General features: G+C 41.2%; 37 protein-coding genes and 3 pseudogenes. 21 read left to right on the top strand and 19 right to left on the bottom strand.

Annotated features, from left to right (window positions below):
• Together V7K25_RS22945 and V7K25_RS22940 are read left to right on the top strand one after the other, a co-directional pair.
• Positions 1-1,177 (top strand): helix-hairpin-helix domain-containing protein (locus V7K25_RS22945; RefSeq protein ID WP_335160887.1); only part of this gene is annotated, 1,177 nt, incomplete at its 5' end.
• A 202-nt stretch (positions 1,178-1,379) separates the two neighbouring features.
• Positions 1,380-1,976, top strand: a complete 597-nt coding sequence (locus V7K25_RS22940; protein ID WP_335160885.1) for a hypothetical protein — start codon at positions 1,380-1,382, stop codon at positions 1,974-1,976.
• 340 nt (positions 1,977-2,316) lie between these two features.
• Here V7K25_RS22940 and V7K25_RS22935 read toward each other — a convergent pair whose 3' ends face one another.
• The gene (locus tag V7K25_RS22935) at positions 2,317-3,531 is read right to left on the bottom strand and encodes an RNA-guided endonuclease InsQ/TnpB family protein (protein WP_335160883.1); all 1,215 of its coding nucleotides are present in this window, start codon (positions 3,529-3,531) and stop codon (positions 2,317-2,319) included.
• A gap of 51 nt (positions 3,532-3,582) precedes the next feature.
• On the opposite strand from V7K25_RS22935, the pseudogene tnpA reads away from it, so the two are divergent.
• Positions 3,583-3,990: pseudogene (gene tnpA / locus V7K25_RS22930) on the top strand (IS200/IS605 family transposase).
• A 292-nt stretch (positions 3,991-4,282) separates the two neighbouring features.
• On the opposite strand, the gene V7K25_RS22925 reads toward tnpA, so the two are convergent.
• Positions 4,283-5,002: a response regulator transcription factor gene (locus tag V7K25_RS22925; protein WP_335160893.1), complete on the bottom strand. Its 720-nt coding sequence runs from the start codon at positions 5,000-5,002 to the stop codon at positions 4,283-4,285.
• Between the two features lie 945 nt (positions 5,003-5,947).
• Between V7K25_RS22925 and V7K25_RS22920 the strand changes: the two are divergent.
• Positions 5,948-6,394: pseudogene (locus V7K25_RS22920) on the top strand (rhodanese-like domain-containing protein); the annotation flags it as partial.
• Between the two features lie 471 nt (positions 6,395-6,865).
• Here the strand turns inward: V7K25_RS22920 and V7K25_RS22915 are convergent.
• From V7K25_RS22915 to trpB, 5 genes are all read right to left on the bottom strand, one after another.
• Positions 6,866-7,495 carry a ribonuclease H-like domain-containing protein gene (locus V7K25_RS22915; RefSeq protein WP_335160881.1) on the bottom strand — a complete coding sequence of 210 codons (630 nt, stop codon included), beginning with the start codon at positions 7,493-7,495 and terminating at the stop codon, positions 6,866-6,868.
• Between the two features lie 89 nt (positions 7,496-7,584).
• On the bottom strand, positions 7,585-8,133 hold the full coding sequence (locus tag V7K25_RS22910; RefSeq protein ID WP_335160879.1) for a CAP domain-containing protein: 549 nt from the start codon (positions 8,131-8,133) through the stop codon (positions 7,585-7,587).
• Between the two features lie 333 nt (positions 8,134-8,466).
• Positions 8,467-8,991, bottom strand: coding sequence for a CAP domain-containing protein (locus V7K25_RS22905; RefSeq protein WP_335160877.1), 525 nt, complete (start codon positions 8,989-8,991; stop codon positions 8,467-8,469).
• 551 nt (positions 8,992-9,542) lie between these two features.
• On the bottom strand, positions 9,543-9,740 hold the full coding sequence (locus V7K25_RS22900) for a hypothetical protein (protein ID WP_335160875.1): 198 nt from the start codon (positions 9,738-9,740) through the stop codon (positions 9,543-9,545).
• Positions 9,741-9,930: 190 nt separating this feature from the next.
• On the bottom strand, positions 9,931-11,166 hold the full coding sequence (gene trpB, locus V7K25_RS22895; RefSeq protein WP_335160873.1) for a tryptophan synthase subunit beta: 1,236 nt from the start codon (positions 11,164-11,166) through the stop codon (positions 9,931-9,933).
• A gap of 239 nt (positions 11,167-11,405) precedes the next feature.
• On the opposite strand from trpB, the gene V7K25_RS22890 reads away from it, so the two are divergent.
• Complete coding sequence (locus tag V7K25_RS22890) at positions 11,406-11,753, top strand: translation initiation factor (protein WP_109009060.1); 348 nt, start codon at positions 11,406-11,408, stop codon at positions 11,751-11,753.
• A gap of 140 nt (positions 11,754-11,893) precedes the next feature.
• Positions 11,894-12,052, top strand: a complete 159-nt coding sequence (locus V7K25_RS22885) for a YqaE/Pmp3 family membrane protein (protein WP_335160871.1) — start codon at positions 11,894-11,896, stop codon at positions 12,050-12,052.
• A 179-nt stretch (positions 12,053-12,231) separates the two neighbouring features.
• Here V7K25_RS22885 and V7K25_RS22880 read toward each other — a convergent pair whose 3' ends face one another.
• The 4 genes from V7K25_RS22880 to lpdA form a co-directional block, all read right to left on the bottom strand.
• The gene (locus V7K25_RS22880) at positions 12,232-12,900 is read right to left on the bottom strand and encodes a carbonic anhydrase (protein ID WP_335160869.1); all 669 of its coding nucleotides are present in this window, start codon (positions 12,898-12,900) and stop codon (positions 12,232-12,234) included.
• Between the two features lie 475 nt (positions 12,901-13,375).
• Positions 13,376-13,627, bottom strand: coding sequence for a DUF5340 domain-containing protein (locus V7K25_RS22875; protein WP_335160891.1), 252 nt, complete (start codon positions 13,625-13,627; stop codon positions 13,376-13,378).
• Between the two features lie 246 nt (positions 13,628-13,873).
• Positions 13,874-14,764, bottom strand: coding sequence for an indole-3-glycerol phosphate synthase TrpC (gene trpC, locus V7K25_RS22870; RefSeq protein WP_335160867.1), 891 nt, complete (start codon positions 14,762-14,764; stop codon positions 13,874-13,876).
• 73 nt (positions 14,765-14,837) lie between these two features.
• Positions 14,838-16,268, bottom strand: coding sequence for a dihydrolipoyl dehydrogenase (gene lpdA / locus V7K25_RS22865; protein ID WP_335160865.1), 1,431 nt, complete (start codon positions 16,266-16,268; stop codon positions 14,838-14,840).
• Between the two features lie 386 nt (positions 16,269-16,654).
• Between lpdA and V7K25_RS22860 the strand changes: the two genes are divergently transcribed.
• From V7K25_RS22860 to V7K25_RS22845, 4 genes are all read left to right on the top strand, one after another.
• Positions 16,655-18,430: an SWIM zinc finger family protein gene (locus V7K25_RS22860; protein WP_335160863.1), complete on the top strand. Its 1,776-nt coding sequence runs from the start codon at positions 16,655-16,657 to the stop codon at positions 18,428-18,430.
• A 113-nt stretch (positions 18,431-18,543) separates the two neighbouring features.
• The gene (locus tag V7K25_RS22855; RefSeq protein WP_335160861.1) at positions 18,544-18,870 is read left to right on the top strand and encodes a hypothetical protein; all 327 of its coding nucleotides are present in this window, start codon (positions 18,544-18,546) and stop codon (positions 18,868-18,870) included.
• A gap of 244 nt (positions 18,871-19,114) precedes the next feature.
• The gene (locus V7K25_RS22850; RefSeq protein ID WP_442948109.1) at positions 19,115-20,860 is read left to right on the top strand and encodes a ShlB/FhaC/HecB family hemolysin secretion/activation protein; all 1,746 of its coding nucleotides are present in this window, start codon (positions 19,115-19,117) and stop codon (positions 20,858-20,860) included.
• A gap of 526 nt (positions 20,861-21,386) precedes the next feature.
• Positions 21,387-24,017 (top strand): EAL domain-containing protein, encoded by a 2,631-nt coding sequence (locus V7K25_RS22845; RefSeq protein WP_335160857.1) that lies wholly within the window; start codon positions 21,387-21,389, stop codon positions 24,015-24,017.
• 5 nt (positions 24,018-24,022) lie between these two features.
• Here the strand turns inward: V7K25_RS22845 and V7K25_RS22840 are convergent, their stop codons facing one another.
• Together V7K25_RS22840 and ctpB are read right to left on the bottom strand one after the other, a co-directional pair.
• Positions 24,023-24,991 (bottom strand): glycosyltransferase, encoded by a 969-nt coding sequence (locus V7K25_RS22840; protein ID WP_335160855.1) that lies wholly within the window; start codon positions 24,989-24,991, stop codon positions 24,023-24,025.
• Between the two features lie 142 nt (positions 24,992-25,133).
• Complete coding sequence (gene ctpB / locus V7K25_RS22835; protein WP_335160853.1) at positions 25,134-26,474, bottom strand: carboxyl-terminal processing protease CtpB; 1,341 nt, start codon at positions 26,472-26,474, stop codon at positions 25,134-25,136.
• Between the two features lie 310 nt (positions 26,475-26,784).
• Here ctpB and V7K25_RS22830 point away from each other — a divergent pair, with 310 nt between their 5' ends.
• Complete coding sequence (locus tag V7K25_RS22830) at positions 26,785-27,483, top strand: YdcF family protein (RefSeq protein ID WP_335160851.1); 699 nt, start codon at positions 26,785-26,787, stop codon at positions 27,481-27,483.
• A 121-nt stretch (positions 27,484-27,604) separates the two neighbouring features.
• Here the strand turns inward: V7K25_RS22830 and V7K25_RS22825 are convergent, their stop codons facing one another.
• Both V7K25_RS22825 and V7K25_RS22820 read right to left on the bottom strand, forming a co-directional pair.
• The gene (locus tag V7K25_RS22825) at positions 27,605-27,796 is read right to left on the bottom strand and encodes a hypothetical protein (protein ID WP_335160849.1); all 192 of its coding nucleotides are present in this window, start codon (positions 27,794-27,796) and stop codon (positions 27,605-27,607) included.
• A 7-nt stretch (positions 27,797-27,803) separates the two neighbouring features.
• Positions 27,804-29,006 (bottom strand): 3-dehydroquinate synthase, encoded by a 1,203-nt coding sequence (locus tag V7K25_RS22820; RefSeq protein ID WP_335160847.1) that lies wholly within the window; start codon positions 29,004-29,006, stop codon positions 27,804-27,806.
• Between the two features lie 473 nt (positions 29,007-29,479).
• Here V7K25_RS22820 and V7K25_RS22815 point away from each other — a divergent pair, with 473 nt between their 5' ends.
• The 10 genes and pseudogenes from V7K25_RS22815 to V7K25_RS22775 all read left to right on the top strand — a co-directional run bounded on the left by V7K25_RS22815 (position 29,480) and on the right by V7K25_RS22775 (position 38,062).
• On the top strand, positions 29,480-30,385 hold the full coding sequence (locus V7K25_RS22815; RefSeq protein ID WP_335160845.1) for an EboA family metabolite traffic protein: 906 nt from the start codon (positions 29,480-29,482) through the stop codon (positions 30,383-30,385).
• A gap of 96 nt (positions 30,386-30,481) precedes the next feature.
• Positions 30,482-31,390, top strand: coding sequence for a TatD family hydrolase (locus tag V7K25_RS22810; protein WP_100903103.1), 909 nt, complete (start codon positions 30,482-30,484; stop codon positions 31,388-31,390).
• Positions 31,391-31,482: 92 nt separating this feature from the next.
• Positions 31,483-32,415, top strand: coding sequence for a UbiA-like protein EboC (gene eboC, locus V7K25_RS22805; protein ID WP_335160842.1), 933 nt, complete (start codon positions 31,483-31,485; stop codon positions 32,413-32,415).
• Positions 32,416-32,557: 142 nt separating this feature from the next.
• The gene (gene eboE / locus V7K25_RS22800) at positions 32,558-33,781 is read left to right on the top strand and encodes a metabolite traffic protein EboE (protein WP_335160840.1); all 1,224 of its coding nucleotides are present in this window, start codon (positions 32,558-32,560) and stop codon (positions 33,779-33,781) included.
• Positions 33,782-33,796: 15 nt separating this feature from the next.
• Entirely contained in the window at positions 33,797-35,170 is a 1,374-nt protein-coding gene (locus tag V7K25_RS22795) for an alkaline phosphatase family protein (RefSeq protein WP_335160838.1), read from the top strand.
• A gap of 202 nt (positions 35,171-35,372) precedes the next feature.
• Positions 35,373-36,866: a catalase gene (locus V7K25_RS22790; protein ID WP_335160836.1), complete on the top strand. Its 1,494-nt coding sequence runs from the start codon at positions 35,373-35,375 to the stop codon at positions 36,864-36,866.
• Between the two features lie 88 nt (positions 36,867-36,954).
• Positions 36,955-37,170: a hypothetical protein gene (locus V7K25_RS22785; protein ID WP_335160834.1), complete on the top strand. Its 216-nt coding sequence runs from the start codon at positions 36,955-36,957 to the stop codon at positions 37,168-37,170.
• Positions 37,171-37,407: 237 nt separating this feature from the next.
• Positions 37,408-37,722 carry a type II toxin-antitoxin system VapC family toxin gene (locus V7K25_RS22780; protein ID WP_335160889.1) on the top strand — a complete coding sequence of 105 codons (315 nt, stop codon included), beginning with the start codon at positions 37,408-37,410 and terminating at the stop codon, positions 37,720-37,722.
• 46 nt (positions 37,723-37,768) lie between these two features.
• Positions 37,769-37,861 (top strand): annotated as a pseudogene (locus tag V7K25_RS31700) (hypothetical protein); the annotation flags it as partial.
• Between the two features lie 24 nt (positions 37,862-37,885).
• Positions 37,886-38,062, top strand: coding sequence for a hypothetical protein (locus tag V7K25_RS22775; RefSeq protein WP_335160833.1), 177 nt, complete (start codon positions 37,886-37,888; stop codon positions 38,060-38,062).
• 239 nt (positions 38,063-38,301) lie between these two features.
• Here the strand turns inward: V7K25_RS22775 and V7K25_RS22770 are convergent, their stop codons facing one another.
• The 4 genes from V7K25_RS22770 to V7K25_RS22755 all read right to left on the bottom strand — a co-directional run.
• Positions 38,302-39,846, bottom strand: coding sequence for a tetratricopeptide repeat protein (locus tag V7K25_RS22770; protein WP_335160831.1), 1,545 nt, complete (start codon positions 39,844-39,846; stop codon positions 38,302-38,304).
• Positions 39,840-41,288, bottom strand: a complete 1,449-nt coding sequence (locus V7K25_RS22765; RefSeq protein WP_335160829.1) for an NB-ARC domain-containing protein — start codon at positions 41,286-41,288, stop codon at positions 39,840-39,842. The genes V7K25_RS22770 and V7K25_RS22765 overlap by 7 nt, the downstream gene beginning before the upstream one ends.
• A gap of 293 nt (positions 41,289-41,581) precedes the next feature.
• Positions 41,582-42,757: a hypothetical protein gene (locus tag V7K25_RS22760; RefSeq protein ID WP_335160827.1), complete on the bottom strand. Its 1,176-nt coding sequence runs from the start codon at positions 42,755-42,757 to the stop codon at positions 41,582-41,584.
• A gap of 103 nt (positions 42,758-42,860) precedes the next feature.
• Positions 42,861-43,160: hypothetical protein (locus V7K25_RS22755; protein ID WP_335160825.1), on the bottom strand; the 300-nt coding region annotated here is incomplete at its 5' end.

Raw genomic sequence — 43,160 nt, 5'->3', positions numbered from 1 at the left:
TAATTACCCATTAGAATATATGGCGGCGCTGTTAACGGCTAACAGTGGTGATACCGATAAGGTACAGAGATATATTACTAACTGTACAAATATGGGTATTTCCATAGATCCGCCAGATATTAATCGTTCTGGTGTTGATTTTACGCCAACAGCAGGAAAGATTCTGTTTGGATTTTCGGCGGTGCGTAACGTGGGACAGAGTGCGATCGCTTGTATTTTGGAAGCGAGAAATGAGACAGGATTTAAATCCCTGGCTGATTTTTGCGATCGCGTGGATTTACGTGCTGTTAACCGCCGCACTATGGAATCGTTGATTTACTGTGGAGCCTTTGACAAAATTGAACCCAACCGTCAACAGTTAATTAACGACTTAGAATTAGTGTATGATTGGGCACAATCTCGCGCTAAAGACAGAGCTAGTGGTCAAGGAAATCTTTTAGATTTATTAGGTGACGGATTTTCTTCTACTCCCACCAAAAGAGCAAATAATGCCTTTGAAACTGCTCCCAAATCTAAACCTGTGATGGACTTGCCACCACAGAAAAAGTTGCAGATGGAGAAAGAATTATTAGGATTTTATGTATCAGATCATCCACTGAAATCCTTACGGCAAATAGCACCACTTTTGACTCCAATTAACCTTTCGCAACTGGGAGAGCAAAGGGAAGAAACAAGGCTTTGTGCAGTTGTCATGTTGAATAACGTCAAAAAAGTGGTTACTAAAAAAGGCGATCAAATGGCAATTTTGCAAATAGAAGACCTCACTACACAATCAGAAGCTGTAGTCTTTCCCAAAACCTATGAACGCATTAGTTTACTACTCCAAGTTGACACTAGATTGATTATTTGGGGAAAAGTAGATCGACGTGACGAGCAAACTCAATTTATTCTTGAAGATGCAGAGCCAGTGGAAACAGTACAAATGGTAATGGTGGAATTAAATCCCCAGCAAGCAGGTAATATCGATGAACTACATCGCTTGAAAATAATTTTACAAGAACACTCAGGAGACAAAGAAAAGGCAAAAATGCCAGTGATCGGAATTATACAAACTGAAAATTCTCGGAAACTTGTTCGCTTGGGTTGGCAATTTTGCGTACAAGATTCTAGAATAACCGTTCAAGCTTTGCAAAATGCCAGTTTTCCTGCTCATATTAAATCGCTGACTGGTATCTGAAGCCAAAAGTGAAAAATCTACCAATACTGAAAAGCAGCTTAATAATTAGTTTTACTGAACTGTCAACTGTAAATTGCCCTAAGTATCTAGGCTTATAGTAGGTTTTTTAGTTACTTATGCGGATGATGATTTCCTTGAGGCAATGGTATATTTTTATGCTAAGACCCTTAAGGCTGCGACCGGGGGAAGGAGTTATAACTTGATGATCGTGAACGAGCTACATAAATTTGTTTCATACTGTAAAATCATTCAACCCCAAACTCAGGAGGACATTAAAAAATTTTTTGAAGGAGTTATCTTATTTCCTTATGATAAGGAACTTCTATTGCAAGCTTATTTATTTCTGAATATTAAAGACTTATTTCCCTCGTGCGCTGAATTACTGTTATTTGAAAAATCTCCAATTTCAGATTATACAGATTTAGGAAAGTGTGATTTTGTCTATCAGACTTTTAAAGGAACCCTGTTTTTAATAGAAACCAAGTTTATTGATACAGAAGCAACAGGAGCTACTGAAAGAAAAAGAAGAAATAAACACAGAAATAAGGTATTTGAGCAAGTTATTACTTTGAAAGGCCGGTTTAGTGAATATTGGAATATAAGGCTAGATCAATTAGAATGCGGGGTTTTCACAACAGATGCAGAAGTTGCTTGGCGAGGAAATAGCGTGAACGTCATTTCTAAATCAATATCTATAGAGCATCTGGAAAAATGGCGAAGAAGCTATCACAGTAGTGAAAAATTTTTATCTCATCAAGATGGGTCAAAGCTTGAGGGGAAGGTTAATTTGAAAGGTTGAGCCAAGACCCAAGTGTACTTTTTTCGGTGATTTGCCCCCGGTAACCTTGTACAATTTATGGAGCGATGCCTGACGGTTTTTGCTAGCCTACACAAGTCAGAGTCCAAAACCGCCTATTTGGCGATATCGAATAGTAAGCTAATTGTCATTCATTTTTCCAGCTTGATTCGGTTGTAGTAGGGGCTACAGACCTGCTTTTATGCAACTTAAATGCTCATTAGCTTATCTGCACACCCATCATTGATGGAGAAAGGGCGCAATGGTTTGTCTTACATTGGGTGGGCTATCGGTTAAATCCGTTAGATTCACTCTAGTAATTTTTGGTGGATTTTTGAAATACTCACCGACCAGAAGGTGCGATGATTCTTGACGCTTCATCGGGCTGTGCTACCAAAATAGTCTTACCTTCCCTCGTCGTCCATTTAGAGTCGTGGCGATTCCCCATCCCGACTTTTTCTATATTCTTGCTGGCATTTCCATCTCTATCGTGTTCAATCCCACAACTTAAGCAGAGTATTGAGCGAATAGAGAGGTCAACTTTACCCCATCTAAAACCACAGTCAGAACAAATTTGACTTGTAGGTTCCCATCTATTAACCGTGCAAAACTCTCTGCCGAACTTGTTTGATTTTGTCTCACAAAGATTTCTAAACTCTCGCCACCCTAGCAAACTAATTACCCTAGATAGTCTGCGATTTTTCACCATCCCTGATACATTTAAGTCTTCTAGGACAATTACTTGATTGTCGTTAACTATCCTAGTTGACAGCTTGTGCAAAAAGTCTTTTCTGATATCAGTAATTTGGTTATGTAATTTAGCAATTCTTGTGCGAGTTTTATTTCTTCTTTTTGAGTTACTCTGTTGACGTCCCAGTTTTTTTTGTAATTTCCGAACCTGACGGTCTAGTTTTGAGTAATCAGGGCTTTCCGCTTTTTCACCATTACTCATTACAGCAAAAGTTTTAATGCCTAAATCAATACCTACACTTATGTGTTTAGCTTGAGTAAGATTTGGCTCAACTTCTACAACAAAACTCAAGAAGTAACGGTTGGCACAATCCTTGATTACTATGACTGAACTAGGTTCAGATGATAGAATTCTCGACCAAATTGGTTTGATTTCCCCAATTTTAGCAAGGTAAACTTGTTCATCTTTAATAGAAAATGCTGCCTTGGTAAACTCAGCCGATTGCGAATTAGTTTTCTTTTTAAATCTTGGTGAACCAACTTTGCTGCCTTTTCTCTTTCCGTTACGAGAATTAAAAAAGTTTTTGTAAGCTACGTCTAAATGCCTTAAAGATTGCTGCAATGGGACTGAAGAAACATCAGACAACCAAATTCTCTCCTCAGTCTTTTTAGATTGGGTAAGCATTGCAGACAGCTTACTATACCCCGGCAGTTTTGTCGTTCGCGTAGCGTCGCCCGCTACGCTAACAGATTGGTTGCAGAAAGCTAGAGCGTCATTCCAGACTACACGAACACATCCAAACAACTGAGATAATCTCTCCTCTTGTTGGTCTGTTGGGTAAAATCTGTATTGATACCTTGCTTTCATTCTCCATATTAAAATTGGTCTGCTATGGGATTTTACATTGGTTAGATAGATATGACAAGTGGTTTGAGACAAGAAAGACACAGCGTTTCAGATTTAAAAATACATTTGGTCTGCGTAACTAAATACTAAATATCGGAGGAAGATATTTACTACTGAAAGCCTTGAACTAATTCACAAGTCACTTGTAGAAGTCTCCCAAAAAATGGATTTTAATATCCTAGAATTTAATGGAGAGTCTGACCATATTCATGTTTTGCTGGAGTATCCACCAAAGCTTTCAATATCTCAAATGGTCAACTCACTCAAAGGAGTATCTGGTCTCGGTATGGTCAAGCAGGATATCCTAAACCCTATGGCAACTATGCTCTTTGGAGTCCTAGTTACTTTGTGTCAACAGTTGGGGGTGCGCCACTCGAAGTTCTTAAAAAGTACATCCAATACCAAGAAAAGCCGTCGTAGAACGACGGGGTTTAAAACCCGAATTTCTGATAAATTTCAAACTAAGGAAAATCTTTCACGTACTCAGGTGACAAGGCAAAATCACCTATTTTCAATCGGTCGGTAGTTGCAGTCTTGATTTTAGCACTAGATAAAGCCTTTCTCAAAATCGTCAAAATCAGTTTGGAGCAACGTCCAAAATTAGCGTAAGTTATACGGTTAATTCTCAGTAAAACTGTTTAAATCAGCAATAATACTAATGCTGACTCATCTGAGTAATTCTTTTTATGAATTACTTCTGAAATCAGAAAACTCAGGAATGAGTATTTTCGTAGGGCGCTTCAAACTTGTAACCATAGCCCCGTACAGTTTTAATAAACTCCGGTATGCTGGCATCGACTTCCATCTTCTTGCGAAGCTGACCAATATGCACATCAACCACTCGGCCATCTCCCACGTAGTCGCAACCCCAAATTTTTTGGATTAGTTGTGGGCGACTCCAAGCCTGATTAGGATGACTTGCCAAAAAATGTAAGATATTAAACTCCAGTGCTGTTAAAGCAAGAGGTTTCTCGTTAAGTGTTACCTCCCGGCCCTCTGGGTTAATTGCTAACTGCTTAAAAATGATCCGTTGTGTTGGGGAGGGGTTGATGTAGCGTATCCGTCTTAAAAGAGCTTCCACTCTAACTTCAACTTCTGCAAGACTAAACGGTTTAGTCATGAAATCATCAGCACCTGCGCTTAAGATTTTAATTTTATCAGCCTCGTCAGTCCTACTAGTCAGTATCAGCACTAAAACATTAGTACGGCTCTGCATTTCTTGGCAGAGGCTATAACCATTAAGATCCGGCAAATTCCAATCCAGAATTACTAAGGCCGGGTTGAATTGCTCAAACAACGATAAGGCAGTCTTACCATCTGCTGCGGACTCTATCTGATATTTCCGACTTAAAAAACGATAGACCAGATTTCGCACACCAAAGTCGTCATCGACGATCAGAATTTTGGGAGTAGTAGCGGGAACCATAACCATAATGCTGCCTATTGTAGATTGGGCGATTCGTTGCGCCAGTTTTGCTTTACGTGTTTCTGTTAATAGAGTATTCACCCGCGTCTCTGCTGAGTAAGATTGCTACTGTAGTACCTGTTTACAATTAATCTTCCATGAAGTTTATCAAAACTTTAGCCATTGTAATGCTAATAAATTTTATAAGTATTGATTCTATGAAGTTTGTCTAATTTTGGATTTTTGTTGTATGATTTATAATTTCAATACTTACTTACAGCTCTTTTAAGGTGACTGGTAAAATCTCTTTTTTCTCTCTGGTTTCTCAGTGAATCTGCGGATTAAAAGTATTTTATTTAACCGCAGATTCACAGAAAACACAGAGAAAATAGGTTAAAGAAGAATGGCTTGAGGACTTTTAAAACATCCTCTAAGAGCAAACGAGGAGCTTGCCCAATGTAAGTAAGTCGGTAAGAATAAATCAAACTAGATTAAGTAATGTAAAAAATCTTGAGATTATTTTGTAGTGTTCGCGCAGCGTCTCGAAGAGAGGAATTTAGTCCTCAAATGATGGCTGGGGCCGCTCACTACAAACCTTGAATTATTTACACCGCTCTACTTAACTCATTTAATTAGGAAAAGCTATAAGCCCTTATTGTTAGCGATCGCAGATATTGAAAATGCACGTAATTCCTGTACGAATAGCTGAATATTTTAATTTTATTCACAATCTTTTTTAAGAATGAAATATCACAAATCGAATTTTAAATATGCTTAATACAATTAATATAAAAATAGTTTTCTTTTAATAGTCTAATATGACTGAATTTGCAATGCATTCAATGGCATAAAATATTTTAATTAGGTACTCTACCTCAAGATTGATTTTAAGTAAATTCAGCCCAGAGAAAGAGTAATTCAATATGTTTAGTCCGTTAAATTGCTATCAATATCGTTAAGTCAGGGATACTTATGGTTAACAACTTAGTCGGCGGCATAGTTCCCCCACAGCCACCAGTAGAAGCACAGTCTGATGTTCATACATTGAAGTCTCGTCTAGAATGGGGCGAACCAGCTTTTACGATACTAGATGTGCGCGATCGCAACACCTTCAACGAAGGTCACATTATGGGAGCGATGCCAATGCCAATAGATGAATTGGTACAGCGTGCAGTACCTTCTTTAGATAAAAGCCGTGATATTTACGTTTACGGTGCTAACGAAGAAGAATCTGCCCAAGCCGCGCAACAACTGCGTTCTAATGGATTTCAGCATGTTTCTCAACTCAAAGGTGGTCTTGCTGCATGGAAGGCTATCGGTGGCCCAACAGAAGGCATTGTTGAATCAAAAACTCCTCCAGGTGCAGATGACTACAATGTTGTAGATCGGCTAAAAAATCACCAAGAGAATCAGCCAAAGGGAGGCCCTAGCGCGACGGAAGCCATTAAAAAAGGAGCTAGTAACCTCAAGGAAAATATTCAAGAGGGAGCTAGTAATCTCAAGGAAGGCATTCAAGAGGGAGCTAGTAATCTCAAGGAAGGCATTCAAGAGGGAGCCAGTAATGTCAAAGAAGGCATTAGTAAAGCTAACACTCCTAAAAACACTGATGATTCCAATATTGGATCTTAGGCAAAAAATAACTTAGAAAATTAGCAATAGACCTCTTGCATAAATTAATCAGAAGACCCACGCTCTAACTTTGACTTACATTAAAGTCTCATCTCTTTGCTTGCGGGGACAGGTTAGGGATGTTAAGGATTTTTTCAAGAGGTCTAATCTTGATTTCTCATGGTCAGAGAAGTCACAATTGAGAAATCAAAAGATAGAATATTTCCTCTTGTAATGCTTGTACTCCAGAGCAAAAACTTTTGCAAGAGGTTTATTCTTGGATCAATGTTCAAACAAATCTTTAAATTGTAACAAATCCAACGAAACAATTGTTGGCAGAAATTCAAAACATTCTTGAGCAATTTCCCAACGTTCTTCTCGTTTGAGCATTTCTGTTAGCTTGTGCTGCACACTAAGTAAATAGCGCACATCATTGGCAGCATAACTCAGTTGAGCTTCAGACAAACTAGCGGCGTTACCCCAATCAGAACTTTGAGAGCTTTTATCCAGTTCTACTTGTTCTAACTCTTGCACCACATCTTTAAGTCCGTGGCGATTTGTGTAAGTACGGGCTAATTTACTAGCAATTTTGGTACAAAAAACAGGTCTAACCTGAATCCCCAGATTAGCTCGCAAAGTGGCAAGGTCAAAGCGAGCAAAGTGAAACACTTTTACTACATTCGTCGCTGACAAGAGTTTTTTTAAGTTTGGCGCATCAGCTTGTCCTTTGGCTATGCGGATTGCAGTCACTTTCCCGAATTCGTTGCACAACTGGACAAGACACAACCTATCACGCTGTGGCAGTAATCCCATCGTTTCTGTATCAACTGCGATCGCTGTAGATTCTAAATACTGTACTAGGGCTGCGTCGCCCAGATCGCGATCGCTCACCTGAAAATCTTGTAATGTCATGAATTGTTCAAAAATAATAGGAGTGTCCAGCAAATATAAGTCTTGTCAGACACTACATTATTATTGTGCAAAACAATCAGAAATTAAATCTACCTAGTGCGAAAAAAAAGCTGTGTAAGGTAAACTTCGCCTTGATTATTGGTAGCAACGCCAATTCCAGTCAGGTTGTAATTTCCTTTAAGGTTCTTTAGATGTCCGGGACTCTTTATCCAACCAGTAACAGCTTCATCTACAGGGTTACTATATCCCCGATTGAAAGCAACATTTTCTGCCGCACTGCTGTAGCGAATAGGGATAGCATTGACTCGCCGTTCAAATCCCTGATGGCTAAATGGTGTTTTACCTTTAGCCATATTTTGACTATGAATTCTTGCCTGTCGAGTGATATTTGCATTTAGGGTTAACTTTGGCAATCCTTTAGAAACCCGATATCGATTAATTTCGTTAAAAACGGATTTTTCTAGCTCCGTAGTTTTAAAAGTAGGAGTCGATATTGCAACCTGACTCGAAAAAAGCGACAACAGCTTATTACGGGTGGATGTATTCGTAGAAGGATTATTTGGTATCGGAACAGTCGTTAACCCACTAGCAAGGACAAGCGCACTTAAAGCGATGCCAAAAGCAGTTTGTCGGAACATGGAGAATTACGTAATATGTAGAGATATAAGACTTATACTCTACCCTATTGTTCCGACGATATATAGCACGATACTATTAAGGATTGATGAATTTTGGCAATCTGACTACATCCTTGTATAGGAAGTATAAAAAATCGTTTCCAATTGTCAATACTTCAATAGGTCAGCATCGTAAAATCACAGTTACTTTTGCTGATAATTTAGGGTTTTCATGAATTAGTAAAAAATAATGTAGTATTCAGCAGATAAATGCCATTGAAACTACATTATTCAGCCTGCTAACAGGCTGAACTCTGGGGAATTTAAGAAAAAACCTAAATTTCACCACATCTATCAACGAAGGAAAATTTGTGTGAAGTAGATTTCGCCTCTACTGTTGCTAGCGACACCAATCCCCGTTTTATTAAAATTACCTCTGATATTGGCTAGATGCCCTGGACTTTTGAGCCAGCCTTCAACAGCTGTCTTCGCAGGATCGCTATATCCCTGGTTGTAAGCGACATTTTCACCAGCTGAACTGTAACGAATACCGATTGCTTTAATACGTTCTGAAAATCCCGTATGTCCAAAGGGAACTTTACCATTAGCCATATTCTGACTGTGAATCCTGGCTTGATTATCGATGTCAGAATTACTTGTCAGCTTTACTAGCCCTTGGGAAGCTCTGTAATCATTAATTTTGTTGAAAATTGACTGTTCTAGAGCAACAGTATTGATGCTAGCTGCAATATAACCAGTATCACTTAATACATGTGAAGATTCTGGCATAAAAGCTGGATTTGTTACAGGAGTAGCGATCGCTCCACCACTGAGAATTATAGTGCCTAAAGCAACAGTGTAAAAAAATAGTCTAATCATCTGCTTAAAGTAAACTTTTAGACAATGTAACCAACTAATATCAATGTGACAAATTGCTTATAGGTCTATATAGCTTTATTTATAGCTTTATATGTGCAAAAACTACCAACAAACGTTTAAATTCATGATTTTACGAACAAATAGTACTGTTTAATGCCTAATTGCCTTCTACCACTAGTATGATTGTTTTTAGATAACTACATATAGTACCTAAGTATTTGCAGAGTGTAATTACTAGGTTTTTTGGTTTTATTAGTTCTAATTTATGCTTATCTGTCTTCATGTTTCAGGTATTTTACTGTTTTTAGGTATATTCAATAGCTTTGTTTTTGTTTAAAACACAGTAAAAACCGATTGTAAAATTTGAGACTGCAAAATGTAAGATATAGATTGCACGGATTTATTCAGTAAAATGACTACGTAATTTAAACTAGCCTTGGTTAAAAGTTTCTAACTCTTCCTGTACCAAAGGCAGCACCCGCGCAATATATTCTGCACACCACTCTTCCTATTCCTTAATTACTTTGGCATCCGGCTCGTAAACTTCAATCTCAGAAGGCGATAAAATACCTTTCCTCTCGCAACCATTCAATGGTGTTTACCCGCAGTAGGGACACCTCACCAGTCAAAGCCATGACGATCGCTAACAATTTATGGCGTTGCATAAATGTGGCATGAATAGCCGGTTGAAACCATTGAAAACTCGTTTCAAATTCAGCGAAATCATCCCATGATTCAGCAACGCCCAATTTATCAATTTGCGGATTATCTAAGTAGGTCGTTTACCCTTAGCTATTTTTGCCATCTAAGACCAATTCTCCCAAAATAAGACTAGACATAACAAAGAAAGAAACCCAGAGGAAATCTGACTTTCTCATTACGAATTATGAATTACGTTAGCGTTAGCGAGTCAAATACTCCTACGTCGCTAACGTATATTTACGCATCCATTAATAACTTGGCTACTGTTTGTACATCCTTATCACCACGCCCAGAGCAGTTAATTACAATCCGAGGACTATCGGTTAGTTGGGGACACAGGGTTTCGAGGTAGGCGATCGCATGGGCTGTTTCTAATGCTGGGATAATCCCCTCCAATTTTGACAATCGTTGGAATGCCGCTAAAGCCTCTGCATCTGTCACACTATAGTATTCAGCGCGACCAGTATCTTTCAAATAGCTATGTTCTGGCCCCACACCGGGATAATCTAAACCTGCACTAATTGAGTGTGCCTCAATAATTTGCCCATCCTCATCTTGCAGAAGATAGCTCATGGCTCCGTGCAATACACCAACTCGTCCTTTTGTCAAGGTTGCTGCGTGTTTTTCAGTATTGACACCTTCTCCTGCTGCCTCAATCCCAATGAACCGTATAGAAGGCTCATTCATAAACTCATAAAATAATCCCATAGCATTGGAACCACCACCCACGCAAGCCAAGAGAATATCAGGCAATACACCCCACTTTTGGATTGCTTGAGCGCGAGTTTCTTGGCCGATTACTGCATGGAAATCACGTACCATCATCGGGTAAGGATGGGGCCCTGCGACTGAACCGAGAATGTAGTGAGTTGTTTCCACATTTGTCACCCAATCGCGGATTGCTTCAGAAGTAGCATCTTTTAGGGTTCCAGTTCCCGCTTCCACCGGACGCACTTCTGCCCCCATCAATCGCATTCTGAACACATTTAAAGCTTGGCGTTCCATGTCATGAACGCCCATGTAAATTATGCATTCCAGCCCAAAACGAGCGCAAACTGTAGCTGTGGCAACACCGTGTTGTCCAGCACCCGTTTCGGCAATAATCCGTTGCTTACCCATGCGTTTCGCCAGCAATACCTGACCAAGAGCATTGTTAATTTTATGAGCGCCAGTATGATTTAAATCCTCACGTTTTAAGTAAATTTGTGGCCCGGTGCGATCGGGTCGGGCATAATGAGCAGTCAGGCGTTCAGCGAAATATAATGGTGTGGCACGTCCTACATAGTCCCGTAACAACTGCTGTAGTTCTGCTTGAAAATCAGGGTCATTGCGGTATTGCTGATAAGCTGTTTCTAGTTCAGTAAGAGCAGGCATCAACGTTTCAGGTACATACTTACCGCCGAAGCGTCCAAAGCGACCTAGTGTATCTGGAACCTGAGCAGTTGAATTTGGAGATAGAGGAGTGGTAGTCACGGGCTGTTTTCAATGAGGGGAATGACTTAATTATTATAGAAAGTCTGGGGCATATCCAGGTTATATCTGGAGACTGGAAGCTAAATTATTCCTCAATACCCAATGCCCAATCCCCTATGCCCAATTACTTTGAATCCCTCCCAATGGATTTGTGATGTTAGCCTAGAAATTGATATCTCAGCAGAATGGTTGCGTAGAAGTTTCCACTGCCTTTGAAATTTTTCTTAAATATTCATTTTATGTCTTCTTCAAATCCCAAATCTTCTGACAAAAGCTTTGTCTACCGCGAATTTGGCAACGACAACTCTGCCGCCACAGAAAGACCAATTCCAGAACTCCCCGCACAACAGCAAAATCTTAAAGTACAAGCTTCCCGCAAAGGACGCAAAGGCAAAACCGTTACTGTGATTAGCGGTTTTCAAGCCAAACCAGAAACCTTGGCTGATTTGGTGAAGCAGTTGAAAACCCAGTGCGGCACAGGTGGGACAGTTAAAGATAACGAAATTGAAATTCAGGGCGAACACAAGCAAAAAATTGTCGAGATTTTGAGCAAACTAGGTTACAAAGCTAAAATTAGCGGTGGCTAATCTTGAGTGCGGTTTACCGCATCTTAACCGTGACCTAAATTAAGAGAGAGAATGTTATCTTTGAAAGATACAAATATGCTTGAGCATTGGGAGATAACTTTGCTAACAAGCTGTTTTTCTGAGATTAATAGGAGGTTTAAATGGATTTAGTTCGGATTTTGTGTGCCATTTTCGTGCCACCTCTAGGAGTTTTTTTGCAAGTAGGTTTTGGTATAGATTTTTGGATTAATATAGTTTTGACACTTTTTGGTTACATTCCTGGGATTATTCACGCAATATGGATAATTGCTAAGAAATAATTCTTCGTAGGGGTAGGTTTGAGGCTCTGCATACAGTGATAAATTGAGTCAAAACCTCAATGAATGCATTTATATGCAGAGTATGAAAACGAGGAAAATAAATTACCTGCAAGGTGACTACGTTGGCTAAAGCTTTGGAATCTAAAGATATGAGCTTTTGTGTGTCAATAAATACCGAATTAGCTCTCATTTTTTAACATAGCATAGAGTCTAAACTCTAGAAGCAAGGGGCAAATGTGCAATTGCCATTGCACAGTTGAGACGTTCAAATCTTTGATTAACCCAGTGCTTATATCTAGCACCCAGCCATGAACCATAGGCGCTTTTCGCTCATAGAGTACCTGACGCATGATGGAAGTTTGGTAAAGATTTTTTACTTGCGCTACAACATTTATTTCTGCCAAACGATTCAAACGTTCTTCTCTTGTTGGCAAGGCATCAATTTCTTCTTGTTTCTGTAAATACAGTTCCCGAATCGGATTTACCCAGTTATCAAGAATTCCGATAGTTCTCCCCTCTAAAGCCGCTTTAATTCCTCCGCAATCGTAGTGGCCACAAATGATAATGTGTTCCACTTGAAGATGTAAAATTGCGTATTCTAAAACCGCTAAAAAGTTTATATCTGTTAGAGAAATCTGATTAGCAATATTACGATGTACAAATAACTCTCCTGGTTCTGTACGAGTAAAGCTTGTTAATGCTAGACGACTATCAGAACATCCAATGTATAGAAAAGGTGGTGTTTGTCCGCTTGATAAGTCTTTAAAGTAAGTTGGGTCTATTGCTAGTTTCTCGGCAACCCAAGCCTGATTATTTTTGAATAGTTCATCAATACTGTTATATTTCATCTTTCGCCAAATTCGAGAGAGAATCTCATAAATATTTTAGCTGATCTACAGTTTTCTATAAATCAATATGAACTTTTCCCCATCTAAAATTTTTATAAAGATGACATTTTTCTACAGTATTAATAAAATTATTGTATAAATTGTAAGCAATCGATTTAAAAATTAGAAAAAATAACTATGTAGAAATTTAGAAAATTAGCTATAGTAAAGTAAACTTTTTATCAAATATAATCTAAGCGTTCAGACTGACTACCTATTTAAAATTCTCATCTAGCATTTCTAGATATTTTTACAAAGCAGAGATTCTGCTTACAGAATCATTTTAAATCACACCCCAAACTGTGCATTTGAGTCAAGCAAGTGCGGCGAAATTTTTGAATACTGATTTGTTCAATACACAGAGACACTTTCTGAAGGTGTTAAGCTAACTTAACAAAGATGCCAAATCTGAGGTTGAGATATTAAGTTATCAGTTTCAATCGGGAGCAATAACTTTGTTATCGTGATGATGGTTGATTGACCAACGGTGATCGACAGTCATAGAGGAAAACTCGCAAATTTCTTCTAGGCGTTTTTGCTGTACGGCAGCTTTCCGCAGAGTAATAATTAGTTGATTTACCTGATGCCGTAAATCTGGATTATCATTTACAGCTAACATGGTTTGTCTTTCTAAAAGTTGAAGTATAAGTTCGTAGTGAATAGGAGAAGGTAGAGGAATTTGCTCCATGAAGTTAACTTTTGATTTCATATTTGAGATTTTGTATTAGTCAGAATTTAGCTTTTCTCAATAAATTGTTACATAAGAAATAACTAGTTGCTTATGGCTTTGATTTGATTAGCAATGAAGATTTGGCAAAGATATGATGATACTTGATGGCAATATGCTGCGTGTCCACGGATAGTGTACCCAATTGACCAACTATTGTATGCAGTTAGTTGCCCTATGCTAAGGAGCTTAGGGAAGGTGTTTATTTCAGAAATTTTTCGGCAATATATGGGCGATCGCAGTGCCGGGATCTGGTTGTTTTACCAAAGATTCTCCAATGAGTACAGCAGATGCACCTGCTGTCAGTACCAGACTCAGATCATCTGGGTTGTGTAGTCCTGACTCGCTGACAACAAGGATGTTTTTCTCCTGCAATTGCCTACCCCTTGCAGCCAAAAGTTGGCAAGTAGTTTGCAAGTCAACAGAGAAATCTTCTAAATTACGATTATTGATTCCTACTAAGGAGACTCCATCTAAAGCTAATACACGGTCAAGTTCTGCCAAACTATGGACTTCAACCAAGGTTGCCATTTTTAGGTTGTTAGCAATTTTAAGGAAGTATTTCAAATCTTGATCGCTCAAAATAGCCGCAATCAACAAAATAGCATCTGCACCCTGAACCCGCGCCAAGTATATCTGGTAAGCATAAACGACAAACTCTTTGCACAGTAAGGGCAAATCTACGGCAGCCCGAACCTTGGCTAAGTTTTCAAAACTACCTTGAAAGAACTTGACATCTGTCAACACAGAAAGACAACTAGCGCCACCTTGCTGATAAGACAGGGCGATCGCTACTGGGTCAAAATCTTCTCGTAAAATACCTTTGCTCGGTGAAGCTTTTTTAACTTCGGCAATCAATGCTGGCTTTGTCTTACCTTGACGCAAAGCGGCGACAAAATCACGGGTTGGCGGCGCAGTCAGTACCTGTTTCAGCAATTGTTGCAAAGGAACTTTTTCCCGCATTTGGTCATATTCTACTTCTTTCTGCCAGACAATTTCCTCCAAGATGTGGTTTGGCGCTGCATCAGGTACGACAGCCTGATAACGCAATATCGATACATCAATAGCTGGGTTAGGTGAACGGCGACGGATTTGCATAATTGGGGAGTGGGGAATGGGGAATGGGGAATGGGGAATGGGGAATTTTTTACTCCCTACTCCCTACTCCCTCCTAAATTGCAATTGCTCGTTTATAAGCTTCGTCCAGCACTTCCGAAAGTGTCGGGTGCGCGTGAACTAGATGTGCGAGGCTTTGGACAGATTGACGGTTTGCGATCGCAGCTGAGGCTTCATGAATTAAGTCTGAGGCGTGTAGTCCAAAAATGTGGACACCCAAGACTTCTCCGGTATCTTTGCGATATATCACCTTAGCAATACCATCGGCTTCATTTTCTGCCAACGCTTTGGAATTCCCTTTGTAGTAACTCCGACTGGTGGCGATTTCAAAACCTTCGGTTTGTCCTAACTCCTTAGCTGCGGTTTCTGTTAAGCCTACATAGCTAACTTCTGGGTGGGTAAACGCCGCCGCCGGGATGCTGCGATAGTCTACTATTCTTTTCCTCCCAACTATATTTTCTACGGCGATAATGCCTTGAGCAGAAGCCGCATGTGCCAACATCATCTTCCCATTAGCGTCGCCAATTGCCCACAAATGCGGCACTACTTCACCAGATGATAGCACTGCCATGCGATCGTCAACTGGGATAAAATTCCGCCGATCCAGTTCTACACCCACAGATTCTAAACCAAGATTTTTGGTCGCTGGGATGCGTCCTGTAGCCACCAAGCAAGCATCTACTTCGATGACATCTACATCTTCTTTGGTTTTGAAATCTGCTAACTCAATCACCACTGGTGAACCGGGGATGACTTTTTTAGCGTATATTCCCACTTTCGTTTCAATATCGCGGGGAGTAATTAGTACCCGTTCGGCAAGTTTGGCAATGTCTCGGTCAAATCCTGGCATTAACTGATCTAGGGCTTCAATCAAGGTGATTTCACAACCCAAAGCTGAGTAAATATCAGAAAATTCTAAGCCGATGTAACCACTGCCAATAATCGCCACCCAGTCTGGTAGAGACTCTAACTTAACGCCTTGATCGCTGGTAAAGACAGTTTTGCCGTCTACTTCAATTCCTGGAGGCACAAAAGGAATTGAACCAGGGGAAAGGATGATGTCTTTGGCTGTGATGGTTTTTTCACCGCCGTCTCCGGTAACAGAGACTTTTTGCGCCCCAGCAATTTTTCCCCAACCGTTGATGATATCGACTTTTAGACGTTTGAGGCTGTTGGTTAAGTCGCCTTGAATTTTTGAGACGAGATTATTAGCATGATTAGCGATCGCTTGGCGATCAAATTCCACGCTACCAATTTGAATTCCCAGTGACTTCAGGTGGTGGGCATTACGTAACTCCCGCACACGTCCAGATGCTGCCAGCAACGCCTTAGAAGGAATACAGCCCCGATTAACACAGGTTCCTCCCATATCAGCAGCTTCAATAATCGCTGTTTTCAGACCGCAACTTACGGCGTGTAAGGCTGCGCCATGCCCGCCTACACCAGCGCCGATAATTACTAAATCGTAATCAAATCCTTGACTCACGTTAGTTTCCCCGTGTGCTTCGCCTATTTATTCTCAACTTGACTGACAATCAGCGCAACCCTTTCAACAGTTATCAGTTTTATTGCTTGACTCTTAATCCCTCACCATAGACCATCACAACTGTTCACTGTTGACTGTTTACTAATTTCAGGTTCGGGTGTTGCTTCAAATTATGATTCACTCGCTTCTGACGAAAATATGGATGTTTTCAGTAATTATAGTCAAATCTATATACTTATTTTTTTAATACTACAAAACGACTGAGGATAGCTCTGTCAAGCTAATATGTAGCTTTAATTTCATATTAGAATTTCTTTACAGCGCGTTAGCCTAACACTAAGCTGGATTTAGGATTCATCCAGAAGATTTACGCAGGCGATCGCTCGATGTCTATTCCCCAAATTAGTGAATTTACTATCCGCCGTCATGCCAACGCCAAATCTTTCCAACGGGGCGAGGCATACTATGAGGCTGGTGCTGTTAATACAGTTACCCAACGTGGCAATCTGCTTCAGGCAGATGTTGTAGGCAGTGAAGTCAAACCTTATCATGTCAACCTGAGTTTCGAGAGCAGTGGGTTAACCTCAGTAAACTGCACCTGTGCCTACAACTTTGACGGGTGGTGCAAACACATTGTAGCGACGATGCTTGTTTGTGCGCGTAACCCAGAAAACATTGAACAGCGCCCCACTCTAGAACAACTACTTAATAGCCTGGACTATATCCAAACTCAAAGAGTGCTGCAAGAGTTGGTAATAGAACATCCACAACTAATTGAGGCGATTGACCGCCATGTAAGTTGGATGACGAATCCTACTGACAAGCCAACAGCCACAAAACCCTTGCTCTACATTACTATTGATCCGGCTCCCTTTCGGCGGCAAGTGCGGCAAATTCTCAAGGATACCGTGCGCTATTTTGAGGAAGGGTGCGAAGAAGACCCAATTGGTGAAGAATTGCTAAGTGTAGTGCAAACTGCGGTAGATTTTAGCGAACGGGGAGAGGGTGAGAATGCGATCGCTATTTTAGAAGCGATTACCTCTACCTGTGTGGAAAATTGGGATGATGTTGCAGAATACGGTGCCGAAAATGATGAACTTATCGGGGAATTAAATAATGCCTGGTGTGAAGCAATTCTCAGTGCTGAACTTACCCCAGAAGAAAAAGTTGATATTCAAATAAATTTAGAAGCTTGGCAAGATGAGTGGAATGCTGATTTTGGCATGATTATGGAAGCTTTACGCCAAGGTTGGGATTATCCACCACTGCTGCAAGTTCTCCAAGGTAATATTACTGAAAGGGGAGCTTGGGAAGAAGACGTGCCAGACTACGCGGATGATTTGGCACTAATTCGCCTAAAAATCCTCGAACGTCAGGAACGTTACCAAGAATACTTATATTTAGCAGAAGCGGAAGGGCAAACCCAACAGTATCTGACAATGCTAGGGCGTTTAGGCAGGGTAGAAGAAGCAATGGATGCTGCTCAAACCCAGATGATCTCAATGGAAGAGGCTTTTGCCCTAGCGAAAACACTAACCTCTCAAGGGGCATTACAGCAAGCACTAAATATAGCCCAGAGTGGATTAAATTTACCGGGTAAGTGTCAGTATGAATTGGGGATTTGGACAAGTGATTTGGCTATTGAATTGGGTGATAGTGAAGCTGCTTTATTAGCAATCAAGGCGGCTTTTCAAGTGAAGCCCTCCTTTTTTGACTACCAGAAGATGGCAGAATTGGCTGGGGAAAATTGGGAAAGTGTCAAAACAGACCTGCTGAGAATTATTCGTACTGTTAGTGGTGGGGGAACGGAATCAGCCAAGGTGGATATATTCTTGGATGAGGGGCTAATTGATGATGCAATTGCGATCGCTAGTGAACTCAGTTCTTATAATTCAGACTTGATTTACCGAGTCATGGATGCTGCTATCCCTCACAATCCTAGTTGGGTGATTGCTAATGCTCGTCGCCGTGCCGAAAAGATTATGGATGCAGGTAAAGCCGAATACTATTACTACGCAGTTGAATGGTTGAAAAAGGCACGTAATGCCTACTTGGAATCTGGAAATAAAGCTGACTGGTTAAGCTATCGTCAAAACTTGATGCAAACCCACGCTCGTAAACGTAAATTGATGGGAATGTTTCAGCAAAGGGATATGCAGTAACCCTAAACCATAACAAAACGCAAGTTTGCCTACTTTTAATTCAAATAGTAGGTGGATTTACGCCGTCCTGTAGTAGTAGTAGCCTATCAAGTCAACTTTGACGAGGAGAGAAATTGAAGAATTTCTCTTCTTTCCTTTTCTTTTGTTTCCTTCTTCTTCGTGTACTTCTCTGCTTCTCCTGCTCCCCTCCCGCAGCAACCTACGGTGTACACACAAGTCAAAAAAAACTCAATGCAATAAAAGTGCAGGTCAATGCAACAAAGGTGCAGGTCAATGCAATAAAGGTGCAGGTCAATGCAATAAAGGTGCAGGTCAATGCAATAAAGGTGCAGGTCAATGCAACAAAGGTGCAAGTCAATGCAACAAAGGTGCAGGTCAATGCAACAAAGGTGCAGGTCAAGAGACTTGTATGTACACCGTACTCCCGCAGCAACAGATAATTCCAATATATCTGCTTGCTTATGCAGATCGAACACCATCAATGTTTTTAAGTCTGCAATAACCAGTTGATTTAGCTTTTAAATTTAAATTTGCCCAAGATATCAACTTTAGTGACAAAAGATGAAGTAAGATTCACATCTGAAACAGTCCTTGAATAATTCCATAGTTTCTAACAAAAAATAGCCCGGTACGATGATTGATAAATATCCTCAAAATCTTATAGTGTCCTGCTTACCACTAAGTATGCTTCTATTACTTGGCAGCATAACTTCTAGTCCAGTGAAAGCTCAAGCTGTTGATACTACACAATTACCAACTAGTAATTTCATCCTGTCACAACAACAACTCCCACTGCCACAGGATGTCCAACCACTCTCACCTTCGCCAGTTCCATCACCTGAACCACCACAGCCACTCCCCCCGCCAGCAGAACTATTTCCACCCTCTGCGCCAACTCCCACACCTGAGGAACCACTCCCTGGTAACTTTCCTCAAACTATTGTTGTTGAACGTTTTGAAGTTCTTGGTAGCACAGTCTTCAGTCCCGAAGAGTTAGCTAAAGCTACTGCTGAATTTACTAAACGACCGATCTCGCTAACTGAAGTATATCAAGCACGTTCTAAAATTACTGATTTATACGTTCAAAATGGTTACATTACTTCTGGTGCCTATATCCCACCTCAAACAATCCAATCTGGTGTTGTAAAAATTCAGGTGGTCGAAGGTAAATTAGAAGATATCCAGGTAACTGGAACTCGGCGGTTGAATCCGAATTATGTCCGTAGCCGACTAGCAATAGCTACATCAGCGCCTCTAAATCGGCAGCGTCTACTAGAGGCACTGCAACTTTTGCAACTTAATCCTTTGATTAAAAACGTGACTGCTGAACTTACCGCAGGATCGCGGACTGGTACGAGTCTTTTGGAAGTCAAGATCAGCGAGGCAAAAACCTTTAGTAGCCCAATAATTCTTGATAATGGGCGATCGCCTAGTGTTGGCAGTTTCCGACGCGGATTACGATTGAATGAAGCCAACTTACTGGGATTTGGAGATAATCTGAGTTTAGGATACACCAACACTGATGGTAGCAACTCCTTGGACGGTAGTTACACATTGCCTCTCAATCCCCGTAACGGGACACTTAGCTTTAACTATGGCACTACATCAAGTAATGTCATTGAACCTGCTTTTAAATCTTTAGATATCGAATCGGCATCTCGCTACTACGAATTGACATTCCGTCAGCCCATAGTCCAAACTCCGACACAAGAATTCGCTCTTGGGTTAACAGCATCCCGACGCGAAAGTGATATCTCGTGGATACTACAGAGAGAAGGGATTTCTCCCTCTATACTTTCGCCTGGTGCTGATGAACAGGGACGCACCAGGGTATCTGCCTTGCGATTTTTTCAAGAATGGACGAGTCGTAACAGCCGTGAAGTCATTGCCCTACGCTCTCAATTCAGTTTGGGTCTAGATGTGTTGAATGCCACGGTTAATCAAGATCGTCCTGATAGCCGTTTTTTTGCTTGGCAAGCGCAAGCGCAGTGGGCACGCCTTTTAGCTCCTCAAACCTTACTTTTACTTCGTTTAAATACGCAACTAGCATCCACAACACTCTTACCCATAGAGCAAATTGGCTTAGGTGGGCTGGATAGCGTTCGGGGATATCGTCAAGATTATCTGCTGACAGATAACGGCACTTTTGTTTCTGCGGAAGTTCAAGTACCGATTCTGCGCTTACCCAAGATAAATAGCACGTTACAGGTTGTCCCCTTTGCGGATTTCGGTGTTGGCTGGAACAGTTCTGGTAGAGAGAACCCCGACCCTAATACTCTAGCTGCTGTTGGTCTAGGGTTGCGTTGGTCACAAGGCGATCGCTTCACCGTTCGTCTTGACTGGGGCATTCCTTTAGTATCTGTTAACTCGAATGATAGAACATTACAAGAAAACGGACTATATTTTAGTTTATTCTATAATCCTTTTTAAAATTTAGGGGTTCATTCTCCTTCCTTTGCCTTCTCTAACATAGGCTGCGCCAATTGGAGTTCCCGCTCCATTAAAGCAACTGGCGTGCGATTTCAAATCCTTAGAATATTTTTCCCTACTGGGATGCCCCCAATTTATTTAATTCCTGCTTTGCTCTAATCTATTTTACAAAATTAATTCCGTAAAACAGAACTATTTGACTGATTAAAAAATAAAAATCAGACGCTTATTTATTTTATTCAGAGTTTTACCATTACTCAGAATAAAAAACCGCAAATATACCAAGTGTTCTATTCAGCGTTTGATTTTATTCTGGGTATCCTAAGAAAGACAAGCTTAGATGATATAGACAAAGGGAGAAAATTTATAAATTATGTATAAATAGAGAAAACAGCTAGAGCTTCTACCGCAAAGCTGAATGCCCTGCTTTTTTAAAAAGGTTAGCCTTAACCTAACGGTATTGGAACTTGTGGGAGTAGGATTATTCAGACTAAGACATAAAAATATGAAAGATTGAGGAACAACCATGCTAGGAAACGAGCGGGAAAAAATACGCCATCTGCTGGTCATTCAAGACCTGCAAGGCCGCCGAACTGTCTCCTTGCAAGAGACGACTTATTCTCTGGGGCGGCATCCCGCAAACACTATTATCTTGTCTTCCCGGTCAGTATCAATGCAACATGCAATTTTATTGCGAGTAACTGTTCCAGAGACTGATCAATATGGCTTTCAGATTATTGATGGTAACTATAAGGGGAAGGGGAGTACTAATGGCTTATTTGTCAATGGCACTAAGTGCTTTTCCCATAATCTTAGAAGTGGAGATGTCATTGCCTTTGGTAGTAATCAAGCTCAAGCTAAATATTATGCTATTTCTAACATTTCAGAACAAGCATTTTCTGAATCTTTTAATGTTGAAGACTTATCTGATTTCTTATCAGAGCAAGGCAGTCCCGCGAATCCTTTTCAAACCTTAGCTCTCGATCCCAGCTTTGAAGTAGCTAGTGAGTCTGCTCTAGCTCGCCTAGCATCCTTCCCTGAACTCATCCCCAATCCAATCATTGAGATGGATTTGGAGGGAAGAGTCACTTATCTTAATCCAGCCGCAGCTCTCAAGTTTCCCAAACTTAGGGAAATTGGAACAAAACACCCGATTTTAACAGGACTTTTGAGTACAAATAATGTAGAAAAAAATTCTTTTGTGCGGGAGGTAGAAGTAGGTACAGAAGTTTTTGAACAATCCGTTCTTTACTTACCTGAAAGTGATCTAATTAGAACTTTTATTATTAGGGATATTACAGAGCAAAAACAAGCCACAGCCGAACTACGTCAGCGCGATCGCTTGCTACAGGCAGTTGCAGAAGCTGCCAATTATTTGCTTGGGGAAATGAATTATGAAACTGGTATTGATGTAGCTCTAGCTGTATTGGGTGAAGCTGCCAAAGCAGATCGTGCCTATCTCTTTCAGAACCATCCCCATCCTGCTACAGGAGAAATAGTAGTCAGCCTGGGGTTTGAATGGACACATCCTTCTATTGAATCTACTTTTGAGCATTGGCAGAATCAGCCTTATCAAGGTTCTGGATTAGCTCGTTGGTACACTGTTCTCTCTAGCGGCAAGTCGATTAGCGGACTAACCCAACAATTTCCTGCTGCCGAACAAGAATTCCTGATTCGAGATGGCATTCAATCCCTTCTCCTGGTACCTCTTTGCTTGGAGAATGAGTTGTGGGGTTACCTTGGCTTGGCAGACTGCACCTTTGAGCGTCATTGGTCAAAGCACGAAGAATCTACCCTTTTGACGATGGCCGCCAGTATTATTGGTGCGCGGCAACGTCAGCAAGTAGAAGAAAAGATTCGCTATCAAGCCCTACATGACATGCTGACAGGGTTGCCCAATCGCCTACTATTTAATGAGTTGCTTAATAAAACTCTCCCCAACGCCACTCGGAATGGTGAAAGTTTAGCTGTGATCTTCCTCGACCTGGATCGCTTCAAGGTGATTAATGACACTTTAGGGCACACTCTGGGAGACCAATTGTTACAAAGCGTTGCTCAAAGATTACAAGGCTCACTTAGAGGCGGAGACACTATAGCCCGTTGGGGAGGTGATGAGTTCACTATCTTACTCCCGCGAGTCAATGATATTGAAGAGGTAACACTGGTAGCGTATAGAATATTACAGGCATTAGAGGATGCTTTCTATCTCCAAGACCATGAACTTTATGTGACTGCCAGCCTCGGTATTGCGTTGCTTGATAACAACAGTCCTGACGCTGAAACACTAATCCAGCACGCAGATGCCGCTTTGTACTACGCCAAGGACAAAGGGCGGAATAACTACCAATTCTATAGTGTTTCTCTCAGTGCTAAAAATCCGGAACTCCTGACTTTAGAAAAGAGCTTGCGCTATGCCCTAGAACGGAATGAATTTACGCTACACTATCAGCCTCGCGTAAACATTGCTACAAAAGAAATTACTGGTATGGAGGCTCTATTGCGTTGGCAGCACCCACAGATGGGATTGGTCGCACCCAGTGTTTTCATTCCCCTGGTCGAAGAAAGTGGATTAATTGTCCCCATCGGCGAATGGGTGCTACGGACAGCCTGTATTCAAAATAAAATCTGGCAAGATGCAGGATTGCCACCCATAACGATCGCTGTTAATCTTTCTCTTAAGCAGTTCCGCCAACCCAAATTGGTGGAGACTATAGCTACAGTTTTAGAAGAAACGGGTCTGGAGGCGCACTTTTTAGAATTAGAAATTATGGAAACTACAGCCATTGAAGATTTAGATTTTACCAGAACGGTGTTAAAGGATCTACAGCAGATGGGTGTTTGTCTCTCCATTGATGACTTTGGTACAGGTCATTCCTCGCTCTCGCGTCTACAGCTTTTGCCACTCCACAATCTGAAAATAGATAAATCTTTTATTCAATATTTGACGCAGGATGTCAAAGTAGCTCATATCATTAAGGCGATAGTTACCTTGGGACACAGCTTGGGATTGAAGTTGATAGCCGAAGGGGTAGAAAAAGAAGAGGAACTGGAGTTCTTGAAATCTATTAATTGTGAGGATGTACAGGGCTATTTATTCTACCGACCACTTTCTGTCCAGAAAGCAACAGAAGTTCTCGAAAGTAAACGACCAACCTAATATTGTTACAGTCGCTCAATTATCTTGGCATTTTCTGGTAACTTGGCGTCTCGTTGACCAGCAGCACGCGCCCTAACAGTGAACAAACCAATGGGAGTATTTAATAAATCTGCAAGGGTGGCTTTACCTGCGATCGCCTTTTTCATATCCCTTGGTATTTCCTTAACTAACCAACGTGCTAAACGATAGCCGCATTCTTTGAGTGTAATATCTCGCATCAAATCTACACCGTACAGTTCGTGCAGATAGCGATTTGAGCGTCCATAGCGCCGCCATTGACTTTGCAGTTCTTGAAGTGTGGCGCGGTGGCGGTGCTGAACGATCGCATTTTGGGCAAATTCCAAACGCCCGATGTTTTGGGCCAAAATCCGCCAGCAAATATCGGCATCGCCACCACTGGTAAGATAGGGACGAAATAAACCCGCTTTTTCTAAGGCAATGCGTCGAATCGCTAAATTAGCCGTTTGACCATAGGGACGAAAGGAATGGTTAAGGGTATGCTTTTGCGACAAAGTTTCTTGACGATCTGCGTGCTGTTCTAGCAGAGTTGTGCCTGGTAGTGCCAAAATTTCACCAGCGACAATTACCACTTCTTTGTTGACAAAAGGCTGAATTAATGCATTTAACCATTGCGGTTGTGGGCGACAATCTGCATCGGTAAAAACAATAATTTCACCCGTAGCGGCGCGAATCCCAGTATTACGAGCAGCATAAGAGCTTTGAATTTGGTTTTCGCTCAATGGGCGGATTGTAATCGGGCAATTTTCGGCAGATGTTTTGAGGATGGTGAGAGTGCGATCGCTACTATTATTGTCCACCAACAAGTACTCTACCCGGTCTTTCGGATAGGTTTGAGACAACAGACAATTGATTAACTCTGGCAAATCTGCCTCACCGTTATAAATAGGAACAACCACCGACACCATTGGGAAAAAACTGGTGGCGGTGGTTGCATCAACTGGCTGATGATTCATAAATCTGAGATTTTAGAGATGAGATTACTAACTAGTATTCCCAATCCAAAATCCTAGAAGGGTATATCAAGCAGTTTTCATAACTCCAAAAATCTGGATTTGGGGATACTACTATATAAACACCTAAAAACAAATCACTCACCTAAAATTTTAAGTTATCGGCGCGGCTCATGGGTCGAGTGGGCTGATTTGCTGGCGGTTGGGCAAAGTTGCGATTTGATAAAATTGCGATCGCCCGGGCATATTGTGGATCGCTCTTAGTTCCAATTAAATCTGGATTAGAAGCCAACTGCCGCTCTTGTGCCTCTGTCAAGTCTAGCTTGATATCTGGAGCAATCCCTTTATGGTTAATATCCGTTCCCGCCGGGGTGTAGTAATGGGCTATGGTAACTGCCAAGCCGGAACCATCTGCGAGTTCATGAACTGACTGCACTAAGGCTTTACCAAAGGTTTGACCACCTACGACTACCGCCCGCTTATTATCCTTAAGTGCGCCTGTGAGGATTTCGCTAGCACTTGCTGAATTACCATCCACTAACACTGCCAAAGGACGATTTGTTAGAGCAGTGCGATTGGCTTTAGTTTCTTCAGTCCCGCCCACACGGTCTACTGTCTTGACAATGCCGCCGTCATTATACCACATCCGGGCAATTTCAATACTCGCCTGTAACAACCCGCCAGGATTTCCTCGCAAATCTAAGACATAAGAATCAACTTTCTTAGTGTTCAAATCGCGGATGGCTCGTTGCATTTGGTCTGCGGCGTGAGCGCTAAATTCCCGCAAACGGATGTAGCCAACACGGCGATTCCCTTCTTGTCTGAGGGTATAACGTACCGTTGGCACTTCAATGCTTGCTCTGGTCAGCTTCACATCAAAGGCAGTTTGCCCCGCCCGTCCCAGCTTTAGCTTGATAGGAGTACCCGCTTTGCCACGAATTAGCTTAGAAGCATCATCCACTTTCATTTTGAGAGTGGGTTTGCCGTCAATTGCCAAAATTTCATCGCCTGCTTTGATCCCGGCTTTCAGTGCTGGAGAATTTTCTATGGCTTCGACAACAGTCAGACGCTGAGTTTTTTCGTTCACTTCCATGCGAATGCCAATACCAGAGACTTCCCCAGATGTTTGGCTAGTCAAGGCTTCAAACTGTTTGGGATCCATGAATCGAGTGTAAGGATCTCCCAACTTTTGTAAAGCTTCGCGGATGGCAGCATAAGCTTCTTCCCGAGAAGAATAGTCTTTGCTCAACAAGCTTTGTCTGGTTGCTTGCCAATCTTGTTGATTAAATTTGCCATCAACATATTCATGATTCACCAGTTGCCATACTTGGTCAACTATCACTTTTGGGCTGTCTTGTAGGGCTAGAGCAGCCCGGACACCACGAGTCCAAGCGGGGCCAAACACAGATATAGTAGCAGTAGTGGCGATCGCTCCACCAATCAAGGCTACTTGGAGCGGCGAGTAACTTTTCGCAGATTGGTTCATGTATATTAGCTGAAATAATTGTGTTATTGACAAGTTTTACAATCAGGCTTTCAACAGATTTTTAAGTTTTTATACCCCAAACTAAGCTCTGCTCCCTTCATCATTTTTATAGTTGAATGATGCCGAAAATACTGCATTCTTAACAACCATTTCTCAGTTTTTTAGCCTTCTCCGGAAGGCTATACTGAACATGTGACACTTTAACCAGCGTCATTTTTGTACTTTTTCATTACTTTTATAAGATAGCATTTTGATCGTCCAATTGCAGTACTGTTAGACTGCCATTAAATCAGCTTTTCATACCTAAGTCATGAAACGTAAATTTACCATCAAATCGTTAATTTCTATTAAAAAATTTTTTGCTAATCTGTGGCAATCGTTACAAAAACTAACTGGTGGATTATATTTTGTTTTGGGCGCTTGGCTGATTTTTACCACTATAACCTTAGTTTTTGCTTCTTCGCAGCCAGTAGATGCCTTTTTTGTGGTTGGTGGGAGTATTCATCGAGAAACCTATGTTGCCCAACAAGCAAAACAATACCCGCAAACGCCAATTTTAATTTCTCATGGTTCCCCAGACCCCTGTATATGGTTAATTTTTCAGGCGGAATTAGCAAGGTTACAAAACGTTTGGTTAGAAAACTGCGCGAATTCTACCTTTGAAAATTTTTATTATGGTATTCCAATTTTGCGACATTGGGGAGTGCATAAAGTCATGTTGATTACTTCGCCAAGTCATTTACCCAGAGCCAAATGGATGGCACAGATTCTCTTGGGCGCTCATGGTATTTGGGTAGAGACAGAGATTGTTGAGGAGTTGGGTGTTCCTGGTAATAGTGAATCTTGGGCCAAAACTGGATTAGATATAACACGCAGCTTATTTTGGGCGATTTTCAGCCAAGTTATTCAACCGCAATGCTCAAATGTAACAAGACTTGCCCAAGTAGATATGCAAGCTTGGGAGCATCAAGGTTTTCATTGTGAACACCAAGTGGGGTTGAGGAGATAACTTACTCGTAATGCGTTCACATGCGAATTATCTTAACTACTTGCTCGGATTCAATGACCTCATATCAAACTCCAACTCGCTTCTTCTGGGTTTAGAAGTGGCTCCTCAGATGCTTGCTAACTCACCAATCCAACTCCCCATCACATTCTTGGCTCGGTGTTGCTAGTCCTTCTTTGATAGATTCTCGCATTCCAGGGATAGATAATAAGTAAAGAGTCTTCTTGGGCAAGCAGAATCGCATTACCGCGATCGCCTTGCAATTTTTTAGAACCACGAAGTAGCGATCGCCTAAAAAATTGGGCGATGCATCCAAAGGAGAATTAATGCAAAACTTCCCAATCTTGCAGCATTAAAATAGCATCTCTATATAAAGACAAATCCACCTGATGAACTTCTATTCCCTGCCCGATTCTTTGTAAAAGAGTGATTGTTAAATTTCCTCCCAAGTGTTCACGGAACTCGGTAAGCCCCCTAAATAGACAATGCGGATGGTCTAGTTGATCTAATTGTTCTGTCAGCGCTGATACATACAAAGTAAAGCCTAATTTCTTGAGCGTAGTTAGAACCCTTTGCCACTCAGATTCTAAGAGTTGCCCTGTTAAATATGAATAGGTCGTATCTAAAGCAATGCCGATTGCTACAGATTCACCATGACGTAGGCTGTAATTAGTTAAATGCTCTAGTTTGTGAGCAGCCCAGTGTCCAAAATCCAAAGGACGCGATGAACCCATTTCAAAGGGGTCGCCGCTACCAGCAATATGCTCTAAGTGCAACTGAGAACAGCGATAGATCAGCCTTTCCATTATGTCCATATCTCGATTAGCCAATTTATCGGCATTAGACATAATGAAATCAAAGAAATCTGCATCTTTAATCAACGCTACTTTCACTGCTTCTGCAATACCCGATCGCCAATCTCGATCGTCAAGGCTAGTAAGAAAATCAAAGTCATTCAAGACAGCATAAGGTGGCATGAATGTACCCAAAAAGTTTTTCTTGCCGAAGGCATTGATTCCGTTCTTTACTCCTACACCCGAATCATTTTGTCCTAATACTGTTGTCGGTACTCGTAGTAGCCGAATTCCTCGGTGAGCTGTTGTTGCTGCGTATCCTGCCATATCTAGAACGGCTCCACCTCCAATTGCTAAGATGTAGGAGTGACGACACAATCCAGCTACATTTATCTGCTGATGAATTTGCTCTATAAATCTAGAATCGTTCTTGACTGCTTCTCCACCCGGAACTACTATCGGCTCACCAGTTAGTGTTAGTACATCTTGATAATACTGAGCGTAAACTGATAATTTTTTTAGCAACCCATCTTGATACTGTAAAAATCCTGCATCTACGACTACTAGCACTTGTTTTGGCGCTGTTTCCCCATCTGCGGCGATCGCTTGTGCGAGTAAAGGATTTTCTAACTGAAACAGACCTCTAGTAAAGTGAACATCATAATTGAAGGTCACGCGAACACATTGGTTAATTGGTTGAAGATTAAGAACGGTTTTTTGTTGAATAGCCATTGGAATCTTACTACTTATTAAGTAAGTGTAAATACATGCAACACTGCAATTGAAATGATAGAAAGTTGGAAAATTAAGTTCTTTAAAAGCTAAAATTTAAAATAATTTAACATCAAAATTAAATAAGAAATATATCGTAATTTTGAAGTTTGTTTACTTTAATTTAAAGCCTTCAAAATTACATCTATTAACAACTTTATTGATTGTCGGAATTTTATATTTAAGATTGTCTATAGATATTATTATTACATTAAATTCTAATTTTATTCCGTAATAAAATTTGATCCTTTATCTAATTGAAATGGTATCTTTACAGTATCTTATTGAAAGTCAAGAGATTTTTATAGATTCAGTGAAGTTATAATCTCAGTAGTATATTAACTAGCTGCTTGAATCACAAAGTATCAAGTTTAGTGCTAGATTTTATACTTGGTTGCCATAAAAAAGTTGGGCAACTTTTCCTGAAATTCATCATGAGTAAAGTAAACGAGTTACTGCATCACTGGCTGTTAAAGTCTGTTTCAGAGAAAGCTTTTGCTTGGCTGGAACAGAAACAGGCACAGATTGCTAACGGTGCTGCTGAGAGAGTATTTTTTACCGCTTTTAGTGGTGTGCCGCGTTATCTAGGTAAAGAGGATTTGCAGCTAACATTCCAGGACTTGGAAGCAGCCCAGGATGTGATTCCTGGTTGGTATCCTGGTCATTGGAGTGTAGATCAAGCAGGTCGTACACTTTTGCTTCTAGCTTTGCCCCATGATGATGCTGAGGGCTATGTGCGAGTCTCCTTTGGAGAGGCTGCGCCAACGCTTGAAAAATTATTCTCCACTGCCGATATGGGGGAGTTAGTTGTCCTTTATCAAAGTTTGTCGTTGTTACCACATCCAGAGTTACATCGCCACCGTGCTGCTGAGGGAATTCGCAGCAATATGAGTAATGTATTTCAAGCGATCGCACTACGTAACCCTTATCCAGCAGATTATTTAGATAATGCTGCTTGGAATCAGATGGTGCTAAAGGCTGTGTTTGTCGGTAGTCCGTTGCATCTAATTTGGGGACTGGATCGGCGTGCTAATCCAGAATTGGCAAGGATGTTAGCAGACTATGCCCATGAACGTTGGGCAGCTAAACGCTCAGTTACGCCAGAACTTTGGCGACCTGTAGGACGGTTTGCGGATAGTGCAATCATCACAGATTTAGAAAAAGTACTGGCTAATGGGGATATACACGAGCAAGAAGCAGCAGCGTTAGCTTGTGCTGAGTCTTCTTTACTCCAAGCACAAGAATTACTTTCCCGTTACCCAGATTTACAGTCATCCATTCAAAAAGGTAATCTGACTTGGAATAATTTTAGCCGCGATGCCTGCGGCGAGCTGCGCTAACGCCTTTTTGTTTACAAATAAAGGGGACTGGGGACTAGGTAAAAATTTTCCAAATACTCAATTCCTCATAAAATTTATTGCTCATTAAATCACACCATGATGTTCATCGATCCTCACATTCACATGTGTTCGCGTACTACTTACGATTACTTAGTAATGCGAGAATATGGCATTGTCGCCGTTATTGAACCAGCCTTTTGGTTAGGACAACCGCGAACGAACGCTGGCACATTCAAAGACTATTTCAGTAGTCTTGTGGGCTGGGAACGGTTTCGTGCTAGTCAATTTGGCATCCAACATTACTGCACAATTGGCCTCAATCCGAAAGAAGCTAACAACGAAGCACTAGCAGCAGAAGTTATAGAACTGCTGCCACTTTATGCTTGTAAAGAAGGTGTTGTTGCCATTGGTGAAATTGGCTACGACGACATGACAGAAGCAGAAGATAAATACTTTTGTCAACAGTTAGCATTAGCCAAAGAACTCGATATGTTGGTGCTAATTCATACCCCTCATCGTAATAAAAAGGCGGGTGCTAGTCGGAGTATGGATCGCTGTATTGAATATGGCTTAGATCCTTCACAAGTAATTATTGATCACAACAACGAGGAAACGGTTGAGGAAGTATTAGGACGGGGTTTTTGGGCAGCTTTTACGATTTATCCACAGACGAAGATGGGTAACGCCAGGATGGTAGAAGTTGTCCGTAAGTATGGACGCGATCGCATTATTGTAGATAGTAGTGCTGATTGGGGTATTAGCGATCCTTTGGCAGTCCCAAAAACGGCTCAGTTGATGTTAGATAGGGGCATTCCTGAAGAACATGTGCGAGCAGTTTGTTATGAAAATGCCCTAGCTGCTTACAGTCAAACTGGGCAGATGCAAGCATCAGACTGGCTCAATCCCCAATCTATTGATCAGCGTCAATTGTTCAATGGCAATTCTGTGTTGCGGGGACAAGAACCAGGAATTAAATCAGTTTCAGATTATGTATTGATTGAGTAAAAAATTGGAAGGGAGGATTGGGCATTGCAAGAGAGATTTTTATCTTAATATGCAGTTTATTTTGAAAAATTACTAGGCAGGGAGGCAGATAAGTGAATGTTGCAAGCTTAAATTTTCAAGGCTGGCGGGGTTATCTTGAATTGATGCGTCCTGCTAATATTGTTACTGCTTGGGCGGATATTCTTGTTGGTTTTGCTGCTTCTGGCTCTGGGATGATTTTTGCTCAAATAATTAATAGAGAAGCAAGTTTTACCATACTAATTCCATTAGCTTGGTTGTTATTAGCTACAACTGGTTTATACGGCGGTGGTGTAGTTTTTAACGATGTTTTTGATGCTGAATTAGATGCAAAAGAGCGACCAAGTAGAGCAATTCCCAGTGGTCGCGTATCTCGTGAAAATGCTACTTTATTGGGGAGTATACTGTTTGCGATTGGTATTATAGCTGCTTTTCAAGTATCGTTGGTGAGTGGTGCGATCGCTATATTTATCACTCTTTCATGCCTATTGTATAACTCACTCGCCAAACATCATCCTTTTTTTGGCCCTTTAAATATGGGTTTGTGTCGTGGCAGTAACTTATTATTAGGCGTAAGTGCCGTACCAGCAATGATAGGAGAACGTTGGTATTTAGCGCTGATTCCTATTATTTACATTGCTGCTATCACCGCAATTAGTCAGGGTGAAGTTCACGGAGGTAAGAAGATTACGGGAGTACTTGCATTACTGCTGATTGCAATAGTTTTAACGGCAGTTTTAACTTTAGGATTATTAGGAGACTATGCAGCGATCGCAGCACTACCATTTGCTGCTTTATTAGCTATCAGAGTTTTGCCTAATTTTATCAAAGCTGCGCGTGAACCAGTCGCCGAAAATATCCGAAATGCCGTGAAAATAGGCGTTTTATCTCTAATAGTTCTAGATGCAACTATTGCATCTGGTTTTGCTGGTTTGTATTACGGTTTATTGATTCTAATTTTGCTGCCATTTTCGATGAAGTTAGCAAAAGTATTTGCCGTTACTTAAATTTGAATGTATATACCCAGTAATACCATGAATTGGCTGTGTGGGCGCATAGATGTGCGCCCATACAACTGAATATATGGCAGGTATTTTGTGAAATAATATAAGCCAAATAAATTACATATACAAGGGATAAAGCTAGAAAATGAAAATTACAAAAAACAATCATCACTTAACTTATTGCAGCAATATTCACCCTGGTGAAAGTTGGCTAGAAGTTTTCGCCAATTTAGAAAAGTATGTTCTCAATCTCAAGTCACGTTTATCGCCAACAGCACCTTTTGGTATTGGTTTAAGATTAGCAGATGCAGCTGCTAAAGAACTGTTACAAAATAATAACTTGGCTCAATTCCAAGGGTGGCTTAGTCAAGAAGATTTATACGTTTTCACCTTAAATGGATTCCCTTATGGCGGATTCCATCGACAGGTAGTAAAAGACCAAGTTTATGCACCAGATTGGTCTACACAAGAACGAGTCCATTATACATTAAACTTGGTACAAATCTTAGCTACTCTATTACCAGAAGAACTTGATGGCGGAATTTCTACGCTGCCATTATCCTATAAACCTTGGTGGCAAAAAGACCAAGCAACTTTCGAGACAGTTCTGAAAAAGAGTTGTTTAAATATAGCATCAGTTGTTATAGAAATGATTCGCATCTACGAAGAAACAGGAAAAATACTCCATATTGATTTAGAACCTGAGCCTGATGGTTTAATTGAAAATACCTCAGAAGTAATTGATTTCTATCAAAATTGGCTATTACCAATTGGTGGTAATTATTTATCAGATAAATTAAATATGGAACAGAGTCTAGCAGAAACTAAATTGCTAGAACACGTTCGGATTTGTTATGATACTTGCCATTTTTCAGTTGAATATGAGGAACCACAATCTGTATTTGCACGTTTCCAATCAGCAGGAATTAAAATTGGCAAAATTCAAATCAGCGCCGCAATTAAAGTAAAAATTCCTGCTGATATTGAAAAGCGTAGTTTGATAGTTGAACGTTTACGTCCTTTTGCTGAATCTACTTATCTTCACCAAGTAATAGAACGTCGCAGTGATGGTACACTCCATCACTATCCTGATTTAATAAATGCATTACCACATTTAGAGCAATCTTTAGCTGAAGAGTGGCGAACTCACTTCCATGTCCCAATTTTTATTCATGATTATCAAATTTTGCAGTCTACGCAAGATGATATTGCTACTGTTTTACATCTACTTCAAACAAACAATGCTTGCTCACATTTAGAAATTGAAACTTACACTTGGGATGTATTACCAGCAGAAATGAAGATAGATTTGCTGACTTCTATTCAACGAGAATATGAGTGGGTATTAAAAGAATTTGCCGCAAATTAAGAGGAGATTAATTTCATGCAGAAAACGGTTGTTCTAAATGTCGTGGGATTAACGCCCAGTTTACTAGGAGAAAACACACCGTTCTTATCTTCTTGGGCGGGTATTGGGCAAGTAGTCCCGATCGCAACAGTTTTACCTGCTGTAACTTGTTCTGTTCAGGCTACTTATTTAACAGGAAAATTGCCTGATGAACATGGAATAGTCGCTAATGGTTGGTACTTCCGCGATGAATGTGAAGTGAAGTTTTGGCGGCAGTCTAATAAACTAGTGCAGGCTCCCAAAGTTTGGGAAATAGCTAAATCAATTGATCCAAACTTCACTTGTGCCAACCTTTTTTGGTGGTACAACATGTATTCTTCAGTAGATTATGCCATTACGCCGCGCCCAATGTATCCCGCAGATGGGAGAAAATTACCTGATATTTATACCCATCCTAGTGATGTGCGATCGCAAATTCAATCTGATTTAGGAAACTTCCCTTTATTCGATTTTTGGGGCCCAAAAACTACCATTAGTTCTAGTCAATGGATTGCCAATTCAGCAAAATGGATTGAGGAACGTTATAGCCCTACATTATCACTAGTTTATCTGCCACATTTAGATTACTGTCTGCAAAAATTTGGTCATGATGAAAAACACATCCAAGCTGATTTGCAAGAAATTGATGCTGTTTGTGGTGATTTAATTGAATATTATCAAGCACGTAATACTCAAGTAATTATTCTTTCTGAGTATGGTATTACCCCAGTTTCCAAAGCAGTGGATATCAACCGCGTATTAAGGGAAAACGGTTTAATTGCTGTGCGGGAAGAATTAGGGCGAGAACTGCTCGATTTTGGTGCTAGCATTGCCTTTGCCGTTGCCGATCATCAAATCGCTCATGTGTATGTGAATGATCCGGCGTACATCCCGAAAGTGCGATCGCTTTTAGAAGCGACTGAAGGCGTAGCCCAGGTATTGGATGAAGAGGGTAAACAAACCTACCATCTCGATCATCCTAGATCGGGGGAGTTGGTAGCGATCGCTCAATCTGACGCTTGGTTTACCTATTATTATTGGCTTGATGATGCGAAAGCGCCTGATTTTGCCAGAACAGTAGATATCCACCGCAAACCTGGTTACGATCCTGTAGAACTTTTCCTCGATCCGCAAATAAAATTTCCTCAAGGAAAAATTGCTCTCAAGTTACTTAAGAAACAACTGGGTTTTCGCTACCTGATGGATGTGATTCCTCTGGATGCTTCCCTGGTGCGTGGCTCTCACGGTAATATCACCACTTCCCCAGATGAAGGGCCTCTATTTATCACCCATCAAACTCACCTAGTTGGTGAACATCAAATTGAGGCGACAGATGTTTGCTCGTTGATTCTCAAACATTTAAATACCTGAAAGGCAGTGTAAAGAAGATATATTGCCTCTGCATCTTACCAAAATACAAAAAAATTTATGGTAATTCATAATCATTTCGAGTATGATTTATAGATAAACTCGTTATGACTATGAATTACATTATTCTATCAGTAGGTATCTATCTACTGACTAAAATGTACTGTGGGCAATCTGAGTAACTTAATGGAGAGCTTCTTTACCGATGACTGAACCCCAAAACTTGACAACTGCTGACGGTATTCCTGTTGCTGATAATCAGAACTCACTCACGGCTGGATCGCGCGGGCCTGTATTAATCCAGGATTTCCACCTTTTAGAAAAGCTGGCTCATTTCAACAGAGAACGTATTCCTGAAAGAGTTGTCCACGCTAAAGGTGCGGCTGCTCACGGCACTTTGACTATTACCAATGACATTACCCGCTACAGTAAAGCCAAACTTTTTTCTGAAATTGGCAAGAAAACGGAACTTCTCTTGCGTTTCTCTACAGTCGGAGGAGAAAAAGGTTCAGCAGATGCCGAGCGCGACCCTAGAGGTTTTTCCCTCAAGTTTTATACTGAGGAGGGTAACTGGGATCTTGTAGGTAACAATACCCCTATTTTCTTCATCCGCGACCCTTTGAAGTTTCCTGATTTTATCCATACCCAAAAGCGCAATCCCCAAACCAATTGCAAAGACCAGAATGCAAAGTGGGATTTTTGGTCACTCAGTCCAGAATCGCTTCACCAGGTGACGATTTTGTTTTCAGATCGGGGAATTCCGAAAACCCATCGAAACATGGATGGCTTTGGTAGCCACACCTTCAGTTTAATTAATGCTGAAGGCGATCGCGTTTGGTGTAAATTTCACTTTAAGACTCTGCAAGGGCATCAAACCTTGACTGAGGAAGAATCAGCCAAGATTAAGGGCGAAGATCCCGATCATGCAACTCACGATTTGTTTGAAGCGATCGCTAACAAAGATTATCCCAAATGGCGGATGTGTATTCAAGTGATGACCGAGGAGCAAGCGGCAAAACATCCTGATAATCCTTTTGACTTGACCAAAGTTTGGAAACAAGGCGAATATCCTTTAATTGAAGTCGGGATATTAGAGCTAAATCGGAACCCAGAGAATTATTTTGCCGAAGTAGAGCAAGCCGCTTTTAGCCCTAGTGCAGTGGTTCCTGGCGTTAGTTTCTCTCCAGACAAAATGCTGCAAGCTCGAATTTTTTCTTACCCAGATGCTCAACGGTATCGCTTGGGTGGTAACTATCAGCAACTACCCGTTAATCAGCCCAAATGTCCAGTAATGCATTATCAGCGAGATGGCTTTATGGCATCGGGGAACAACGGCGGTAGCGTTCCTAACTATGAACCGAATAGTGCTGAGGGTACGCCCAAAGAAAATCCAACTTATGCAGAACCACCTAGTCATTTGGGCGATGTCACAGTTGATCGTTACAGTCATCGTGAAGGAAACGACGATTACACCCAAGCAGGTAATCTCTATCGGTTACTAACTCCTGAACAGCAAGAGCGGCTTGCTAAAAATATTGTCGGTAGTCTCTCTCAAGCAAGGCAGGACATCCAAATGCGTCAACTTTGCCACTTCTTCCGGGCAGATGTTTCTTATGGTAGTCGTGTAGCTGAGGGGTTAGGCATTTCAATCGATCCCTCAATATTTTCTCATAATGCTCAACCTGTAGGTAACTGGTAGCCTTATCCAATTTTGTGGGGTGGGCATCTTGCCCGCCTTAAAGCAAATTCATTTGATTAGCTTACAAAATCAATCGAGGTAATTAAACATGAAATTAACAGCAACAGAAAAAGGCTTATTAATCCCTAAAGAACTATTAGGAGAAAACCAAGAGTTTGAGATTATTCAAGAAAATGGAAAGATTATTATTACTAGCATTAAACAAACATCTTCTATTTGGGATTTAGGTTCAAATCCTGTGGAATGTGACGTAAAAGATGGTGCAATTAACCACGATCGCTATCTCTATAGGACTCATATTTGATTATTGAAATATACGTAGGGTGCGTTACGCCAAAGGCTAACGCACCGCCCAAAGGTTAGGTGCGTTAGCCTTTGGCGTAACGCACCCTACTTACTACTTAGATTTTTTCAGAAATCAAATCATAGTCCTATATAACCCATGAGAAGTATCTACTTTTTAGATACCAGCTATATTTTAGCTCTGGAAATCAAAAATGAAGATGCTCATTAAAAAGTATTACAAAATTGGGCTACTTTAATAAAATCCAAACCTTTTTTAATCACAACAACATACGTTTTTGATGAAATTGTTACTTTTTTTAATAGTCGGAACCTTCATTATAAAGCAGTTGAAGTTGGTAATCGTTTATTAGAAAGTCCTGATATAGAATTAATCGAAATCGATCGAACTCTATTTAATCAGGGATGGGAATATTTTCAAAAGCATAAAGATAAATCGTATTCTCTCACTGATTGTTTATCATTTATCGTTATGCAACAACGAGAGATTGTTACAGCTTTAACCTTAGATAATCATTTTTATCAAGCTGGATTTCAAATTTTACCATCATAAATGAGTTCAGTGGCTCGTTAACGGAGCTAAAAGACTCGTTAACGGAGCTAAAAGACTCGTTAACGGAGCTAAAAGCCTCGTTGACGGAGATAAAAGCCTCGTTAACGGAGCTAAAAGACTCGTCAACGGAGCTAAAAGACTCGTCAACGGAGCTAAAAGACTCGTGAACGGAGATAAAAGACTCGTTGACGGAGATAAAAGCCTCGTTAACGGAGATAAAAGCCTCGTGAACGGAGCTAAAAGACTCGTGAACGGAGCTAAAAGCCTCGTTGACGGAGATAAAAGCCTCGTTAACGGAGATAAAAGCCTCGTTGACGGAGATAAAAGCCTCGTTAAGTAGATAAACAAAAATATTTACAGTTAGTGCGATCGCACCCTTCGCAAAGCATATCGTAGAGAAGTAGTTTTAGGTTGTGCGATCGCATTATTTTGCTTCACTGCATTTGCAATGACATTGTGTAATTAATTATATTGACTACTTATTAGACTAAAATTTGAATCCCAGGCGGGTAATGCAGTCGGCGCAGATTACCTAAATTACTGAAACCAACGCCAGACAAAAGCAACCATTCTCCTGAATCAAGGCTGACGATTCCGCCGCAAGTCTTCCAGATTTCCACGAATGGTTATTGTATTGGGATGATTTGCCCCCAACTGTTGTTCAGCGATCGCCAAAGCTTCGATGTACAAAGGTTCAGCTTCGCTGTACCTTCCCTGTGATTCGTAGAGTCCTGCCAAATTGTTCAGGCTAGTTGCCACATCTGGGTGTTCATCCCCCAGCAGGCGTTTTTTCATTGCCAAAGCTTTGATGTACAAAGGTTCGGCATCGCTGTACCTTTCCTGTGAATCGTAGAGGAGTGCCAAATTGTTCAGGATAGTTGCTACAGAGGGGTGTTCATCCCCCAGCAGGCGTTTTGTCATCGCCAAAGCTTGGATGTACAAAGGTTCGACTTCGCTGTACCTTCCCTGTAAACGATAGAGTTCTGCCAAATTGTTCAGGCTAGTTGCCACAGAGGGGTGTTCATCCCCCAGCAGGCGTTTTCTCATCGCCAAACTTTGGATGTACAAAGGTTCGGCTTCGCTGTACCTTCCCTGTAAACGATAGAGTTCTGCCAAATTGTTCAGGCTAGTTGCCACAGAAGGGTGTTTATCCCCCAGCAGGCTTTTGTCTATCGCCAAACTTTGGATGTACAAAGGTTCGGCTTCGCTATACCTTCCCTGCGATTTGTAGAGTCCTGCCAAATTGTTCAGGCTAGTTGCCACAGAGGGGTGTTCATCCCCCAGCAGGCGTTTTGTCATCGCCAAAGCTTGGATGTACAAAGGTTCGGCTTCGCTGTACCTTCCCTGTAAATCGTAGAGTCCTGCCAAATTATTCAGGCTAGTTGCCACAGAGGGGTGTTCATCCCCCAGCAGGCGTTTTCTCATCGCCAAACTTTGGATGTACAAAGGTTCGGCTTCGCTGTACCTTCCCTGTGAATTGTAGAGTCCTGCCAAATTGTTCAGGCTACTTGCCACATCAGGGTGTTCATCCCCAAAACGTTTTCTAGCGGCTGATAAACTTTGTTTACACCAAGGTAAGGCTTGCTCATAGGCTCCTTGACCTTCGTAAAATCTAGCCAAGCTTACAAAAGGTGAGATTAAATCATCATCACTTAACCAAGCTTGGTAAACTGTGGCAGCTTCCCTAAGGTGAGGAATGGCAAAAGTTGCTTGAGCAATGTCTATCAATGTGGGTGTCTGAGGAATATCCTCTGCTACGGCTACCATTGCTTGACAATAGCCGCGCTTGAGTTCGTCAGCTTCAGCCAAATCTTCTAACTTCTGCTGCAATAATTCCCGAATGCGTTCATGAACTTGGTAGGTGTCCTCTGCCAATTCTTGCAGCAAATAACGCTCAACTAAAATAGTGCAGTTAGCTTTGAGGTCAAATTCCCAATGGCTATAACTTGCTGCTGATTCTACCAAAGACGAAGGGATAGGAGCCAAAGCAAACAAACTCAAAAGACTTGCCAATTTTTGCGCCTCTGGTTCTAAGCTTTGCCAATTCAACTCAAAAGCTGCTGCTACACCAGACTCGCCTGCTGATGTTTGCTTTTGTAGCCGCGCGAGAATGTCTGCTAGCATAATACTCCTCCTCGGTTTTGACTATGCCCCGCTATTTGGTAGAGTGCAATGGGTGAATAACCGATTAATTTACAAATTTCTTTTGCTGTCTCCGTATTTTGTTGAACATATTCATCCCCCAATAGCTTTGCTAATAATTCTAAGGCTCCATCTTCTGACAATCCACCTAACGGCATTGATGGATATACTAACCCTGTATTTATACGAGTGGTAATCAACACCTTAAACCGAGAACCTTTGGGTGGTAGGTAGGGTTGAATTTGCTTCCAGTCTTTGACATCATCAAATATTAATAGAACTTTGCCAGCTTGCCAATTCTTCCAGCAATAAGCAACTTGACCTGCTAGGCTTAATCCATCCGGTGGATTAAAGTTAGGTAAATTCACAACTCCAAACTCTACTAACTGGGTTCCCAAATCAATACCTTGGGGATTTAACCAACAACACCCGCCAGAATAATCTTCCAAATACTGGCATGAGTATTGAATAGCTAACTCTGTTTTACCCACGCCACCTTGTCCAGTCACATCGCTAATTACCACAACATCGTTTGCTTGTAATAGCTCACGTAATTGTTCTATTTGCTCATCCCTGCCAACAAATTTACGAGCTTGACTCTGTTGGATATTATGCGGGATATCAAACGGGTTGAAATGAGATTTTTCAATATCTCCATCCCAACTGCGAGAATAAAAATAAGTCGGCAGTTGTTTTTTATCTAAACTAATAAATTGCTGCTTAACTGCCTCAGTAACTTCTCTCATATTCGGGGGAAAAGTCCCATTAGCTGCGGCTAAAGCCTCCCGCACAGCTTGAGAAAAGTATCCTGTTTTATTTTCCGAATTTACCTTTGCTGTCTCTCCTTCCCGCGTAGCCAGTAACACAAATTGTTGACTATCTTTATGTGGCTGACCACTCAAAAAAGCTTTGCCACCTAAGTTAGTTGGTCTTCCCTTCGACTCTAAAACATAATTGGCACAGGCATCAATAATACAAATATGATTACGAATCTGAAATTTATCGGAACCCAACAAAACTAATAAAGAATTTAAATCTAAATTCTGCCAATTCTGTTTATTCGCATCAGCACAAAGCAATCTTCGCTCTCGTTCTGAGGTAATCAAACCATGTCCCGCCCAAAAAATGTAGAGTAAATCGCCCGACTTTGGGGATAAAAAGTTAGTCACAATGTCGGAGATATTTTGCTCTGTTGCTAACTCTACATTTAACCCACATTCCCCAATTAACTGATGATTTTCTTCCAGCGCTGATAAACATAACCGGATATTCTCTTTCGGTACACCGTGCCGATGCAACCAATGAGCAAATTTCAGCGCGTCATCGGCTGGCCCCCCACCTGGCACGTTCCAACCAGATTCGTGGTATTTTTCAATACCCACAATTAAACCAAATGTTCGCTCAGGTTTCGCCATCAACTGCATGATGACTTAGCCTCTCACGTTATTAGGAATTACGCACAAGAGATCGCCTAACCCCATTAAGAAGGGGGCTTTTAGCGTTCCTCCTACGCTGTACACACAAGTCTGAAGTAGTTTACGAATCTGGTTTTTACCCCACCCTAACCCTCCCCTTATAAAGGGGAGGGAACTAGATTTCCGGCTTCCCCCCTTTCCAAGGGGGGATTGAGGGGGGTAATTCGACTTGTCTGTATACCGTAGCCTTGTATTTGAGAGGTTTTGAGTGGGTTTTTCTAGATACCGTAAAAAGTAAACCATTATGGCAACCTCGAAATAATCGCCTCCCAGGTTGTGGCATTTGTCCAATAAGCACCGTGGGAACGGGGAAATGGTTGTCTACTATCCACTACCACATCCTGCACGCGCTCAGGGAACATTTTATTACCCACGTAACTGAGAAAATCGCGTAAATCGTAGATATTCAACCATTGCGGGAAATGCTCTGGCAATAATTGCCCATATTCTAAGCTGTTGAGGGCGTTAATCTCATATAAAAATGGTGCTTGGGAACCAACTGTTACCAATAATTCCACCTGAGACAACTGCTGCTGCACTAGCAAATCTACACAAGCGATACCTCCCAAACTATGGGCGATTAAAACCACTGGCGGTTCTGCTTGGGCAATTTGTTGCTGGATAAATGCCCTGATTTTTTCACCCCGCGTCTGATACAACAAAATATCACCAGGCATAGGCGAAATTTTATCAGTTAACTCAAGGCGGTTTCCTCTTATATAATTTGTTCCGCCGTGCTGCGCTAGTTCAACAAGTGGCTTTAAGAACCAGCCACCCAATCCTAACTCCGGCTCTCCTAAAGCCAGAGTCAGCAATTCCACAACATCATCCCGAAATTGGGCATCGGTGAGTATGGCGGGAAATTTTTCTTGCTGTTCGCTAATAAACATTGCTTGAGCCACAACTGCTCTAACTATTGGTGTGTAATATTCGCTCAAATCAGATTCGGAAACTGTGAGCAATGCCCGTTGATATGGTTCACTTTGGATAACCACCTCTCGTGCTGGCTCAAATACCTCTGCAATTCCCGCCTCTTGCAACGTAGCTTGCAGTTCCAACGCCGGAGTGAAACTCGCTACACGAGATTGTAAAATATCTCCTGGTTCTTCCCCAAAGGGATTTCCTGACTGAATCGGTTGCAAAGACAACACCCGTAATTCATACAGAGGGTCGCGGTATAATTGCCCCCACAGTACAATCTCTGCGTCTTCTTCTCCTTGAGATAAAGCCAGTGTCGCATTCTCCAAGGGTACTGATGCCCGATTCTGATTGAACGTTGCACCTAATGCACCCCAAAGGCAGGGAGAAACTATGATATCAGGACGTTGGGCGTGAATGTTTTGCTCAATTATCTGAAAAGTTTCGTTGTATTCTCGTTCTCTAATGCCAGTGCCATGTACAAAGATTACGGTGGTCAAGTCGCTTTGCTCCAATTAAAAATTAAAAATTATTAATTAAAAATTGCAAGATGCTCTCTACAAGACGCTGCGCGAACATGGGAGAGGTTTCCTCCTGCCCCCTTCATTCACTTAGTTTATTAAAAACTTCTAAAATCTGTCGGCAAATTTGTTTGAGCTTATCCTCGATTTCACTAGAAGGTGAAGATGCGCCGACAACATTCCAGTTTTCTACCGTAGAAAGTCGCCACGCTTCGCCGCGATGATCGAATCCAGCTACCTCCACGCCGATCGCACGGCGGGAATTATTGATGGGATCTTGATAAAATCGGATTTGAATTAAAATACTGCGACTTCGCCAAGATTTGCTGATACCAGGAAAGTGAAAGCCAATATCTATAGAATCTGGATCGACTAACTCCCT

Source organism: Nostoc sp., assembly GCF_036919495.1.
Lineage (GTDB): Bacteria > Cyanobacteriota > Cyanobacteriia > Cyanobacteriales > Nostocaceae > Nostoc.
Note: the sequence above shows the minus strand (reverse complement) of the source record. Positions and strands in the feature narration are given on the sequence as shown.

Bases quoted from the DNA above. Each gene is read 5' to 3' on its own strand.
- V7K25_RS22925 (WP_335160893.1), bottom strand. From the start codon at position 5,002: ATGGTTATGGTTCCCGCTACTACTCCCAAAATTCTGATCGTCGATGAC.
- V7K25_RS22790 (WP_335160836.1), top strand. From the start codon at position 35,373: ATGACTGAACCCCAAAACTTGACAACTGCTGACGGTATTCCTGTTGCT.
- V7K25_RS22910 (WP_335160879.1), bottom strand. From the start codon at position 8,133: ATGTTCCGACAAACTGCTTTTGGCATCGCTTTAAGTGCGCTTGTCCTT.
- ctpB (WP_335160853.1), bottom strand. From the start codon at position 26,474: ATGAACCAATCTGCGAAAAGTTACTCGCCGCTCCAAGTAGCCTTGATT.
- V7K25_RS22875 (WP_335160891.1), bottom strand. From the start codon at position 13,627: ATGGAGCAAATTCCTCTACCTTCTCCTATTCACTACGAACTTATACTT.
- V7K25_RS22880 (WP_335160869.1), bottom strand. From the start codon at position 12,900: ATGAAATATAACAGTATTGATGAACTATTCAAAAATAATCAGGCTTGG.
- V7K25_RS22820 (WP_335160847.1), bottom strand. From the start codon at position 29,006: ATGGCTATTCAACAAAAAACCGTTCTTAATCTTCAACCAATTAACCAA.
- V7K25_RS22850 (WP_442948109.1), top strand. From the start codon at position 19,115: ATGCTTCTATTACTTGGCAGCATAACTTCTAGTCCAGTGAAAGCTCAA.
- V7K25_RS22770 (WP_335160831.1), bottom strand. From the start codon at position 39,846: ATGCTAGCAGACATTCTCGCGCGGCTACAAAAGCAAACATCAGCAGGC.
- V7K25_RS22785 (WP_335160834.1), top strand. From the start codon at position 36,955: ATGAAATTAACAGCAACAGAAAAAGGCTTATTAATCCCTAAAGAACTA.
- V7K25_RS22795 (WP_335160838.1), top strand. From the start codon at position 33,797: ATGCAGAAAACGGTTGTTCTAAATGTCGTGGGATTAACGCCCAGTTTA.
- V7K25_RS22935 (WP_335160883.1), bottom strand. From the start codon at position 3,531: ATGAAAGCAAGGTATCAATACAGATTTTACCCAACAGACCAACAAGAG.
- V7K25_RS22885 (WP_335160871.1), top strand. From the start codon at position 11,894: ATGGATTTAGTTCGGATTTTGTGTGCCATTTTCGTGCCACCTCTAGGA.
- trpC (WP_335160867.1), bottom strand. From the start codon at position 14,764: ATGCAAATCCGTCGCCGTTCACCTAACCCAGCTATTGATGTATCGATA.
- V7K25_RS22915 (WP_335160881.1), bottom strand. From the start codon at position 7,495: ATGACATTACAAGATTTTCAGGTGAGCGATCGCGATCTGGGCGACGCA.
- V7K25_RS22845 (WP_335160857.1), top strand. From the start codon at position 21,387: ATGCTAGGAAACGAGCGGGAAAAAATACGCCATCTGCTGGTCATTCAA.
- eboE (WP_335160840.1), top strand. From the start codon at position 32,558: ATGAAAATTACAAAAAACAATCATCACTTAACTTATTGCAGCAATATT.
- V7K25_RS22940 (WP_335160885.1), top strand. From the start codon at position 1,380: ATGATCGTGAACGAGCTACATAAATTTGTTTCATACTGTAAAATCATT.
- V7K25_RS22890 (WP_109009060.1), top strand. From the start codon at position 11,406: ATGTCTTCTTCAAATCCCAAATCTTCTGACAAAAGCTTTGTCTACCGC.
- V7K25_RS22830 (WP_335160851.1), top strand. From the start codon at position 26,785: ATGAAACGTAAATTTACCATCAAATCGTTAATTTCTATTAAAAAATTT.
- V7K25_RS22815 (WP_335160845.1), top strand. From the start codon at position 29,480: ATGAGTAAAGTAAACGAGTTACTGCATCACTGGCTGTTAAAGTCTGTT.
- V7K25_RS22765 (WP_335160829.1), bottom strand. From the start codon at position 41,288: ATGCAGTTGATGGCGAAACCTGAGCGAACATTTGGTTTAATTGTGGGT.
- V7K25_RS22860 (WP_335160863.1), top strand. From the start codon at position 16,655: ATGTCTATTCCCCAAATTAGTGAATTTACTATCCGCCGTCATGCCAAC.
- V7K25_RS22840 (WP_335160855.1), bottom strand. From the start codon at position 24,991: ATGAATCATCAGCCAGTTGATGCAACCACCGCCACCAGTTTTTTCCCA.
- V7K25_RS22810 (WP_100903103.1), top strand. From the start codon at position 30,482: ATGATGTTCATCGATCCTCACATTCACATGTGTTCGCGTACTACTTAC.
- V7K25_RS22905 (WP_335160877.1), bottom strand. From the start codon at position 8,991: ATGATTAGACTATTTTTTTACACTGTTGCTTTAGGCACTATAATTCTC.